Origin of the sequence: Lysinibacillus macroides, from assembly GCF_001281525.1 — a bacterium.
Classification (GTDB): Bacteria; Bacillota; Bacilli; order Bacillales_A; family Planococcaceae; genus Lysinibacillus; species Lysinibacillus macroides.
Genome location: NZ_LGCI01000005.1, coordinates 1 through 57671, shown reverse-complemented (window position 1 = coordinate 57671; position 57671 = coordinate 1). Strand labels below are relative to the sequence as shown.

The 57671-nt window shown below is 37.1% G+C and carries 44 protein-coding genes (1 of these 44 running past the window's edge); 14 read left to right on the top strand and 30 right to left on the bottom strand.

What is annotated here, in order from left to right; translation table 11 throughout:
- From ADM90_RS03185 to ADM90_RS03170, 4 genes are all read right to left on the bottom strand, one after another.
- Positions 1–690, bottom strand: partial view of an NAD-dependent 4,6-dehydratase LegB gene (locus ADM90_RS03185; RefSeq protein WP_053993620.1) — the 5' portion only. Its footprint begins 309 nt before the window's first position; 690 of the gene's 999 nt are visible here — the first part of the coding sequence; its start codon is at positions 688–690; its stop codon lies beyond the left edge, outside the window.
- A gap of 14 nt (positions 691–704) precedes the next feature.
- The gene (locus tag ADM90_RS03180; protein WP_053993619.1) at positions 705–1043 is read right to left on the bottom strand and encodes a hypothetical protein; all 339 of its coding nucleotides are present in this window, start codon (positions 1041–1043) and stop codon (positions 705–707) included.
- The gene (locus ADM90_RS03175) at positions 1040–2749 is read right to left on the bottom strand and encodes a motility associated factor glycosyltransferase family protein (protein WP_053993618.1); all 1710 of its coding nucleotides are present in this window, start codon (positions 2747–2749) and stop codon (positions 1040–1042) included. Before ADM90_RS03175 ends, ADM90_RS03180 begins: the two co-directional genes overlap by 4 nt.
- Positions 2750–2833: 84 nt before the next feature.
- The gene (locus ADM90_RS03170; RefSeq protein WP_053993617.1) at positions 2834–4072 is read right to left on the bottom strand and encodes a flagellin N-terminal helical domain-containing protein; all 1239 of its coding nucleotides are present in this window, start codon (positions 4070–4072) and stop codon (positions 2834–2836) included.
- 404 nt (positions 4073–4476) lie between these two features.
- Between ADM90_RS03170 and ADM90_RS03165 the strand changes: the two genes are divergently transcribed.
- Positions 4477–6675 (top strand): glycosyltransferase, encoded by a 2199-nt coding sequence (locus ADM90_RS03165; protein ID WP_053993616.1) that lies wholly within the window; start codon positions 4477–4479, stop codon positions 6673–6675.
- Positions 6676–6804: 129 nt separating this feature from the next.
- Here ADM90_RS03165 and csrA read toward each other — a convergent pair whose 3' ends face one another.
- The 12 genes from csrA to ADM90_RS03105 all read right to left on the bottom strand — a co-directional run bounded on the left by csrA (position 6805) and on the right by ADM90_RS03105 (position 16114).
- Complete coding sequence (gene csrA, locus ADM90_RS03160; RefSeq protein ID WP_053993615.1) at positions 6805–7026, bottom strand: carbon storage regulator CsrA; 222 nt, start codon at positions 7024–7026, stop codon at positions 6805–6807.
- Positions 7026–7466, bottom strand: coding sequence for a flagellar assembly protein FliW (fliW, locus tag ADM90_RS03155; RefSeq protein ID WP_053993614.1), 441 nt, complete (start codon positions 7464–7466; stop codon positions 7026–7028). Before fliW ends, csrA begins: the two co-directional genes overlap by 1 nt.
- Before the next feature lie 39 nt (positions 7467–7505).
- The gene (locus ADM90_RS03150; RefSeq protein WP_053993613.1) at positions 7506–8072 is read right to left on the bottom strand and encodes a DUF6470 family protein; all 567 of its coding nucleotides are present in this window, start codon (positions 8070–8072) and stop codon (positions 7506–7508) included.
- 190 nt (positions 8073–8262) lie between these two features.
- Positions 8263–9189: a flagellar hook-associated protein FlgL gene (flgL, locus tag ADM90_RS03145; RefSeq protein ID WP_053993612.1), complete on the bottom strand. Its 927-nt coding sequence runs from the start codon at positions 9187–9189 to the stop codon at positions 8263–8265.
- 25 nt (positions 9190–9214) lie between these two features.
- On the bottom strand, positions 9215–10765 hold the full coding sequence (gene flgK, locus ADM90_RS03140; protein ID WP_053993611.1) for a flagellar hook-associated protein FlgK: 1551 nt from the start codon (positions 10763–10765) through the stop codon (positions 9215–9217).
- Positions 10766–10781: 16 nt separating this feature from the next.
- Positions 10782–11282 (bottom strand): flagellar protein FlgN, encoded by a 501-nt coding sequence (locus tag ADM90_RS03135; protein ID WP_053993610.1) that lies wholly within the window; start codon positions 11280–11282, stop codon positions 10782–10784.
- A gap of 15 nt (positions 11283–11297) precedes the next feature.
- Positions 11298–11558, bottom strand: coding sequence for a flagellar biosynthesis anti-sigma factor FlgM (gene flgM, locus ADM90_RS03130; protein WP_053993609.1), 261 nt, complete (start codon positions 11556–11558; stop codon positions 11298–11300).
- Positions 11559–11680: 122 nt separating this feature from the next.
- Positions 11681–12094: a TIGR03826 family flagellar region protein gene (locus ADM90_RS03125; RefSeq protein WP_053993608.1), complete on the bottom strand. Its 414-nt coding sequence runs from the start codon at positions 12092–12094 to the stop codon at positions 11681–11683.
- An 81-nt stretch (positions 12095–12175) separates the two neighbouring features.
- Positions 12176–12766, bottom strand: coding sequence for a ComF family protein (locus tag ADM90_RS03120; protein ID WP_053993607.1), 591 nt, complete (start codon positions 12764–12766; stop codon positions 12176–12178).
- On the bottom strand, positions 12763–14148 hold the full coding sequence (locus ADM90_RS03115; RefSeq protein WP_053994873.1) for a DEAD/DEAH box helicase: 1386 nt from the start codon (positions 14146–14148) through the stop codon (positions 12763–12765). Before ADM90_RS03115 ends, ADM90_RS03120 begins: the two co-directional genes overlap by 4 nt.
- Before the next feature lie 198 nt (positions 14149–14346).
- Positions 14347–15189 (bottom strand): DegV family protein, encoded by an 843-nt coding sequence (locus tag ADM90_RS03110; RefSeq protein ID WP_053993606.1) that lies wholly within the window; start codon positions 15187–15189, stop codon positions 14347–14349.
- A 376-nt stretch (positions 15190–15565) separates the two neighbouring features.
- Positions 15566–16114 (bottom strand): DUF3225 domain-containing protein, encoded by a 549-nt coding sequence (locus ADM90_RS03105; protein ID WP_053993605.1) that lies wholly within the window; start codon positions 16112–16114, stop codon positions 15566–15568.
- A gap of 312 nt (positions 16115–16426) precedes the next feature.
- On the opposite strand from ADM90_RS03105, the gene ADM90_RS23605 reads away from it, so the two are divergent.
- Positions 16427–17757, top strand: a protein-coding gene (locus ADM90_RS23605; protein ID WP_235473289.1) for an IS3 family transposase whose coding sequence is annotated in 2 segments (ribosomal slippage) — positions 16427–16811 and positions 16811–17757 — 1332 coding nt in all. Because the reading frame shifts where the segments join, the coding sequence is not laid out codon by codon here.
- Between the two features lie 82 nt (positions 17758–17839).
- On the opposite strand, the gene ADM90_RS03090 is transcribed toward ADM90_RS23605, so the two are convergent.
- Together ADM90_RS03090 and ADM90_RS03085 are read right to left on the bottom strand one after the other, a co-directional pair.
- Positions 17840–18514, bottom strand: a complete 675-nt coding sequence (locus tag ADM90_RS03090) for a response regulator (RefSeq protein WP_053993603.1) — start codon at positions 18512–18514, stop codon at positions 17840–17842.
- A 34-nt stretch (positions 18515–18548) separates the two neighbouring features.
- Positions 18549–19700: a sensor histidine kinase gene (locus ADM90_RS03085; RefSeq protein ID WP_053993602.1), complete on the bottom strand. Its 1152-nt coding sequence runs from the start codon at positions 19698–19700 to the stop codon at positions 18549–18551.
- Positions 19701–19846: 146 nt separating this feature from the next.
- Between ADM90_RS03085 and ADM90_RS03080 the strand changes: the two genes are divergently transcribed.
- Complete coding sequence (locus ADM90_RS03080; protein WP_053993601.1) at positions 19847–20482, top strand: YigZ family protein; 636 nt, start codon at positions 19847–19849, stop codon at positions 20480–20482.
- A 176-nt stretch (positions 20483–20658) separates the two neighbouring features.
- Positions 20659–21705 carry an LCP family protein gene (locus ADM90_RS03075; protein WP_053993600.1) on the top strand — a complete coding sequence of 349 codons (1047 nt, stop codon included), beginning with the start codon at positions 20659–20661 and terminating at the stop codon, positions 21703–21705.
- A gap of 197 nt (positions 21706–21902) precedes the next feature.
- Here the strand turns inward: ADM90_RS03075 and ADM90_RS03070 are convergent, their stop codons facing one another.
- Positions 21903–22985 (bottom strand): glycosyltransferase family 4 protein, encoded by a 1083-nt coding sequence (locus tag ADM90_RS03070; RefSeq protein WP_053993599.1) that lies wholly within the window; start codon positions 22983–22985, stop codon positions 21903–21905.
- A gap of 225 nt (positions 22986–23210) precedes the next feature.
- Between ADM90_RS03070 and secA2 the strand changes: the two genes are divergently transcribed.
- Together secA2 and ADM90_RS03060 are read left to right on the top strand one after the other, a co-directional pair.
- Positions 23211–25574 (top strand): accessory Sec system translocase SecA2, encoded by a 2364-nt coding sequence (secA2, locus tag ADM90_RS03065; RefSeq protein ID WP_053993598.1) that lies wholly within the window; start codon positions 23211–23213, stop codon positions 25572–25574.
- Complete coding sequence (locus tag ADM90_RS03060) at positions 25574–26467, top strand: accessory Sec system S-layer assembly protein (protein ID WP_053993597.1); 894 nt, start codon at positions 25574–25576, stop codon at positions 26465–26467. The genes secA2 and ADM90_RS03060 overlap by 1 nt, the downstream gene beginning before the upstream one ends.
- A 97-nt stretch (positions 26468–26564) precedes the next feature.
- Here the strand turns inward: ADM90_RS03060 and ADM90_RS03055 are convergent, their stop codons facing one another.
- Complete coding sequence (locus tag ADM90_RS03055) at positions 26565–27461, bottom strand: C40 family peptidase (RefSeq protein WP_053994871.1); 897 nt, start codon at positions 27459–27461, stop codon at positions 26565–26567.
- A 239-nt stretch (positions 27462–27700) separates the two neighbouring features.
- On the opposite strand from ADM90_RS03055, the gene brnQ reads away from it, so the two are divergent.
- Complete coding sequence (gene brnQ, locus ADM90_RS03050; protein WP_053993596.1) at positions 27701–29032, top strand: branched-chain amino acid transport system II carrier protein; 1332 nt, start codon at positions 27701–27703, stop codon at positions 29030–29032.
- 189 nt (positions 29033–29221) lie between these two features.
- Positions 29222–30595 carry a S41 family peptidase gene (locus ADM90_RS03045; RefSeq protein ID WP_053993595.1) on the top strand — a complete coding sequence of 458 codons (1374 nt, stop codon included), beginning with the start codon at positions 29222–29224 and terminating at the stop codon, positions 30593–30595.
- Positions 30596–31136: 541 nt separating this feature from the next.
- Here ADM90_RS03045 and ADM90_RS03040 read toward each other — a convergent pair.
- Entirely contained in the window at positions 31137–32000 is an 864-nt protein-coding gene (locus ADM90_RS03040) for an EamA family transporter (RefSeq protein ID WP_053993594.1), read from the bottom strand.
- Between the two features lie 176 nt (positions 32001–32176).
- On the bottom strand, positions 32177–33661 hold the full coding sequence (gene putP, locus ADM90_RS03035; protein ID WP_053993593.1) for a sodium/proline symporter PutP: 1485 nt from the start codon (positions 33659–33661) through the stop codon (positions 32177–32179).
- Positions 33662–33984: 323 nt separating this feature from the next.
- Between putP and ADM90_RS03030 the strand changes: the two genes are divergently transcribed.
- Positions 33985–34959: a proline dehydrogenase family protein gene (locus ADM90_RS03030; protein ID WP_053994870.1), complete on the top strand. Its 975-nt coding sequence runs from the start codon at positions 33985–33987 to the stop codon at positions 34957–34959.
- A 99-nt stretch (positions 34960–35058) separates the two neighbouring features.
- Here ADM90_RS03030 and ADM90_RS03025 read toward each other — a convergent pair whose 3' ends face one another.
- Positions 35059–36390 carry an AAA-type ATPase lid domain-containing protein gene (locus ADM90_RS03025; RefSeq protein ID WP_053993592.1) on the bottom strand — a complete coding sequence of 444 codons (1332 nt, stop codon included), beginning with the start codon at positions 36388–36390 and terminating at the stop codon, positions 35059–35061.
- A 172-nt stretch (positions 36391–36562) separates the two neighbouring features.
- Between ADM90_RS03025 and pruA the strand changes: the two genes are divergently transcribed.
- A complete protein-coding gene (gene pruA, locus ADM90_RS03020; RefSeq protein ID WP_053993591.1) occupies positions 36563–38107 on the top strand; it encodes an L-glutamate gamma-semialdehyde dehydrogenase in 1545 nt (514 codons plus the stop codon).
- A 455-nt stretch (positions 38108–38562) separates the two neighbouring features.
- Complete coding sequence (locus ADM90_RS03015; protein ID WP_053993590.1) at positions 38563–40536, top strand: S-layer homology domain-containing protein; 1974 nt, start codon at positions 38563–38565, stop codon at positions 40534–40536.
- Positions 40537–40719: 183 nt separating this feature from the next.
- On the opposite strand, the gene ADM90_RS03010 is transcribed toward ADM90_RS03015, so the two are convergent.
- The 4 genes from ADM90_RS03010 to ADM90_RS02995 all read right to left on the bottom strand — a co-directional run bounded on the left by ADM90_RS03010 (position 40720) and on the right by ADM90_RS02995 (position 49235).
- Positions 40720–42636: an N-acetylmuramoyl-L-alanine amidase gene (locus ADM90_RS03010; RefSeq protein ID WP_053993589.1), complete on the bottom strand. Its 1917-nt coding sequence runs from the start codon at positions 42634–42636 to the stop codon at positions 40720–40722.
- A gap of 237 nt (positions 42637–42873) precedes the next feature.
- Positions 42874–43785, bottom strand: a complete 912-nt coding sequence (locus tag ADM90_RS03005) for a C40 family peptidase (protein ID WP_053993588.1) — start codon at positions 43783–43785, stop codon at positions 42874–42876.
- 221 nt (positions 43786–44006) lie between these two features.
- Complete coding sequence (locus ADM90_RS03000; protein ID WP_235473286.1) at positions 44007–45083, bottom strand: CAP and S-layer homology domain-containing protein; 1077 nt, start codon at positions 45081–45083, stop codon at positions 44007–44009.
- A gap of 174 nt (positions 45084–45257) precedes the next feature.
- Positions 45258–49235 carry a cell wall-binding protein gene (locus ADM90_RS02995; protein ID WP_235473284.1) on the bottom strand — a complete coding sequence of 1326 codons (3978 nt, stop codon included), beginning with the start codon at positions 49233–49235 and terminating at the stop codon, positions 45258–45260.
- Between the two features lie 371 nt (positions 49236–49606).
- Here ADM90_RS02995 and ADM90_RS02990 point away from each other — a divergent pair, with 371 nt between their 5' ends.
- A complete protein-coding gene (locus tag ADM90_RS02990; protein WP_053994869.1) occupies positions 49607–50284 on the top strand; it encodes a hypothetical protein in 678 nt (225 codons plus the stop codon).
- Complete coding sequence (locus ADM90_RS02985; RefSeq protein WP_053993585.1) at positions 50284–51537, top strand: HlyD family secretion protein; 1254 nt, start codon at positions 50284–50286, stop codon at positions 51535–51537. The genes ADM90_RS02990 and ADM90_RS02985 overlap by 1 nt, the downstream gene beginning before the upstream one ends.
- A 116-nt stretch (positions 51538–51653) precedes the next feature.
- Here ADM90_RS02985 and ADM90_RS02980 read toward each other — a convergent pair whose 3' ends face one another.
- Together ADM90_RS02980 and ADM90_RS02975 are read right to left on the bottom strand one after the other, a co-directional pair.
- A complete protein-coding gene (locus tag ADM90_RS02980; RefSeq protein WP_235473282.1) occupies positions 51654–54155 on the bottom strand; it encodes an S-layer homology domain-containing protein in 2502 nt (833 codons plus the stop codon).
- A gap of 59 nt (positions 54156–54214) precedes the next feature.
- Positions 54215–56119, bottom strand: coding sequence for a copper amine oxidase N-terminal domain-containing protein (locus ADM90_RS02975; RefSeq protein ID WP_053993583.1), 1905 nt, complete (start codon positions 56117–56119; stop codon positions 54215–54217).
- 756 nt (positions 56120–56875) lie between these two features.
- Between ADM90_RS02975 and ADM90_RS02970 the strand changes: the two genes are divergently transcribed.
- Positions 56876–57313, top strand: coding sequence for a VOC family protein (locus ADM90_RS02970; protein WP_053993582.1), 438 nt, complete (start codon positions 56876–56878; stop codon positions 57311–57313).
- Between the two features lie 210 nt (positions 57314–57523).
- Here the strand turns inward: ADM90_RS02970 and ADM90_RS23600 are convergent.
- A partial coding sequence (locus tag ADM90_RS23600) for a zinc ribbon domain-containing protein (RefSeq protein WP_152927963.1) occupies positions 57524–57671 on the bottom strand: 148 nt, incomplete at its 5' end.

Below are 57671 nucleotides of genomic sequence, written 5' to 3'. Positions count from 1 at the left end.
TGCATTCATCACGGAAATAAAACCTTGTACTGTATCCTTTACATAGTTAAAATCGCGAGTTGGACTAATTGCACCGAGCTTAATTGTTGTTTGACCACTTGCCAATTGACTAATAATCGTTGGAATAACTGCTCGTGCCGATTGCCTTGGTCCATACGTATTAAATGGACGAATAATAGACACTGGTGTATCAAACGAACGATAAAATGACAATGCCATCTGATCTGCGCCTATTTTAGAAGCAGAATATGGTGACTGTCCTTGCAAGGGATGTTCTTCATCAATCGGTACATATAAGGCGGTACCATATACTTCACTTGTTGATGTATGTACGATTTTCTCTACACCCAATTCTTTAGCTGCTTGGACAATATTCAAGGTTCCTGTAATATTCGTATCTACATAAGTTGCTGGTGAGTGATAAGAATAGGGAATCGCAATAAGAGCTGCTAAATTTAAAACATGTGTACAGCCCTTCATCGCTTCCTTCACACCATAGGGATCACGAAGATCACCTGAAAAAACATCCAATTGTGCTTTAATTTCTTGTGGAGATTGGTCAAGCCATCCCCACGAATTAAAGGAGTTATAATAGACAAATGCACGTACATTATAGCCTTGACGTACTAATTCTTCTGTTAAATGAGAGCCAATAAAACCATCTGCACCTGTTACTAATACTTTACTCATCAAAGTCTCCTTACTTACTGGTATAGTCCTTGTACTTTTTCTGCAAAAAAGGGTGAAATTTCATATTCGAATAAATCTGTCACTAACACCCAATCTTGTTTAGCTAATCCTTCATTAATTTCTACTAAAAAATCTTGAATTTGATGGATAGGTAATTCAACCTTCATGCCATATTCCTGCAATAATGGCTGAACCTCAATTAGCCACAGCATACCTTCTGAAAAATCCTGAATCGCTACTAACGCTGGCTCTTTGTTCCCTTTTGTTAACTGTTCAGCGATATAACTAGCTCCGTTTGGTACATTATTGATATATTCATTATAACTTACTATAACTTCGTGTAAATCCGTCATTTCTGAGCACCTCTTTCTTCAATTTTGGATAAAACATCTTGTGTATAGTGTCTAGCTTTTTGGAAAACATCTAACAATTTTTCATACAAAGCTTTACTTTGGTTATAGACACGCTCATAAATCTGTTGCTGAGTTTCATCTTTTCCTTTTTTATAATCTTTGCGTACTTCTATAATAATAAGATAAATAACACTATCAAGTAACACTTGATCGTACAATCTAATTAGTTTTTTGTCAATCTTGTCTAATTTTTTAAGAACAGGTTTTGTAAATTTAACGGTTGACTTCTTTTCTCTTAACACATCTAGTGCCTTTTGTAATTGTTGTTCTAATTGACGGTATACAGCCAATTCATCTTTGAAAAATGTTTGTAATTGGGATAACGTTACAGTTTGTTTCTTGTAGTTAACCTCCTGCTGCTCTCTTACTGGTAGAGACTCCACAAATTCTTGATAAAAGGCTTGAAATGATTTTTGAGGCATCTCACCAATTTTAATTCCACCTTCTGTACAATTATAAATCATACAGTTTTCTTTTAACACTTCATAAATATCCTCAAACTGTTGACGCATTGAATTAAAGATCAAATCCGTATAAACTTTGCCACCATCATACCCTTCTACCTCAAAAGCATGATTATTTTTTAACCAGTTCTCATCTATAGCCAAATAGCCCGCATTATTCGTGGCATGGGATTGATTATTCGTATAAGCTAAATCTTGCCCAATCAATGCTACAGGTCCATTGGAAATAAATGTAGCGATATGTAATGCTGTATGGGCGCAACTTCCACCATTAAGCATAATGGGTATTTTTATACCTAGCTTTTCTTCACAATAGTCCAAAATAGTATCCTCTATACCCATTCCATAAAAATACAGATTATTTTGATATTTTTCTGTTATTTTATAGTGACTACTTAATGCTGTGATTAACTTTGTTTTCCCTACTTCAAGATTTTTAAAATGAAGGTCATAATTAATGACCGCTCCATCTATTGTGACCACATAATCTGGTTCAATATCTGCCGCAAGCAAGGATTTAATCGTAGAACCCGCTGCAATAATCACCACTTTATGGGCTATCTTTTTCAATAAAGGTAACTGCTTTGTAAGCGATGGACCTCCCGAAGCGACAATAACAGGCTGGGTATAGCGTTTATACAAATCCCTAACACTTCCTGCCCCATCTAAATAAAGGAGGTTGTTGCGGACATTTTGCTGCCAAATATCACTAAAAAATTTGATGGTATTTCTCCTTGTCTGGTCTGCTAAATAACTTTCTTTCACGATAAGATTCACACTACGATGCTCCAGCGGAAATAATTTATTGTAATTAGGTGAACTAATTAATTTAATATTGGTGTCATACTCTCCATGATAAGCTCTCACTTGTTGTTGTAACACTTTTTTATCTGTTAAAACCATGATATCTTCTGTGCTTGTGTCTAGTTTGATACCACTGTTTGTAGGCTCATAGACAAGCAATGGATCATCCTGCAGTTTGTTTTGCAAGGCTTTTGCCAGATAACCACAGCCATACCCAAATAGCACGTGGACATACCCAGGCTCTACTTCTTTTTCAGCAATTTTGGCTGCTTCTTTTTCGGGGTCATATTTACTATGTAACAAATAGCCACCTAAAACTACTGTCGGTAACCCTGTTTTTGTTTCTATATATTCAATTGTAGGTTGTTCTTGCTCCATATTGTTCACCTCTCTATATGTATCGGTTATGTTTTGTGAATATAAAGAAAAAGCCTTCAAAGAGAAGACTTTTTCTATGGATGCTTATTGAAGTAATTGAAGCACACCTTGTGGTTGTTGGTTGGCTTGAGCTAACATCGACTGAGCCGCTTGCATTAAGATATTGTTCTTAGTGAAGCCCATCATCTCCTTAGCCATATCAGCATCACGGATACGAGACTCAGCATCAGATAAGTTTTCAGCGGATGTGCCTAAGTTTTTAACAGTATGTTCCAAACGATTTTGTACAGCCCCTAAGCGTGAGCGCTCTGTGGATACTTTTGTGATGGCATCGTCAATCTTTTTAATGGAAGCGTCTGCTTCTGCTCGGGAAGTAATTTCCATCAAGTTGTTCCCTTGATCATCTGTCAAATTAAGTCCTTTAAGATCCATGTTAGCAATATTTATTTCAATATTTTGCCCTTGGTTCGCACCAATATGGAGTTTTTTAGCTTGGTACGTACCATCTAATAATTTCATATTATTAAATTCAGTTTGCTCTGAAATACGATCTACTTCACTTCGAAGAGCAGTCAGTTCTTCTTGAATTTTCCCTATATCTTTGTTTGAAGCCGCATCTGTATTACCCTCACCCTTACCAGCTTTTAATGTAGCCGATGCATTCTTAACAGATGCTGAGTTAGCCTTAGTAGCTGCTGAGGCTGCCTTATTAGTTGCTGAGGCAGTCTTACCAGCTGCTGAACCTGCCTTACCAGCTGCTGAAGCTGCCTTACCAGCTGCTGAAGCTGCCTTACTAGCTGCTGAAGCAAGTCTACCAGCTGCCTGAAGAAGATCTGCTGAAGCCTGAAGCCTAGCTGCTGAACTTGTAAGAGCATCTGCTGAAGCTTGAAGTTTAGTTGCAGACTCTCGAAGAACAGCTGCTGAAGCACTTAGCGTAGCTGATGAACCTCGAAGAACAGCTGCTGAAGCCTGAAGCGCTGCTGCTGAAGCAGCATTACCAGCAACATTTCCACGTTCATTTGTTTGTGTAGATGCTTGAACAGCTAGCTCACGCATACGTTGTAATATTGCATGTGTTTCTTCTAATGCACCCTCAGCTGTTTTAATTAATGAAATACCATCTTGTGCATTTTTAGATGCCATTTGTAGACCACGAATTTGCCCACGCATTTTTTCAGAGATTGCTAGACCTGCTGCATCATCGCCAGCACGGTTAATACGGAAACCTGAAGATAATTTCTCAAGGTGTTTACTCGTATTTGTTGTATTGTTTGCCAAGTTACGATGTGCATTAAACGCTGCAATGTTATTTTGAATTCTCATTTGGAATTCCTCCTTGAATGTTTTTTATTCCACGTCCATGTGGTTTATAGGAACAGACATTATTTTTATAACCCCTGTACCCTACATTTACTATATCGTAATGTTTTAAAAAAGTTTAATAGTTTTTTTTATTTTTTTATTTTTTTGGATTTACTAGCGCTGGTTAAATCTTTACTGAATTTTCTACTTTGACTGCTAGCCATTTGAATTAATAACGAAGACAGTTAATTAATTCAGTTTTATCTATCATGATGGATTATTGTTAATGTGACGATTAGTAATTCCAATTCTTTTTTTTTTTGATAAAATGTTTATAAAGATATCATTGCTGATTTGTAACAGATTAAAAATAAAATGTTAATAATTTAGCGAAAAATGATTAAAAAGAGAGGATGTTCAACAATATGAGGAAAATTTTAATTAATCTTTTTTCGGAAAGTTTAACTGTTGAAGATTTCGAATATTTTACAAATACGTTACCGATAAAATTTGAAGTGTTTAACTATCAATTTGCAGCCCGAGATATGTTTCCAGATATTGTGGAAGCAATTATAAAGGATATACTACCTGCTAGAGAAATTGCGAAGACAAGGATTATTTTACAAACGAACGTAGTGGATTTGGGTCATTTTGGTGCTAAATTTTATTCAGAGCTATTAGATGGCGTCATTATTGTGGCGAAAAACAGTGAATTATTAACAAATGCGCAAAAAAATTTCTTAACAATGGATAGCCAAAATAATGTCGATTTTATGCTAGATATACTGCAAGCAGATAGCACCAACTTACGATTACACAAGGTGTATATGCATCAGCAGCATCAAGTGGACAATCGTTACTTAACGTTTTTATTTAACCAACGTCTATTAAATGATATTTCTCCTATAGAGGATTTCAGGCTGGTGGAAAAGAAAAAGTTGAGACATAATCTACAGTTTGTTAGTAAAGGCAATTTTGTTGAAACACATTTTTCGTTAGCAAATAAAAAATTGATTCCATTGAAAAAATCCGATGCACAAGACAAGATTTTTTATATCCAAACAGCCTTTGGAATGTACCAGTTCATACACGCTATTATGTCAACATCAGAAAGTGACTTTACAAAAAGAAGCTTTTTATTCACTTTGTTCGAACATGCCAAAACAAAGGGGAAAGCAGATGAGGTTCTCCGTTATATACTAGCATATCTGGACATAGCTGAGCTTCCACTTGTATCATTTGCAAATTATAACACATTTTGTATGTTACTTAGAGACCAGTCTGTGTTAAAAAGGCAGTATACATTTTTAAAGAAACATTTTGACCGCTTACATCCAAGTCAAGTTCATGCACTCATCACAAATAGTTTGTTCTATAAAACAGCCCACAATCAACCTACCTATGATGGGATGATAGCTGATCAATTACTACTAATGGGAAAAATTAATCAATTTTGGAGAAAGGAAATAACACTTCCTAAAGAACAAAAACGAGTACCATATCGAATAGCGGTTGTTGTAGGGCAGTTTCTATCTATTGAACATGGTCCAACTAAGTTGGCAGTTCAATATGTAAATGAATTGAAAATGCATTATCCAAAAGCAGATATAAAAATTTTCGTTGAGGATTTATTTACCTATTCACCAAACGAGTTAGGGTGGCTAATGGCCTATACAATAAAAAGTTCTAGTACACAACAATTATATCATCGCCCCCATTTACATACAGAAATAGATGTCTATTACTCCAATTGTACATTGGAAAGAACACAACGGATACAACAAGATGTACAAGCAATTGTTGACTTCCAACCTTCTATTATTTATAAGATAGGGTCATCTTATAATGTAGTAACCGATTTATTGTATCCGTATTTCCCTATCGTAAGTCAGTCGATCAGTGGAGAAGAAGCTTGTCAATTTGTTGATGTATTCACGAGTGGTTATCCGGAAAGTCAAATACAGCAATTTTATGATGAAACCAATATTGCTGATCAAGAATATATATCCCATACAACCAAAATAGAGCAACCTCAAAAAGCTGTTATCAAAAACCGAATAATGTATGGATTGACTGATTCGGATTTTGTGATGATCACAGTTGGCACTAAGTTAGAAGCCGAAATCACAAAAGCATTTGTTGAGCAACTAATAAAAGTCTTAGATACAGATATGGACAGCAAATGGTTGATTGTAGGTACACAATATCATTCGATAATAAATAATTCTTATCAAAAATATGTAGATGAAAAGAGAATACTATTTATAGAATATGAAGAACATTTATTTGACTTATATCATATTTGTGATATTTATGTAAATCCACCTAGATTTGGTGAAGGAATTAGTGGAGCACTAGCTATGTGGGCCAAGTTACCCATTATTACAACTGATCCTACTGCTGCTGTTAGCCTATACACCGGGGAAGAGAATTGTATAGAATTAACATTATTCTCACAAGAAATATTGACACTCAAAAGCAATAGGGAATACTACGAACAAAAAGCCAATGATATGCAAAATCGTATTACCACAAATCATTTTTTTGAACAGACAACCAATGATTTACAACAAATATTTAATCGAGCGATTAAAAAATTTGAAGAAAGGACCTATAAAATTTGAAAGAAACCCTGCCTATTAGTAAAACAGATTCAAGACTATAAATTACTCTCAAATTAAGTAACACAACTTTGATCTTCAACATAAAAGGAGATACCTAGACAAATTTGCCTAAGTATCTCCTTTTGTATTCTATTTATGCTTTTTCAACTGTTCTAATACATCTGTCGTCATCGCAAGTGCTTCTTTATTTTGACCTTGAATCGCTTGAAATACTTCTGTCCGATGAATTGTTACTGCTTTTGGTGCGACAATGCCTATCTTAATTTGCTCGCCTTCGATTGCTAGTATTTTCACTTCAATTTGTTCACCAATCATAATGGACTCATTTTTTTTCCTAGATAAAACTAACATTATTTCATACTTTCCTTTAGTGTTGGAATTGGATAACGTAACGGGTAATCTTTGTCATGTAACACAATTTGTTTACCTAGCTTTTTGTTACTATTCATCACTATTGGTGCTAGTAGGTTCAATGTTGATTCTTGGAATGGTTCTTTTAATGTAATAATCACATAGGTCATTACATCTTCTTCTTTTTCAATTTGCAACTGTTCTTTATCGTCATTGCTTAAATCAAAGTTATAGTCTGGCTTAAAAGCATATGGAAACGCAAGGATAAAACTGATTTCCGCACATTCTGTTGCTTGCAAAAGAACTAATGGTAAATCGACGTCGAGTGGTAATAAAGCAAACTTTGTATATTCTTCTAATCCCATTAAACCATGTTCGAATGTTAAAATATCTTGCTCTGCAATTTCTATCTCACCTAAAAATTTTGTATTAATTTTCATCTATTTTTGAACCCTTCTTCTGTTTATTTTATCCGCTTGTTAACTGAGAACATCAATATCGACACGCGGTCTTTGCACCATTGTTCCCATTATTTTACCAGGTGTGTAATCATGTATTGCTTTGTTTACTTGTACATTAATTTGTGGTTTATTACGTGTAATATTGATGTCTAGTTTGCTAGGTTGATAGTTAGTTTTCACCGAACCGACAGAAGGGACAAATTTAATATTATATGGTCCTTCTCTTTTTGGACCATGGTTTTGTTTAGCAATCTGTTGGATCACAGCATCTTTTTGTCCTTTACCAGCACTCTCCATCATTTGTCGCCCTTCTTGAGCACGACGCGCAAGACCCCTCATAGCCTCTTGCTTTCCCTCTTGTGCATAGCGCTTTATCATTTCACCAGTTGGAAAGTAGCCTAAATCTCTTCTAGCATCTGAGGAATCAATTGTCAATTTGCCCGGTGTTGTATGCATTTCAAGTGTTGCAGCAGGCTGAGAAATTGTTAGTTTAGCTTGTGGCTGCTGAATATGCTGGACAGGGGCCTGTTTTTGCCAATTCATCTGAATATCCGTTGTACGAATTTGAATTTGCGGTAATTTCATATGCATCTCACCTTTCCAAAAAATATCTAAATCGATTAGTCAAATACTTTTTGATAATAGGTTACTATTTTTCCCCTTCCACTTTGCCTTCAGGATAGAACCTTAGCAGATTCTATATTATAAAATCTACTTCAAATACAAAAACGTTTGCCTCTGCCGCTTCGCTTTCGAGGCAGAACCTTAGTAGATTTTATCTTATAAAATCTACTAAGGTTTGCTGAATAATTTTTGCTCCTACTGATAGAGCGGCTTGGTGAATGGAACTTTGTGTTACCATATTGGTAATCGTTGCGGGATATTCCGTATCTTCATTTAGGGACATTTGCTTTATGATATTTCCTTCACCTATTCCTAGTCGATTTTCCATCAGCTCGACACGATTTTGACGTGCTCCAACATCTGCTTGCATTTTCAATGTCTTTTCATGAACGCTATCTAGTGCTGGGATTGTTGTACCAGCACCATCTATAACTTGTAAGCCAAGCGCTTCACTGATCTCATCACTGGTTTTAGTATCATCGTCTAAAATGGTTGTTACATGGGCCATAAAGTCATCTAGTTCACCAAACAACTCAGCTCCTGGTGTATTAATGGACATTCTAATTCCATCAAACACATCAATCTCAACCGTTTTCTCTTTGCCAAGTGTTGTAACAGCTGGATTTTGTGGACCTATTTTATCCGTATAGAGCGGCTCGTTTACATGTGTACCTGAAAAAATATAATTCCCAGCAACTTGCGTATTGCTAATATCGCGTAGATGCTCTTTAATTTGTTTCATTTCTGCATTAATTTTTTGACGTTCAGTCCCATTTGTATCGTTTGCTGCCTGTACAATCAGCTCCTTGACACGCTTTAATGCCGAACTCGCTTGATCAAGTGCTTCGTCTGTTGAATCCAACCATGAATTTGCTGTACTTAAATTACGTTGGTATTGTTCAGTTTTACCAAGATCCACACGGTACCCCATCCCCATCACTGCTGCAACAGGATCCTCAGATGGTTTGGTAAATTTTCTACCAGAGGTCAACATATCTTGATAGTTTGACATTTTCCCATAACTATTATTTAAATTCCTTAACATATTACTAGATAGCATAGATTGTGTAACACGCATTATTAACTCTCCTTTTAAATAACGATTATAGTCCTACTCGTCCCATTCCATTGATAATTCTATCTAATGTTTCATCTACGACTGTAATCATACGTGCATTGGCGTTGTAGGCTTGTTGAAATGTAATCATATTGGTCATCTCTTCATCCAAATGAACCGAACTCATCGAAGCACGATTATTTGCGATTTGTAAGTGTAGTGCCTGTGAATTTTTCACATTAGTATCTGCCTCTTTCCCTCTGACAGCTAAGTTCCCTGTTATTCCTCTATAGTAGTTTTGAAATGTCGCTTGACCTAAAATAGCATTTGCCTTAGATTGTAACGCTGCTAGTTCAAGCATATTTTTATTATTACCAGATTCACCTGCCGTATCAGATACAGCCACATCTTCTGGATCCGTAATCACTACTCTAAAATCTCTAGCTGTCGTACCACTGAAGAAATCCCGATTGCCCAAAGTGTCATTTAAACCAAAGCCTGCTCGATGAATCGTATTAAACGTGGTAATAAATTCATTAGCTAATGTATCTAAATTGGCTAGCATTTCTGGATAAAGACCTTGCCCTGTATCATGCCCATATGCCTCTATTAGTGCTCGCAAACCTCCACCTTCTTTATGTAGCTGAGCGTAGTTAATAGTAAAAGAACCTGTTGTTGGATCGGCTGGTGGGTCTCCAATAGCAGAAACTCGAAACTCCTGAAACTCTGCAAAACTTCCTGTTGCTGGGTCATCCTCCTCACCATCAACTCGGAGACCATTTCTATCCATCACAGCAAGTGCTGCATATTCTTTGCCCTTCACTAAAGTAATTGGTGCACTGCCATCTGTTGGTACATAAGTAATCGTCATTGTGCCTTCTGCTACATCTTTTGCTAACCCACCAGTTTTTTCTCGTAAAATGGAGACAGGTAACTGTTTATTTAACTCATCCACTAATACATCACGCACATCATATAAATCATTCGGCACATAGCCACTTGGTTCTACCATTTCAATTTGCTTATTAATCTGTGCAATTTGTTTAAGTAACGAGTTGACATTGTCTGTTGTAACCTTGATTTCATTTCCGATGTTCCCCTGAATCTTCTTTAATTGTTGATCCATATAATTGAAGGAGTCTGCAAGGGTTCTCCCGTTAGCAATTAACACTTGACGTGCAGCCGATAACTGTGGATCTTTCGTAATATCCTCCATAGATTTCCAAAAATCTGTAAACGCTTGGTTAATTCCATATTTAGAAGGCTCATCCATTACATCTTCCATTTGTGAAATAGACTTCACCGTGGATTCCCAATAACCTAGCCTATTTGTTTCTTGTCGATATTGTCGATCAATAAATTCATCGCGAATCCGCTGAATCGAGCCTGCTTCTACACCTGTTCCAAGATGACCTGGATAATTGGGTTGGTTCAAACCTGGTCTTGGAAAGCCAGGTGTTGCTTGCATATTAACACGTTGACGAGAATAGCCTAATGTATTGGCATTCGAAATATTATGCCCTGTTGTATATAAAGCCGTTTGTTGTGTGAAGAGACCTCGTTTATTTGTTTCTAAGCCCATAAATGTTGAGCGCATTGTTGTTCCTCCCTTTTTATGCTTGCGAATCGAAATATGATTTTTTCGCTACACTATTTGTACCATGTACCTCACTACTAGAGTAGTTTATTTGCTCTGTACGAGGTTTCAAGGAATCTAATGTTAGGTTAACAATTTGTAGTGATTGGAATACAAGCTTTTGATTTAAGTCATTTTGGTTTCGTAAGTCGTTAATAATTACTAATAAACGATCGCGAACTGCTGATAATGCTTCTTTATCAGCTTGTTGTTCAGCGGCCTCGATGACATCCGCCACAGTTCTATTGTCAGTTGAAGCAACTCCCTTTGCCTCAAAGTAATCCGTTACTTGTTTCTGACGCTGTTGCTCGAACTTATCGATGGCTGCTACATGTGCCTGCTCGTCCTTGAGCAATTGACCCAGTGCTTCGATATCGCCAGCTTTAATAATTTCTGTTTTTTTATAGGCTAGTTCAAGTAAGCTTTTATGCATTCTTTCTAGCATAGTTAATGTAGAACATATCGCTTCTACAGACATATCATGAACACCCCCTTAGAAACGATAATATTTCAGCATGTCCTCTGCTACTTGGCGAGCGTTTACTTTGTATTCACCTGAAGCGATATCCTCTTTCAATTGTTGGACACGTTCTGCGCGCTCAGTGCCATAGGTTGATACCCCTTGCAACTCCTGTGCAGCCTTGGAAATTTCAATTTTATCTGCAAAAGATGCTTTGTTTGTATCCGATTTAACATTGCGTACTTGTTTTTTATAGGCATCCATCGCATGAATACCATAAGATGTAATTTTCATATTGAACCCTCCCATCAAAAAGTCTTCTCTTCCTATTATTTCGGATTGTCTCACATAATGTTAAGTTTTCACATCTAAAAAAGTGTGTTAATTTTGTTTAAAATTAACACACCTCTAATTGTCTAACGCTTACGATCTGAATGATATGTTGCACGATCACGTTCTTCTACACTTTCACGGAATTCCTTTGCCGCTTCAAATGTACGTAAATCTGCCTTTAAATCATCCTGACATTTCGTACAAAGCTTTCCTTTATTCGTAAGATGGCCACAATTATCGCAGGGATAGCCCAAATTAGGAAACATGGCTGGCTGTAAACGTCCTTTACGCACCCATTTATATAATAAATCCTGCTCTGCTCCTGTTGCTTCCACAATACGCTCTACCGTTGCTGCTCGGTTCTCACGTTTACGTAAAAAACGATAAACAATCTGATACAGCTCTTCCTCTGATTGCGCACACTTATGACATACTTCCCTTAAGCCTATATAGTTAAAAAATTCATTACATTTTGGACAATTGCGAACCTCTGCCATCTCTTTTCCTCCTCTTACCAGTCATCGTAATCTATCAATGATATACTCATAATCTATTATATACATAACCGATTCATATTTTCAGCCATCAATTAATGTGAAGTACTGGACATTTTTAGCTCCTGCTGTCATTAACACCTCTATAGCATGCTTTAAAGTTGTTCCTGTAGTTTTTATATCGTCAAAAAGTAGGTAATCTTTATATTCCACCTGTGCCCCTGCCTTTAAACGAAAAAGTGGAGATGCGTGTATGCGCTGGTCTCGATTTTTTGAGCTTTGTGTCTCCGTTGTTGTTTTCTCTAGTAGCTGAATATAGGGAATATACGCTGCCTTTAAAAGCTCCTCGGTATGTGAGAAGGTGCGTTCCTGCTGTTTTATGGGATGCATTGGAATAGGTAGAATAATGGCCTTTTCCTTTTTAAATCGGGTATAAAGCTCCTGCCGAAATACCTTTGCAAGAGCGACATCTTGTAAAAACTTTAATTGATGCAAATACTCTCTCATTGTCTCATTATATTGATAAAGTGCTGTTGTTGATTGTGCAGGGACAAAGCGAGCACTACATTTTTCACAAATAGTTGGCGAAAATTGTTTTGTTAAGAAAGCCTTCCAGGAGATTGTGGTCTTTAGAGGCTGTGAGCATAATAAACACCGAGATTCGATTTTATTCATAACGAAAATCCTTCCTTATTATAAAAAATAATTTTTGCACGTGCTTCATCCATTTTTGTCGTTATACCATGATGAAAAAATCGTATATCTCCATCAGGAAAATCCTTATTCCGCCCAACACGTCCTGCAATTTGAATAAGCGCATTGGCAGTAAAAATCGGGGATTCTGCACCAACAACTGCTACCTGTACATTTCGAATCGTAATGCCTCTTTCTAAAATAGTCGTTGTTAATAGTCCTGGGATTTCCTTATTTCTTAGCTTTAATACCTTTTCTTTACGCTCAGGGTCTTCTGCATGCACAGCGAGTATTTGTTTATTAATGGATTGAAAAAGTAATGCCGCCTTCTCCATTAATGCGACTGTTGGGAAAAATATTAAAAACGGTTCCTTTTGAACAATGCGTTGTTCCGTCCAGTGTTTTAGCTTTTTTGGGATTTTTCCTCGAAAAAAGCTTTTTTCATAGTTCCATAAAGCGTCAAATTGAGGAACTGGTAATGGATGATTATGATAACGTTTTGGGATAAATGAAGTACTTTCATGTTGAAAAGCCTGTTGTAGTTTTAAGGAAGGGGTCGCCGTCACAAAAACAATAGGTGCATCTGCTTTTTTAGCCTTTTCTACAGCTTTTTGCAATGTTTCATCAAATGTATAAGGGAAGGCATCTGCTTCATCAACAATCATCACATCAAATGCCTGATCAAACCGATAAAGCTGATGTGTTGTTGCTAGCACAAGCTGCGCATAGCCATCTTGCTTTGGTGCTCCACCATATAAAGCATGAATCACCGTTTTGGGAAATACCTGTTGAAAACGAGGGTATAGCTCTAATACAACATCCGTGCGTGGCGTAGCAATACAAACACGTAATGCTCGCTTTAATGCATCATGAACAGTTGGAAAAAGTAGCTCGGTTTTTCCAGCCCCGCAAACTGCACTAATAAGATGTGAGCGCTTTGCCTTTACGCTTGCTAATGTTTCATCGGCAGCCTGCTGTTGAAGCTCCGTAAATTGCCCTGTCCATTTTAATACATGCTTACGTTTTTTTATGGCGGTAGGTCCAGTCCAAAGTATTAGCTGTGTACAACTGCTCACCCGCCCCATTTGAATACAATGCCGACAGTAGATACATGGCTGCTGACAGCTTGCACATTCAAATATCGTAAATAGCTCAGGGTCTATATTATGACAACGATTACATTTATTAAATGGATTTTTTTGGATTCCCTCTAGTATATGAAAATATTGATGTGTAATTGCCTTATCAATATCTATGGGTAAAAAAGGTGAATGATTTTTTAACCAAATACGCCCTTCATGAAAATCTCGCAATGCTGGTGGTAATATCCAACCTGTATATTTCATAAATGTTTCTCCTTTCATGGACATAATATTGTTTCGAGCTTGCGTAAAAAAATTTTTCTCAAAATCTATGACACTTGCTGAATAGTAAGCATTCATCTTGTCATCTATGGAGGTGGGCGTCTTCTGTATCTGATGTTTTGCCTTCAATGCAAAAAATTTGCTGCACTAAAATAAAAAAGCCTCTACATTTGCTGTAGAGACCTTCGCACTTATAATTTATTTTTTTGTCCAGCCTAAGCCCATTGCACCTTCACCTAAATGAGTACCGATAACAGGACCAAAATAGCTCAATGTAAAGTTTACATTCGGGTAGGTGGCTGCTAATTGTGCTAACCATGCCTGGGCTTCCTCTTCACAATTGGCATGAATAACAACGGCATTCATCGCCTCATACTTCTTTGCATCTGCTGCTAACAATTCCTCCACACGCTTTAATGCCTTTTTACGTGTCCGAATTTTTTCAAAAGGTACAATAACCTTATCAACAAAATGCAGAACTGGCTTTACTTGCAGCAAGCCACCGATCAGCGCTGCAGCAGAAGATAATCGCCCACCACGCTGTAAATGTGCTAAGTCATCTACAATAAAGTAAGCACGGGTATACTGCTGCATATCCGCTAATGCTGCGAGTATATCTTGTGCTGAAAAGCCCTGTTGCACCATTTCAGCTGCTTTTAATGCAAAAAAGCCTTGAACCGCACAGGATATTTCACTGTCAAAGGCATGAACCTCAATACCTTCCACCATTTCGCCTGCCTGTACTGCCCCTTGATATGTTCCACTAATGCCGCTTGATAAATGAATAGCAATAACCTCATCGTAATCCTTCGCTAACTCTTCAAAAAGGGCGACAAATTCTCCGATTGGAGGCTGTGTTGTCTTTGGAAATTCTTTTATTCCACGCACCTTATCATAAAATTCAGATGCTGTAATGTCTACTTCTTCGGCAAATAATTGACCTGAGACATTAACACTTAACGGTACCATATGAATATTTAAGCGTGCACGTTTCTCAGCCGTAATATATGCCGTACTATCTGTTACGATTGCCGTCCTCATCTAATTGTCCACTCTCCTATTCTTCATAGTTTACAATCAATTTCAACGCGGTGCAATTATTGCTTCAATCCCTTATGCCTTGGCTAACTCTCGTCTCGATTTTTTCGAGTTTGCGAGGGAAATTCTATTCAACATCCGTGAAATCCACTGAGGCTTTTATCTTGATCCAGTGTTCATTCTGTCAGCCATTGCATAAAATGAAAACATACATTTATCTCAACGCCTATTGAGGGCGAAGTCTTCTACTTGAAACAAGATAACAATTTATTTTCTACAAAAAGAAATGAATGTGACTTAGGTTCGCTTCCGTCGCACATTCATGTTCTATGTATAAAAGCTAATCTTCACCCAGATGAATGAAGATAGCTATGATTGGTTAATTGCCTGTACTTGATTGTGAGTCATCACCAATATAAAAGACGCTTGTGACCTTCCAATCACCATCTTCCTTTACAAAAACCGTGACCTGACGTCCTGCACTTTCATGCTCAACTTTTGTCTCAAGCTGAAGAGAATGCATTTTCATATTTGCAAATACTTGAGCCTCTTTCTCAGGTTCAAATTTTGCAATTGTAACATTTTCTACTTCACGCTTCATATCAAATTGCTCAAATACTTCTGTTGCATATATTTTTTCTTCATCATAGTTAAAGCCTTTTGGACTTTTCGAGATGGTTTCCATATATCGATCAATTTCTTCAGCATTAAGTGCTGCAATATACTCATCAAAAGAGGCTAAAATTGCCTTTTCTTCTGCATCTGGTACATTGTCAGCCTTTTCAACATTGCCCCCTGTCATCTCAAAGCCCACTGTACCATCATCTATGACCTTTTCTCGTTCTTCATCACTCATCTTCTCATCTTTATTACCACAGGCAGTTAATACCATTAAGATTAAAACTGCTAGAAAACTTTTCTTTAACATCAAAAACCCTCCCGCGCATATTGTAGCATATAAATCCTATCGTAGGAATTTTGTTGTGTATTTTCAACATTTACCTGCTACATCTTTCTTAGGACGCCTTAAGCTATAAAATGTTGCATGATTTGCATAAAAGTCTACCTGCAATAATGTGAAAGCTTAGCTCGTTTACTTATGTAGATTGTATCATTATGAAAAAATAAAAAACTGTTTTAAAAATAAAATGTACCCTATACGATAGACACTTTGAAAAAAGACTATCGTATAGGGTATTTTTCTTTATAATGAGAAAAAAGATGTTGGAGCGGATGAGAGATGACCAAACAATTATTTACAAAAGAAGAACAGAAACAGCTAAAACGTAATCCAAATGTACAAGCAGTTAGCGAGAAAGCGATTACGTATACAGATGAATTCAAACGTCATTTCATCGCTGAAAATGACAAAGGAAAATTACCAAGAGAAATTTTCGAAGAGGCAGGTCTAAATGTAGAATTAATTGGTTTACAACGAATTAGCTCTGCCGGAAAACGTTGGCGTGCAGCTTATCGACAAACCGGTGTGGAAGGCTTACAAGATACACGAAAGACAAATTCGGGACGTCCCTCACAAAAAGAGGGAAGTTTGGAGGAAAAGATTGCCCGCTTAGAAGCCAAAAACCAGCTATTACGTGCAGAAAATGAATGTCTAAAAAAGCTCGATCTACTCGAAAGGCAGATGTTGAAGAAGAAATCACAATCGAAGCGAAACTAAAATTCGAATTAATTGAACAGACACTTCAAAAGTATAAATTAAAGCGCATGGTGAGCTATTTATGTGAAGTAATGGGCGTATCTCGTTCAGGGTTCTACAATTATTTTAACGAAAAATCAGCGCAAAATCGTGCAAACCAAGATGAAGCAGATGAAGTAGTGAAAGCCATTATTTTAAAGGCGTATCACTTCCGTGGACGTAAAAAAGGGGCACGCCAAATTAAAATGACGCTCCAAAATCAATATGGGATTACCTATAACTTAAAGCGAATTCGCCGCATTATGAAGAAGTTCGACATCATTTGTCCGATTCGCAAGGCCAATCCAGCCCGACGTATGGCGAAAGCGACGAAAGAACATCGCACTTGCGCGAACGAACTACAACGCAACTTTAAACAAGGTGTAGCAGGGAAAGTGTTATTAACAGATATCACGTATTTAACATATAAAAACGGCAAGCGTGCTTATTTATCAACGATTAAAGACGCTGAGACGAACGAAATTCTAGCATATGAGGTGTCGCCTTCTTTACACCTGGACATCGCTCTGACCACATTGAAGCAATTAAAAAAACATGCACATTTAGCAGAAGATGCCTTTATCCATTCCGATCAAGGATTTCATTATACAAGCCCGATTTACCAAGCATTGGTGAAGAAAATGGGCTTAGGACAGTCCATGTCACGTCGAGGAAATTGTTGGGATAACGCGCCACAAGAATCTTTCTTTGGGCATTTTAAAGATGAAACAAACATCAAAGCGTGTGAAACGCTAGAAGAAGTAAAACGAGAAATTAAAAATTATATGACGTACTACAATCATTATCGTGGGCAATGGAACTTAAAGAAGCTGCCGCCTGCAAAATACAGACAGCAACTTCAACAAGTTGCCTAGCTCTTTTTCAAAATGTCCTTTACAAAGGGTACACTTTAAAACTACTTCAACATCAAGTAGTTTTTTAAAACAGCTTTGCTTATTAGCGTACTTCAACCCAACCATTTTTTATGGCTGTCACAACGGCTTGTGTACGGTCATTTACATTCATTTTTTGTAGAATACTTGACACATGGTTTTTAACCGTCTTTTCAGAGATAAACAGCGATTCACCAATTGTACGGTTTGATTGGCCGTCTGTTAATAGCTGTAACACTTCACATTCACGTTTTGTTAATAAATGGAATGGACGATGGATTTCAGTTTGGTGGAAATTTCCTTTATTTTCATGTTCTGAAAGGCGACGGAATTCTGCCACTAAATTTTTCGTTACTTTTGGATGTAAATAAGAACCTCCATTGGCAACTACTTTAATCGCCTCTACAATTTCATCTGCATCCATCTCTTTTAGCATATAGCCAAGAGCACCCGATTTCAGTGCATGTGTCACATATGTTTCATCATCATGAATCGACAGCATAATTACTTTTGCATCTGGAAATTCATGAATTAACTCCGCTGTTGCCTCTACGCCATTTTTACCTGGCATATTAATATCCATTAATACAACATCTGGTTCATTTTCAGCATATAACGTAACTACGTCTGCACCATCGTCACCTTCCGCTACTACATCAAACGTGTCTTCAAAATCCAAAATACGTTTTACTCCTTCACGGAATAACTGGTGATCGTCTACAATAATAATCTTTGTCATGTGTCTTTACCCCCTAAATTTCTGCAACAATTACTTACTCTACTTCTAATGGAATTTTAAATAAAACGGTTGTACCACGATTTATTTCACTAGTAATAGAGAGTGAACCACCTAAAATTTCAATACGTTCCTTCATGCCTAAAATACCAAATGAATGGTCTTTTACTATATGTGGGTCGAAGCCTACACCATCATCTTTTACAACAATATTAACGGCATTCTTTAGCCATTCAAGCTTTACCCAAATATCTTTACATTTACCATGTTTCATGGCATTTGTCACACATTCTTGCACCAATCGGAAAATTGACACCTCATGATTTGAAGGTATACGCTTTTCTGTGCTTCTCGATTGGAAGTGTATTTCGATACCTGGATTGTATTCAGTGACTGTCGATAAATACTTCTTTAATGTCGGAACAATACCTAAATCATCAAGTGCCATTGGTCTTAAATCATAAATAATACGCCGCACTTCAGATAGCGCATTACGCACCGTTTTCTTTAAATCTGCAATTTCAGCCAGTGCCTTGTCAATGCCTTTTTCACGATACGTTCTATCTATTAAATCCGTGCGCATAAGGACATTTGCCAGCATTTGAGCAGGTCCGTCATGAATTTCTCTCGATAAACGCTTGCGCTCTTCCTCCTGTGCTGCAATAATACGTATCCCAAAATCTTGCTTCATTTTGGCTTGTTCAAGCGCTAAACTAACATTTTTTAAATCTTCTGAAGTTAAGTAACTCAAAACGACATTTACCTGATTAACAATATGATCAGCACGTTCAATGGTATCGAGTAGCCCTCTCAATCTTCTCTCTAAATCATCTCTTTTATCACGTAGCTGTTTTTCCTGTGTTCTAATAACGGAGAGCTTCACTTGAAAATCATGCGCCGTTTCATAGGCTTCTCTAACTTGTGCTTCGGTATAATTATCAAAAGCTTTACTTACTAGCACAAGCCTTTGCTTAGCAAGCTGTGTACTTTTTTCTAAAGCATCACCTTCATCAATTACGATGGATATTTGTTTTCGAACAATTTCTAACTCATTTTGCATATCTTCAAAGCTTCTTCGACTTTGTTCACTTATAATAAAGATATCGTCCTTTGAGCTCATAATTGTATCTAACATTCGATCAAAAATGTCATCAAGTGACTTTAAATCGAAGGTATCATTTGAAAACATAGTATACTCCCCAGTCTAATGATTACTTACTATTTGAATAGACCTAATTAGTCTACACCTATTATAGCACCACCATGCTAAAATTTAATGCTTTTTCTTTACGAAAATTATAAAATGGAACTCGAATTAAAAGGAGATTGATACAAATGAGAGAAAATTATTTAACCGTAAAAGGATATGGTGAGAGTGAAATTATTATTTCTAAATCTCGCTTCCTCACTTATATAGAACGCGCAGAAACGGAAGAGGATGCAATTGCCTTTATCGACAGCATCAAAAAAAGGCATCAGAATGCTACTCATAATTGCTCAGCTTATATTATTGGCGAACATGACCATATTCAAAAGGCCAATGACGATGGGGAACCTAGTGGTACAGCAGGCGTCCCTATGTTAGAGGTTTTAAAAAAGCAGAGTCTAAAAGATACAGTTGTTGTGGTCACAAGATATTTCGGCGGTATTAAGCTAGGCGGCGGTGGTCTAATTCGCGCATATGGAAAAGCAACAACAGAGGGTTTGATGGCTGCCCAAATTGTGGAACGAAAGCTCCATCATTTTATGAAAGTTGCTATTGATTACACATGGCTAGGAAAAGTTGAAAATGAAATAAGAGGCTCATCTTATACACTAGAGGAAATACGTTATTTAGAGGGCGTCGAAATTATTGTTTCTGTGTCAAAGGAGGAAGAAGAGCAGTTCCGAAATTGGATCACAGACATCACAAATGGTCAAGCAACCATCACTTTCGAAAATGCACAATTTATAGAATTTATTGTTAGATAAATAGTTTTAATTGTCGAATCGAATTATGCATAGTATAATTTTTATGTTAGGCTATTTTTATTGACCACATATGTATCCATTAATTACATTTTAATTTTAAATTGTATTTGCACAAAAGATAAATTTAGCTTCATCGCATTATTATTCCCATTAATTTAGAGGAGAATATATTAAATATGAAAAAAAGGTCAATCAGTAAAAAAAGATCTTCTAAAGCTTCCCTAATTATAAAAGTTACACTTCTATTAGCTGCTAGTTTGGTAATTTGTGTAGTTGCCTATGGGGTGTACCTTACAAAACAGGTCGAACACGCTGCAAACTCAGCTCATGAAGTATTAGAAGGTCGAGAGGCTCCTCCACTGCGTGAAGCAAAAGTAGAGCCTATACACGATAATGTGTCCATTTTATTTGTCGGGGTTGATGATAGTGATAAACGTGAGCAAGGCTCTGACAACTCTCGTTCTGATGCACTGATTTTAGCTACATTAAATAATAAAACAAACTCAGTGAAGATGTTAAGTATCCCGCGTGATTCTTATGTTTATATTCCAGAAGTCGGCTATAAAGATAAAATTACACACGCACACGCTTTCGGCGGAACATTGACGACTATCGAAACGGTAGAAGAATTATTTGATATCCCCATCGACTATTATGTGCGAATGAACTTCAATGCCTTTATTGATGTTGTAGACGCTTTAGGCGGCATTGAAGCAGAAGTACCTTATACTTTGCATGAATTAGATGAATTTGATAAGTATACAATTAATTTAGAACCAGGCTTACAACATCTAAACGGCAGTGAGGCTCTTGCTCTTGCGCGAACACGTAAACTAGATAGTGATATTGAACGCGGTAAACGTCAGCAGGAAATTTTATCAGCTATTATTAAAAAGACTGCCTCTGTTGGCTCCATCACAAAATACGATGATGTCATTAAAGCGCTTGGTGATAATATGAAGACAGATATGACATTCGCAGAAATGAAATCCTTCTTATCGTATTTAACACAAGGTGTACCACGTATCGACTCATTAACATTAGAGGGGCAAGATGATACATCTACTGGTATTTATTATTACCAACTAGAGCAAAGTTCTGTTAAAGAAATACAAGAAATTTTCAAAAATCATCTTGGACTCAATGAAAGTTCATCAAGCCTAACAACTAGCACAACAGGCACGAATAGTGCTGCTAGCGATGAAACCTCAGAAATCGAATAAGTAAATTTTTAGACCATGGACAAAGTAATAGTTGTCTATGGTCTTTTTTTGGGTAAAATTAAATAATCTGATCGATAAATCACCTGATTTGGTCAATAAACCCCGCGATTTGATCGATACCCCCCACAGACCTCTCTATTTGGTTGATCAAAATGCCGTAAAAAAGCAATCACACAGGTGTATGATTGCTTTTTTGTTTATTTATTAAATATCCGTACAAAATTTAATAACGGTTTGTAGTTTTTTCCTGCGAGTCCAATGATCTCGACAAAGATTTCTATGGCTGTCAATATTACGGCTACCAGTAAAATCGCGCCCCATACTTTTGCCATTGAGAAAATAATCGCTGCTAAGCCAAACATCATCGCAATTCCATAAATAAGTAGTACTGTTTGACGATGTGTGAAGCCCATATCCAGTAGACGGTGATGCAAATGTGATTTATCTGGATCAGACCATTTTTTCTTCATACGTAAACGACGAACGATAGCAAAGAATGTATCAGAAATCGGTACACCCAGAATAATAATTGGAATGATTAATGAAACGAATGTAACGTTTTTAAAACCAAGTAACGCTAATACCGAAATCATAAAGCCAAGGAATAACGCCCCTGTATCACCCATAAAAATTTTCGCTGGATGGAAATTATAAAATAAAAAGCCCAGTGATGCTACAGCTAAAATGGCTGCTATTGCTAAAACAAACATATTGCTCATAATAAATGCCATCACTGCTAATGTGATGAGTGCAATTGTTGAAACCCCTGCAGCTAAACCATCTAAGCCATCAATTAAATTAATGGCATTTGTAATACCAACAATCCAAATAATTGTTAATGGAATGCTTAGTAAACCAAAATCTAATGTACCTAAAAACGGTAAATTCACCATTTCAATTTGAATGCCGCCGACAAAAACGATAATGAGTGCAGCCGCAAGCTGTCCCAGCATTTTTGCCTTAGCAGAAATTTCACGCATATCATCGACAACACCAGTGGCAACAATAATACATGCACCAATAATAATTGCCAATAAATAAGTATCACTATCATTTTTAGCATTTCTTAAAATGTCCATTAAAAACGGATATAAAATCGCTACACCAATTATAAACGCAAGGAAAATTGCCAATCCACCAAGTCTCGGCATAATTCGAGCATGTACTTTTCGATAGTTTGGCGCATCGACTGCACCTATTCTAAATGCTAAACGCTTCACTACTGGAGTTAATAAAATGGATGCAATAAATGCTGCTATTAAAGACACGTAAAGAAGCATGTCTCTCCTCCTCAAAAAAGTAATCTACATTGAAATCCACATTGATTATAGCATGAACAAGCATTGAAATATACTTTTTCTAAAAATTTTCCACGATTTCACAAATATTTTGTACATTTTAGTACTCATAGATTCCCATATAGTCAGTTGTAGTCACCATTCGTAAAATTTGATAGAATAATGAAGTGTCTAGCACTTAGACAACTTAAAAGGAGCGTATATTCCATGTTCTCAATTTTCAAAAGTAACAAAGAGCAAACAAGTGCTCGTCAATTAAAGCGCTACTATAAAATAGTAGAACAAATTAACAACCTTGAAGAAAAATATGTCAACAAGTCAGATGCTGAATTGCGAGAAATGACTTTTATTTTCAAAGATCAATTAGATCAAGGTGAGCCTATTACAGCTATTATTCCAGATGCTTTTGCTGTTGTACGCGAAGCCTCAAAGCGTGTGTTAGGCATGCGTCATTTTGATGTACAGCTTATCGGTGGCCTTGTTTTAACAGAAGGCAATATCGCTGAAATGCCCACAGGTGAAGGTAAAACGCTTGTTGCTTCCCTTCCCTCCTACGTTCGTGCATTAGAAGGTAAAGGCGTCCACGTTATTACTGTGAATGATTATTTAGCGAAGCGTGACTTTGAATTAGTTGGGCAAATTCATCGTTTCCTTGGTTTAACTGTAGGGTTAAATATACCCATGATGGAACCAGATGCGAAGAAAGAGGCCTATAATGCTGATATCACATACGGTGTAGGGACTGAATTTGGCTTCGACTATTTACGTGATAATATGGCTTACAGCTTAGCGGATAAAGCACAACGTCCTTATCATTTTGCCATTATTGATGAAGTGGATAGTGTATTGATTGATGAAGCCAAAACACCATTAATTATCGCGGGTAAAATGCCATCTAATGGTGAATTACATCGCATTGCGGCTATGCTAGCTAAACGTTTCAAAAAAGATGAGGATTATGATTTCGATGATGAAACAAAAGCTACTTCCCTTACAGATAAAGGAATTGAGAAGGTGGAGGCTGCCTTCAATGTTGATAATCTGTATGACTTGGAGCATCAAACACTGTTCCACTATGTGATTCAAGCTGTTCGTGCACATGTGATGTTTAAGCGCGATGTTGATTACATTGTAAAGGATGACAAAATTGAGCTTGTTGATATGTTTACAGGACGTATTTTAGAAGGTCGTTCATTATCTGATGGTCTACATCAAGCGATTGAAGCAAAAGAAGGTGTGACAATTACAGATGAAAATAAATCACAGGCACAAATTACCATTCAAAACTATTTCCGCATGTATCCGCACCTTTCTGGAATGACAGGTACAGCGAAAACACAGGAAAAAGAAATTATGGAAGTATACGGCATGGAGGTTGTACAAATTCCAACAAACCGTCCACGTCGACGTATCGATCAGCCTGATCTTATTTTTAGCACACAAGAGGCAAAATATAAGTATGTGACTGCTGAAGCCAAAAAACGTCATGAAAAAGGACAGCCTGTTTTAATCGGTACAACATCTATTCTCCAATCTGAAACAGTTGCTGACTATTTGAAAAAGGAAAACCTACAATTCCAATTATTAAATGCTAAAACAGTGGAACAAGAAGTGGAGTTAATTTCACAAGCAGGTCAAAAAGGCCGTATTACAGTTGCAACAAATATGGCGGGTCGTGGTACAGATATTATGCTTGGTGAAGGTGTTCCTGAGCTTGGTGGTTTATATGTAATCGGTACAGAAAAACATGAAAGCCGCCGTGTAGACAATCAGCTACGTGGTCGTTCTGGCCGTCAAGGAGACGTAGGTGAAAGTCGCTTTATTCTCTCTATTGAAGATGATATGTTCCGCCGTTATGCAAAAGAAGAAGTGGAAAAATTCATAACTAAAATGGTTGTGGATGAACAAGGCATTATTCAAAATAAAGATGTACAAGAACTTATCAACCGTACACAGCGCATTGTTGAAGGCTCTCAATATGGTATGCGCGAATACAACTTAAAATTAGATGATGTGATTAACGATCAACGGACGGTTCTTTATGGATTACGTGACCAAATTTTAGCAGGTGACAATATATTAGAGCAATTAAAACAAATGCTTTATGAAACTGTAGACTTTGCAGTACGTGATGCTACTCCTGACGATATCCCTTCATTTGAATGGGATTATGAAGGGATTGAAAGAACTCTAAATAGCCTTTTCCTCAGTCCTGTAACCATCGATCGAGAGGTTGGCAAGGTGATACCTATTTTAGATTCCCTGCAAGCACCTGTAGATGAATTAACTATAAAAATGGACAAATTTGCTCAAAACGAACAAGTGATGGAAGTCATTCCTAAAATTATGCTAGGCTATTTAGATAGCGGCTGGGTGAAGCATTTAGAGGCGATGGCACATTTAAAAGAAGGTATTGGACTTCGCCATTATCAGCAAGAGGACCCTATGCGTATTTATCAGCGTGAAGGTTTAGAATTGTTCGGTAAAAATTTCCAAGAATTACGTCGTTCGATTATTGTAGAGGTTATTGATTTTATGAAAACAATTGAAGCACAAATGGAGGAACAATAATGGGTTTATTTTCATTTTTTAAGAAATCAGATAAAGTAGTGCAGGAAAATACCATTGACTCAAAGGATTTACTAGGAAATAACGGAACAGATCAAAACAGCGATGAAGAAGTAGAGACAAAGCTTTCTTTCCATCCAGACTGGGACGTACCGCAAGAGCAAAAATACATTTTTAATTTCCTAGCAAATGAACTAGAACCATTAAAGCCAAATCAATTATCGTTATCTTCTATTAGTATTGAAGAAGATCGCTTTGGAAAATGGCATGTCCGTGCATTTTTCCGCTCATCGCTTTCTGAAGCCATTGAATTAGGTGAAATTGAACTTTTCATCATGGATAAAGACGATAAACTTATAGCTTCTAAGCGATTTGACTTTAAAGCACTTGGCACAATTCCTGCTAAAAGTGCTCGTCCATGGGTATTTGAGTTTGAGAAACCTACTATTCAAGTTGATGAAATACCGGAAGATGGTTGGAAATTGGCTTTTAACCTTGTATCTTTACGTGAACATCAATTAGAATTAGACCCTACTTGGGAAGAGCAATTACCAGCAGAGCAAAAAGAAGAACTTGCTAAAATTGTCAAAACTTTACCGAAATTAAATGATACAGAGGTAAACTTTACAGGTTTGCAAGCGAAATTTATGAACAATGGTAGCTTAAATGTTTCCATCTTTATTCGTAATGGACATAGTAAAGCGATTAACTTAGAACAACTGCCTCTCGAGATTATTGACGCAAGAGGGAAACAAATCGCCAAAGGTTCTTTTAAAATGGACCCAGTTCTTACTGTCCAACCAAATTCAACAAAGCCATGGACATTTATTTTTCCTAAAGAGTTAGTGAATCCAAAAGGTGCTGACCTCTCTCGCTGGACAGCACGTGTCACATAATAACATCAAAGAATAAATCGACCGCATGACATCAACTGTTCATGCGGTTTTATCTATATAAAAAGCGATTTCTGCTAAGGCAGAAATCGCTCCTTTGTTATTTTACGCCATCGAAACGTTTATAGGCTACTAATTTGGAAGCCCAATATGTGTGTGTAACATCAGAGATTTCAACACCATCTGAACCCGCATGGATAAACTTATTATCACCAAGATAAATACCCATATGAGATATACCTTCCTTATAGGTGTTTTCAAAAAATACTAAATCTCCAGGTACTGGATTTTTCACCTGTACTGTATTGCCATTAAAATACCCTTCACTGCTCGTTCTCCCTATTTTTAAGCCACCTTGATTAAAAGTATAGAAAATAAAGCCACTACAATCAAGACCTACGGGTGTATTGCCACCATAAAGATATGGTGTGCCTACCAATGTATTGGCTACTTCTATTGTTTTGCTATAAATAGATTGTCCACTCACCGTAGGGTCTTTCGTAATTACTTTTGATGGTGTACCCGTTTCTGAAGTTCCATCATTATGTATAGTACCTCTATCAGGTATCACTACAGTTGCTGAAGAAAGCTTTAACACTTGTCCAATATAGATTGTGTCATTCTCTAGCTTATTCCACTCTTTAATATCCGTAATTGTCACATTATATTGCTTAGCAATTTTTGATAATGTATCTCCTTTTGCGACTGTATGAGCGTTAGCTGTCGGTTTGGTAGATACAGGTGGATTAGAAGGTTTTAGTCCTGTATCTGTTGACGGCTTTTGAACCTCCAACTTCTGAGCGACATAAATCGTGTCCTTCGATAGATTATTCCACTTCATAATATCGCTAATTGTTACTTGGTGCTTTTGAGCGATTTTTGTTAAAGTATCTCCTTTTTGTACCGTGTATGTTGCTGCTTCTGCTGTTTGTAGTGCTAAAAATGAAGTGGCAATTGTACTTAAAACTAAAATTCTCCACTTTTTTGTTTTTTTCATACCCAAAATGCCCCCGTTCATGCTAAAATATTTCCTTGTGTGTCTATCATACTAGATATTTCTTTTAGGGAAATCGGAAATACTGACTATTTTTCAAAAGTTTTAGTAATCTTATAAAATCCGACTATATTACAATAGTGTTTTCATTGCAAGATTGTCGCCCCTATGATAACATACACATCTGTATTTAAAATTTTTTGAAAGTTTTAGCTTTTCAATTTTAAAGGAGTCTTAACATTATGAAAAACATCTTGCATTTCATCAAGGATAATTTAGCAGTAGGTCTACTACTATTTGCCTTGTTTTTGGGTGCTGGTAATATTATCTTTCCACCATTATTAGGACAACAAGCTGGCGACAATATTACGCTAGCGATGATTGGATTTCTCATAACCGGTGTTGGTCTACCACTACTGGCGATCGTAGCGGTGGCAAAAGCAGGTGGCGATTTACAGCTACTTGCAAACCGTGTGAGCCCTGCTTTTGGGGTGTTATTTACATCAATCGTCTATTTAGCAATTGGGCCATTCTTTGCCATACCACGAACAGGATCCGTATCTTATGAAATAGGCATTGCTCCGTTGCTTCCTGAAGCTATGGCTAATCATTGGGCACCACTTCTCATTACATCCGTTGTATTTTTTGCCCTAATTCTTTACTTATCCTTTAATCCTTCCAAATTAGTGGATCGGGTAGGTAAAATTTTAACGCCTGTGCTTTTGCTTATTATTCTATTGCTAGCAGGAAAAAGCTTTATCTCTCCAATGGGGGAACCAGGAGAAGCTGTAGGCAAATATATCACTGCTCCGTTTGCTGAAGGCTTTGTCCAAGGCTATTTAACAATGGATGTACTAGCTGCACTCGTTTTCGGTATCGTGATTTTACAGGCATTGCGTAATATGGGGGTAACAGATAAGAAAAAGCAAGTGAACACTACAATATTTGCAGGTGTTGTGGCGGCATTGGGCTTATCCTTCGTCTATATTTCACTTAGTCAAATTGGTAACACAAGTATTCATGCCATTGGAACATCTGAAAATGGCGGAAATATTATTGCAAAATCAGCTGAAGTACTTTTTGGTAGTCTCGGAAGTCTTATTTTGTCTGCTACTATTTTACTAGCTTGTATCTCAACGGCTGTTGGTTTATTGACAGCAAATGCACAGTATTTTCATAAGCTGTTTCCTAAAATCTCCTATAAAAGTTTTTTAATCGTCTTTACTATTTTTAGTACAGCTATTACTAATGTAGGGCTTTCAACAATTATTAGTGCTTCTTTACCTGTTTTACTAATTATTTATCCATTAGCAATAGTGTTAATGGTACTATCATTAGCGGATCAGTTCTTTAAAGGTGGACAAATTGTTTATATTTTAGCGCTTATCCCAACCTTCCTTGTCAGTCTATATGATGGCTTAAAGGAGATGAAGATAGAGCTCGTAGCTTATGAAAATCTATTAAAGATATTGCCATTATACGAGCAAAGCCTTGGCTGGCTTTTACCAGCGATTATTGGCGCGTTTCTTGGCTTTATTCTTCATTTGTTGTTGCCTAAAAAACACTTTACTTAGTCGCTCAGTCTAAAAGAACCTGCCACCTAGCAGGTTCTTTATTTATTTTCCACTATTTTCACTGCTTCATGTATAATAAAAGGAGATACTCAATTTGTAAAATAGGCCCGTCCATTTATAACCACACCCATTGGATGACGGATTAGTACGAGTATAATTTTTGTTGAGTTTCTAGAAAAGAGGTGTCCTTTGAAAAAATTAATATGGTCATTTGTATTTATGCTAAGCTTCTTACTTCTCCCCTTCACTGCCACGCATGCTGCTAGTCATGAACAACAGCTTGTTAAGGAAATTAAAGAAGTCATTAATAATACTTATGTCGGAACCATTGATGGAGACTTAAAGAGTGCCACATCCATCTCAGAAATCATAAGTATGCTTGATCCTTACTCAACATATTTTACAGAGCAAGAGTTTGAAGATTATATGAACAGTATTAACCTAGCAACAATTGGGATTGGTGTTGTCATAGAAGAGCATAAGGACGGTATTTTGATTAAAGATGTTATTGAAGGCAGTGGAGCCTTTGAGGCAGACGTACAGGCTGGAGATATTATTATTGCTATTAATGGAAAATCCATTGCAGGATCTTCTATACAGGAAGCTTCTTCTCTATTACTAGGGAATGAAGATACTCAAGTAAAAATTACACTTAAACATAATGATGAAACAACATCTACTAAAACCATTACACGTAAAAAATTTGCATTACCAAATGTACAATCTGAGTTACTTTTTGGAAATGTAGGCTATATAGCGATGACCTCCTTTTCAGAGGATGGCGCACAGCTTGTAAAAAAAGCCCTATTAGACCTAAGACAGCGTGGTGCTACCTCGTTTATTCTCGATTTACAAAATAATGGTGGCGGCTATGTCACAACGGCTGAGGAACTTACAGGTTTATTCCCGTCAGCTAAGGTTGCCTATTTATTAGAGGAAGCACACGGCATTTATACAATACCTGCTGCTCACCAAGATGCCAAGTTTCCAACTAACACTCGTATTTTAGTGAATCGCTATAGTGCAAGTGCTTCTGAAATGCTTGCTGCTTCATTGCAAGATCAAAAAGCAGCAATTTTATATGGAGAAACAACTTATGGAAAAGGCGCAATGCAAGGCTTCTATACACTACAGGATGGCAGCTACTTAAAGCTAACGGTTGGTAAATTTACAGGACCTGATCAAAAAACTATTCATGAGGTTGGTGTGAAGCCTAATATTCAAACAACAGCCGCTCCGATTTTCCAAGCACACTTTGATGCACTAAAGGAGCAATATTCAAAATATAAAAAGCTCTCAAATGTTAAAAATAGTACCAATACTCAAAAGCTAACGATAAAAATCCCTGCATCACTGACGTCACAAATAGCGAAGGGACATATTCAACTAGTAGCATTAGGGGCTAATGAAGTGTCAGCAAGCGCTAAAGTGACAGGGAATTCCATTATAGTAACACCCACAAATCCTTTATCATTAGACCAAGAGTATATGCTATTTATCCATCCAAATGCACATAGTAAAGTACAAAAAGGCTATTACCAACATATTAAAATAACAAGTTAAAAAACTCTCTCGCTATAGAGGAGTATAGACAAATAAAAAAGCATCTTCGATTGAATTCGGGTTTAGAAACCTAAACTTCAATTAGAAGGTGCTTTTTCTCTGAGTACAAGAGTGAGTTATCTGTATAAAATAAAAATGAAGACCACTGAGGAATACCAATCAAACAGGTAGTAAATGAATTAACTATATGACAGTGAATACAGGCGAAAACATAGATGTGTTGATATAAAAATGGAGAAGCCCAACGACTGGAACAACTTGTACGTAAAGAGCAGATCTTTTAAAGGTATACCCGCTGATAATGCCCCTATTTCATTCAACATGAAAGTCTGAAACATTCTACTTAAACAATTTGAAGCGTACTACGAACAATCATTGTAGAATAAACTATCCAAGACTATGTAAATTATTATAACTCTATCTGAATACAAACAAAACTAAATAACCAGTCGCCAGTTCAGAACTGACAACTGGTTAGATAATGCTTTTTGTTCCCTATCTTGGATAAAGAGGTCAGTCCCCAAAAGGCACATTACACTTGTTATCTGCTTACACGAGTTCCTATTGTTAATACTAGAATCCCTGCAAAAATCAGTACAACACCCAGCCATGATGTCCACGCTAAATATTCTCCAAGGAAAAATGCCCCAAGTAATGCGGCTGTTAAAGGTTCCGCTAAGCTAAGTGTTACAGCTGCTGAGGATGAAATAGCTCGCAGTCCTCCTAAAAATAGCACATATGCCAAACTTGTTGCCATTAACCCCATATACGTCATCGTCCAAATATTTTCTGAGATTCCCATCCAGCTAAATCCACCTTGCCATGCAAATGGAACTAGCAATACTGCACATAATGAAAATGTCATGGCTACTGCAGGCAATGTTGCTGCTTTTTCTGTTAAACGCTTGCTCACATTTGTGTACAATGCAAACATACAGCCACCACTGAGAGCAAGCAAAATACCAAGGCTATTTACTGTTGTGTCACCACCAACTGCAAACAATAAAATACAACCAACAATAGCAAATGTAGTCGAAATTACCCATGTTTTTGTCGGCTTTACCTTCCAAATTAGCCATTCAAGGATACCCGCAAATACAGGTGCGCTCCCAATCGTAACAACAGTGCCAATAGCGACACCTGTGTAACGTATGGATGAAAAAAAGAAGCCTTGAAAAAGTGCAATGGAAATAGCCGCAAGTATATTCCATTTCCATGGCCATGTTTGCCAGTGTATCATGCGAGCCGATAATGTAATAATTAGCAGTGCGCCTCCACCAATCGCTGAACGAATACAAGCAACAGCAATTGGAGAAATATCTCCTTGTAAAAATGTTTGTGTTGTACCAGTAGTTCCCCAAAGAATTGCAGATAGTAGCACAATAATATATGGAAAAATTTTCATTTAAATTCCCCCCCGTCTGTTATTTAGGTTGATGACAGCCCTTAACAGAGAGAAGTTCTCACCTTTCCTCCACTAAGAGCAGAAAAGTGGGGATGGTACATCATTTTCAAATAATGGCGTCCATAGCATATTTATTCACCTCAATCAATGAAAATAATTGAATACTAGAATAGCTACTATCTTTCTTCTTTCAGAATTTTTTCCATGCTATTGAATTCATCTTCAATATCTTGATTTCGTTTATATGTCATAAGACTAACAACAACTGCCACGAGTAAACATACGATAAAACCAGGAACAATTTCATATAATGCTGAAGTTAAGACCTCTACCTTACCCCAAATAAATGCAGTCACTGCACCTGTTATCATACCACTAATAGCACCATAATTTGTTAATTTTCTCCAATATAAAGATAATAAAATAATTGGACCGAATGCTGCACCGAAGCCTGCCCATGCAAAGCTTACTAAGTTTAAAACAGAGTTATCTGGATTCCATGCTAAAATTCCTGCAACAATTGATACGACTAATACAGCCATACGGCCAACAAAAACATAATGCTTATCACTTGCAGTTTTATTGAATAAAGCTTTGTAAATATCCTCTACAAGTGCTGAAGATGTTACGATTAATTGTGAAGAAATCGTACTCATAACAGCCGCTAAAATAGCAGCTAACATAATACCTGCAATAAATGGATGGAATAAAATTTGCCCCATTACAATAAATACTGTTTCAACATCCTTTAGCTCTCCTCCATTTTGTTGGAAATACGCTACACCAACTAAAGCGGTTGCAAGAGCACCAAATAAACTTAAAATCATCCAGCCAATACCGATACGTCGAGCCTGTTTTGTTTCCTTTACTGAAGTAATCGCCATAAAGCGCACGATAATATGTGGTTGTCCAAAATAGCCTAAGCCCCATGCTACCGAAGAAATCAACGCCGCTGCTGTAAGTGTTGATGGTAGTAAGTTTAAATGTTCAGGATCAACGGCTTTAATCGAATCGATCGTGTCTCCTAGTCCACCTGTTAAGAATAGCCCAAATACAGGAACGGCAATCAATGCAACAAACATTGTTAAACCCTGAATAAAGTCTGTATAACTAACAGCTAAAAATCCACCAAATAATGTATAGGCTACAACTACACCTGATACAATTAATAAACCTGTATGATAATCATAGCCGAAGGAGCTATCAAAAAACTTACCGCCAGCTACCATGCCTGATGATACATAAAACGTAAAGAATACTAAAATAATAATACCTGATGCAATTCTGATCAGCTTTGTATGATCACGCAAACGGTTATCCAGGTAACTTGGAATTGTAATTGAATCGTTAGAAACTTGTGTGTACACACGTAATCTTGGTGCTACTAATAACCAGTTTAAATAAGCCCCTATTGTTAAACCAATAGCAATCCATGCCTCAACAATCCCTGATAAATAAATGGCTCCTGGTAATCCCATCAATAACCAGCCAGACATATCTGCGGCACCCGCACTAAGCGCTGTTACAGCAGGACCCAGCGAACGTCCCCCTAGCATATAATCCGTTAAATTCGATGTTTTAACAAATGAATACCATCCAATGGCTAACATTGCTACTAGATAAATAATAATTGCAAGTAATTGATACACATTTTCTGACATATTTTTTCCCCCTTGTTTAGTCATGATTGTTAGCTAATAAAAATGTTTTAGTGCAAATAAACTATATAATCCTCCTTTTCCCCATAAAAATTAAATCTACGCATTCTAAAATAAAGCATAATCACTATTTTGAAAAGTTCCAATTTTTTTAATAAAAATTTTTAAAGTATTTTTAGAGCTTGGAAAAGTCAATAAAGACACTATCTCATGCTCTCTAAGAGGGACCTCTAAAAATGTTAAAAAAAAATCTTATTGTTTTACTTTTCAAAAAAAGTGTTATAATCGCCAAGAATTTAAAATTTTCAACTTTGGAGGTCATTTTAATGGCATTACGTGACTTTTTTATCGCACTTTCAGAAAACCAATTATTAAATAGCGCTGCCCAAAAATATGGTTTACGCATGGGTGCACAAAGCGTTGTAGCAGGCACATCCATTCCAGAGGTTGTGCAAACAATTAAAGAGCTAAACCGTGCAAACATTTCTTGTACTGTAGATAACCTTGGCGAATTCGTCTTTGAGAAATCTGCAGCAACAGCAGCAAAAAATAATATTTTAGCAGTGATTCAAGCAATTCATGATGAACAATTAGATGCACATATTTCGCTAAAGCCTTCACAGCTAGGACAAGATATTGATATTGACTTTTGCTATGAAAACTTAAAAGAGGTTGTAGCACTGGCACATCAATACAATATTTTTGTAAACTTTGATATGGAAAACTATGGTCGTTTACATAGCTCATTTGATTTACTTGATAAGCTACACAAAGAGTACAATAATGTTGGTACTGTTATTCAGGCATATTTCTTTGAATCAGACGAAAACATTGAAAAATACAAAGATTTCCGTCTTCGCATTGTAAAAGGTGCCTACAAAGAGGCTGAAGAGGTAGCTTATCAATCAAAAGCTGATATCGACCGCAATTATCTAAAACTAATTGAATATCATTTATTGCACGGGAAATTTACATCCATCGCTACACATGACCATAATGTTATTAATCTTGTTAAGCAATTTGTAAAACAGCATAATATTCCCAATGATAAATTTGAATTCCAAATGCTCTATGGTTTCCGTAAAGATATGCAGTTAGATCTTGCACATGAAGGCTATAATTTCTGTACATATTTACCATTTGGTAATGATTGGTATGGATACTTTATGCGTCGTTTAGCAGAGCGCCCTCAAAATCTAGCACTTGTCACAAAGCAAGTGTTTAATAAAAAAACAAATACAGCAATCGGCTTAGGTGTTGTAGCCTTTGCTCTCGGCCGTCTATCTAAAAAGAGCAAATAAAATTACAGGCGATCCACCTATTGAGCGATTCTATCCACCACTTTAGGTAATCTATCCATCAGTTCAATAATGCTATCCACCAAAAAAGCGAAAACATCGTTAATCAATGTTTTCGCTTTTTTTATTGAGCTTATAGTTTTTAACACGATACTGTAAGCTTTGTCGTCGTATTCCTAATGCAGCCGCTGTTTTTGAAATATTACCCTGATGAAAATCCAATGCCTTGGAAATATAATATTCCTCAACCTCTTTCATGTAGACATCAAGTGGTCGAATATCGTGTGGATTTTTAATAATAAATAAATCAGCCTTCTCCTCTGTTCCGTTTTCATAGGAATATTGGATTTTCCATCTAAAATGGGCCGGTAGCATATGGGAGTCAACTACTGTTTCATTTGTTAGAAGCGAGGAAATTTCATCCAGTAAAACCTCTAATTCCTTTAAATTCCCAGGCCAGTCATACCCTAAAAAGATTTCTTGTACTTCCTCCGACAACCCTTGAATAGAGGAGCCAAAGCTATCACGATGTCGTTTAAAATAGTCATCAATAAAGGGCATAATATCTTCTTTTCGCTCTCGCAACGGTGGCACATAAATCGTAATACCCGAAAATAGTCGATATAATTTTTTCGATAGCTTTTGTGCTTGAATTAAATCAATAGGATCTTTGCCTACGCTCGCAATTAGCATATGATGATGATTAGGATGGTTGTTGAAAAGCTCCACAATTTTCTCTTGAGCGGCCATGGATAAATATTCGATCCGCTCAGCAAAGAACGTAATTTTTTCTTTTTCAACAATGTATTTTTCAAAGTGCTTTAAAATCGTGTCCTCATCTCTACGGCAAATTAATGCAATAAACATATCATTTTTTACGCTTAAATCATGATGAATACCTTCAGCAATCATATCAATTCCCGTACCAGACTCCCCTATTAACACAACAGGCATTCTACTAAGTGCTACAATTTTTGCCTTTTCAATAACATCCTTCATCACTGCTGATACAGCCGAAATAATATCAAAGGTTAGTGGCGCACCATATCTTCTTAATGGCTGGTACATCATATATTCAAGCTGTGTAATATCGCGGGCAAATTCCACCGCCCCTACTAAAACTCCCTCATAATGCAGTGGATAAATATTGCTAATGTAGGTTACCTCTTGGTTTTTTTTATTCCAGTACGTTTTTTTTACATTGAGCACAGGCGTTTCAGAATTTAAAACTTTATAAATATCACTTTTCTCTGTTTCAAAATCAATAATTTCGAGTGCTCGCCTCTCCTCAAATTCATCCTCATTAACGCCTTCTAGCTCTCGCATTTTTTTATTATATATAAGCAATTTGCCATCTGTATCTACTACACAAATGCCCATATCACCTTTTTCAATAACATATCTATAAATACTGAGTAGTATACTATTATCCATTTTGTCCTCCTGTATGCTCCTAAGCTTATTCTAACACCAATCTAAAAGGCTGATGAGAAAATTTAAAAAATTTATATTGATTAATGCCAAATAATATTGCATTATATAATTAACAAAATCTTAAGAAGTGCATAATCATTTGGCACTCTTTTATCTATTGGAGGAAATTGACATGATTCCATACAAACACGAACCATTTACAGATTTTACACAAGAGGCGAACTATACTGCTTATGTAGAGGCTTTAAATAAAGTAGAGGGGTATTTAGGGCAAGACTACCCACTTATTATCGGTGGCGAGCGCATTACAACTGAGGATAAAATCGTTTCGTATAACCCTGCCAAGAAAACAGAAGTCGTGGGTCGCGTATCAAAAGCGAGCCAAGAGCTAGCTGAAAAAGCGATGCAAGAGGCAGACCAAGCATTTAAAACATGGAAAAAGGTGGATCCAGCTATTCGTGCAGACGTGCTCTTCAAGGCAGCAGCAATTGTCCGTCGCCGTAAACATGAATTCTCGGCTTTATTAACAAAGGAAGCGGGCAAACCATGGGCAGAGGCAGATGCCGATACAGCAGAAGCAATCGACTTTATGGAATATTATGCACGTCAAATGCTACGTATTAAAGATGGGCAACCCGTGGAAAGCCGTCCAGGTGAATATAACCGTTACGACTATATTCCATTAGGTATCGGTATTGTGATTTCTCCTTGGAACTTTGCCTTTGCGATTATGGCGGGCACAACGGTTGCAGCATTAGTAACAGGCAACACCGTGTTATTAAAACCAGCTTCGACGACACCAATCGTTGCGTATAAATTTATCGAAGTATTAGAAGAAGCTGGTCTTCCAGCAGGTGTGGTGAACTTTGTCCCAGGCTCTGGTGCAGAAGTGGGCGACTATTTAGTGGATCATCCAAAAACACGCTTTATCAGCTTCACAGGCTCACGTGATGTTGGCTTACGCATTAACCAACGTGCATCCGTTGTCAATGAAGGACAAATTTGGATTAAACGTGTCATCGCTGAAATGGGCGGTAAGGATACAATCGTTGTGGATAAAGAAGCTGATTTAGAGCTAGCTGCACAATCCATTGTAAAATCAGCATTTGGCTTCTCGGGCCAAAAATGTTCCGCATGTTCTCGTGTAGTAATCGTAGAAGATGTTTACGACCAAGTAGTGGAGCGTGTAGTTGAATTAACAAACACTTTAACAGTGGGCGACCCAACTGACTTTACTAACTTTATGGCGACGGTAATTGACCAAGCAGCGTTTAACAAAATTACGGAGTATATCGAGATTGGGAAAGGCGAAGGTCGTCTAGTAGCTGGTGGTACAGCCGATGATTCAGTGGGCTACTTTGTGCAGCCAACCGTCTTTGCAGATGTAGATCCTTCAGCTCGTATTATGAAGGAAGAAATCTTTGGGCCAGTCGTGGCGATTGCTAAAGCAAAAGACTTCGATCATGCGATTGATATTGCCAATGATACAGAATATGGTTTAACAGGGGCTGTCATTACGAAAAACCGTATGAACCTTGAAAAAGCACGTGAAGAATTCCATGTGGGTAACCTGTACTTCAACCGTGGCTGTACGGGCGCCATCGTAGGCTACCAACCATTCGGTGGCTTCAATATGTCAGGCACAGACTCTAAAGCGGGTGGGCCAGACTACTTACAATTACACATGCAAGCAAAAACAACTTCTGAAATGCTTTAATTAAAAAAGGGGCTGTTTGGAAAGATAATATCTTTTCAAACAGTCCTTTCTCACATGCGATCTATTTATTTTTAGTTTTCCCTTTACTCTTCCCCGCGTAAAAAGCCACTGATAATGCAAGACCAATAATAATAAATGTCCAATCTTTATTCACAAAACCAAGGATAAAAAAAGGAATGCCTATCACCCATATTGTCTCATCCCTCCTACTATTTTAGATGACTTCCTAGTTATACGAATAACGATAAAAAGAGATTCACTTTTCAAGAGCGTACATAAATAACTATATAATAGAAGAAACTCATCTCCATTTTGATGCTTTTTCTCTTGCTTTGGATAAAACCATACTTATTTCCTATAATAAATTGGTACTTTTTATATTTTTTCATATCATTTGACCCTTATGCCAATTTTATAACTTTGTTAAAATAATATCAGTTTAGGAGGGTCAAAATATGAGAAAACTATCAATTTTTCTATCACTTCTGATGCTTGTCAGTCTAATTATGTGGCAGCCCCAAAATGCCTATGCTGATGAACTATCAGGACATATGCATGAAAGTGGTCTTCGTTATTTAATTGCTAAAGAAGCTTTACTGCAAGATGAAAATGGTAGCTATCGTCCGAATGATACGGTGACACGCGGTGAATTTGCTACATACATAGCAAAGGCTTTAAATTTGGAGACAAAAAATAATAGTACCTTTACAGATGTCCCCAACACATATGTATTTGCAGACGAAATTAAACTCGCTGCGACTGCTGGCATTATTACTGGCTACACAGATGGCTCCTTTAAGCCGAATGCCCGTATTTCGAGAGAGCATATGGCTGTGATGCTAATCCGAGCTGTTGATTATTTAAAAATTCCAAAAGGCACTTCTTCTATTACATTTAAAGATAATGCCACTATTTTTAAAGATTTCCGACAAGATGTGGCCATCGGTGCTCAGCTAGGGCTGATTAAAGGCAGTTCAAACGGACTGTTTTTACCAAGAGACAATGCCACAATTGGCGAAGCATCAACATTTATTTTCCGTTTAATCGCTCTTGCTGATAGCGTTCAACAAAACCCTGACTATCCCGAAAGTAACAATAATAATGGGAACAATGGCAGCTCTAGTAACAACAATGGAAATACTGGAGGTAATAACGATCAAACTACCCCCTATATTGTTCAGGAAATTTCAAATGGTAATTTAGTGGTGAAGCAATCCTATCCTAGCTTTGAAGCAGCAGAGAAAGCGCTGACAAACCATTCACTCGTCATTACATGCGATAACAAAATTCTTAAACTGTCCTCAGGCTATGTTGTCACGAATAACTATGTAGCATTATATTCGGAAACAATTAAGGATCAAATAGCCGTTGCTGCTAATACTGAGATGGAATACCTAGACAGTGATGCAACACAAGTAAAGGTACGCTTAGCGGGCCATGTTGGCTATTTAAAGCAGGCTGACGTATCCTTAATCCCTTCTGCATTAATGAAAGGGCGTTCTTACTATACAAATGAAAATGGCGAAATTAAGCATACTTTATATGATTACAAATCAAATAAGTATTCAGCTAGCTATGTGTATGGGAAGGCTCCTAGCTTTATGAAACAAGGTGAAAAATACTTTAGCTGGGATGGCATTAACTTCACAAATGCGAATGGTTCTTCAGCAGGAGAAGCCTATAACTACTATCAATTTCTACCTGCTCGTGCTAAAACACAATATACGGCTGAAGAGCTAGATCAATATATTTTGCAAAAATTAGCAGAAGTTGAAAGCTCGGGTGCTTCAATTTATAAAGATGCTACAACAAAAAGTAAATTAATTGGCTTAGGTGCTATCTTAAAAGAAGTGGAAGCTAACGCTCATATTAATGCGATGTTAATTTTAGCGCTTGCCCAGCATGAAAGTGCCTATGGAATGAGTGATCATGCTCAAAATTTAAACAATCTATTTGGTTTATATGTGTATGATACAAATCCGCTCAATAAAAAGTTTGATAGTGTGGAAGCCAATATTAATGAGCTTGTTGAAAAGTTCTTGCAGCCAAATTACATTACACCTGGTGGACGTTATACAAACGGTGCAGTTGTTGGCTCGAAGGCAATGGGCTTTAATGTGAAATATGCCTCTGATCCATTTTGGGGCGCTAAAATCGCTGGACACTACTATCGTGCTGAAAAGGCATTAGGCTTTAAAGATGCTAACAATCCCTATAAAATTGCTCTGACAACAACAGCTGGGCTCAACGTGCGTACAGATACATCAACAAGTCAAAGCCCACTCTACACGTTTAATAAAAGCAATATGCCCGTTATTATAACGGATGCAAGCTTAAATGGTTGGTGTCAAATTATCTCTGATCAACTTCATACAGAGCCAGCTTATATTAGTTTAGATTATATTAAAGTGATTAATACGGTAAGATAAAATAGAAGGCAGCCTCAAGCCATCAACGAGGCTGTCTTTGTTTATGTTTAGGGAACATGGGTATATACAAATTAGAAAGAATCATGCTGAATATCATACTCCTTACTTTGCCAAAAGGTTTAATCACTTTTCAACAGAAAAAACGATTCCAAAAATAGTAATGGAATCGTTTCTTCTATAGCTTTATTGCTTTTTATAGTATTGCAAAATACCATTATAAATAGATTCTGCAAATAATGTAACATATTGATCATTTGTCATTTTATTGCGATCTTGGCTATTCGATAAGAAGCCAAGCTCTACTAAAATAGATGGGATGACCATATTACGAATAACGTAATATTGTTCTTGCTTCACACCACGGTTTTTCATATTTAAGTTATTGACAATTTGATTATTTATGAAAGTTGCTAAATCAATGTCCTCCTGATACATATCTCCTGTAGAGATTGCATAATATGTTTCAGTACCCTGTGCTGACGTATTGGCAGCGGAGTTGACATGGATACTCACGAAAATTTCACCATAGTTTGCTTGTGTGAAATCTACACGATCTTGTAAGGATGGATAGGTATCACCTGTACGTGTCATATATACCTTTGCACCAGCGTTCTCTAGCAGTTGCTTTACTTGTGTACCTACTTTTAATGTAATACTTTTCTCAGAAACGGAACCTGATACTGTACCTGGATCTTTACCACCATGCCCTGGATCTAAGATAATAATGCGACCTTGTAATGGGTTCGCCGATTGATTTAATAGTTTTAGATAAGACTTATGCACATAGCCTGTTTGACCATTATAAGAGATTTCTGCCCAGTAACCATCAATATTATGAACTTGAACAGTTACCCCTTTATCTAGCTTAAATAATACTGTAGATGTTGCATTGCTTTGGCTACGAACATTTAAATTTGCAACTGTTACTTTTCCAAGCACATCTCCTGAAGCTGCTGGCGGTGGTGTCGGCGTTGGATTAGGCTTAGGTGTTTCTTCGACGACTGGATCTGTTGTGCTGTTCGCTACAATATAACCTGGTAAACCATCTACTTTCGTTAAATAGTAGCCGCCAACCGTTTTATAAACTGGTAATTTTTCATTTGCTTTAAGCGTTGTAATGATTTTTGCTGATGAAGTTGGTTTCACATACAAGTTCACAGCACCTTTTGTTACAACTTCCTTTTCAACTGGTCCTAATTCATTGCCATCTGCATCTAAAAACTCTGCATATTGCTTAAAGACATAAGCATATGCTCCCTTATAAGTTACCTTTAGCCAATTGCCTTCAACGGCATAGATAGATAGTTTGCCGCCTTTATTAACTTGACCTACTACATTTGTATTTGAGGAAGAATCCTTTGACTTACGAATATTTAAACCATCTGTTGTTACTTTCATTAAGCCGATTACCTGAGATGTATCAGGAACAGATGACCCTTTTACAGGTAACTCTAAACGATATTTCTCACTTTTAGCACGTGCAACGAACAGCGAAAAATGTGCACGTGTTACTGTATCATTTGGTAAATACTTATCACCTGTACCATTTGTAATACCATTATAATAGATTGTATTCACATATTTTACGTATTCATGTGTAATACCTATATCAATAAATGGTGAATCAACACCCTCATACTCGCTTGTATCTAAGTTAAATGCTTTCGATAATACAAAACTCATTTCACCACGAGTTAAAGGCTTGTTTGGCAGGAACTGACCTTTTACATTTTTATCAAAAAATCCTAATTGTACAGCACGCTCTATATAACCTGACATTTCAGTACCTGCTGTTACATCTGAAAAGCTAGATTTATGGACAACCAATGGCTTATTTCCAGAGGCAACAACAACCATTTTAGCTGCTTGTCCTCTTGTTACATTATTATTTGGACCAAAAACTCTTTTACCATTAACAAAATAACCTTGGATTACACCTAAATTTACTAAATAATTGATTTCTTCATAGGCTGAATGATTGTTAGAAACATCTTCAAACTTGATATTTGTATTCGCGCTGACACTTGCACTATGTAACGTAAACATAGAAGCTGAAATGAATAAGACGCACAAGATAAGACTAATTTTTTTGATGTTCAATGTCTTATTTCCTCCCTTCTTGTTCTCTTAACGTGTCCATTTTAACAAAATTAACTAAATAAAACATCATACAATAGAACTGTTACATGTATTTTTTCCAAATCACATCCTTTTTTAATAGATAGTATCATAAAAATAGAAGAGTCTGCGATTGCAAACCCTTCTTCCATTATACGCTATTTAAAGATCATTTCTTACAATCTACTACACTATGAAAATGTAAATTCTATGAACGGCCTATGGTTGAATTCTATGAATAAATGTTTTTAACTCATCAATTTTAAGTAATTCATCAAGACCAAAGTGACCATTTTCATCACCAGTTGTCACACCATTTGCTGCAAGAGCGGAAACGTATTCGTATGCCCAGTTATTTTGTGGAACATCACTAAATGTTCTTGCTTCACCATGATTTTCAAGATCAAATGCTAGTACCAATACTTTGGCAATTTGCGCGCGTGTAATTGGTGAAGACGGATTAAACTTACCATTTGCATCGCCTTCAAAGATACCTAATTTCGCTACAGCTGCAATCGCACCTGCATTTGCGTTCGTTGGTTTTACATCTACAAAGCTAGTGTTTGTATCAGATGTATCTAAGTTTAAAGCTTTCGCAATTTGTCCCGCTACTTCTGCACGAGAAGCATAGACAGAAAAGTCGATTGCTGCTTGTTTTACTTCAACTTGTTGCTGCTCATCAAATGTTGCTACACGTTTAGCACCTACATAACGAGAGCCCCAATAATATGGATCATTAACATTTGAGTAACTTACACCTTGATTTGTTTGAGAGTGGATCATTTTTCCGTCACCTATGTATATAGCTACATGTGAAATCCCACTACCGCTTGTATTGAAAAATAGTAGATCCCCAACTTGAAGATCACTTTTTGCTACTGCAGTACCTTGTTGATACTGTGAGCCTGATGTACGGTTTAATTGAATGCCTAAATCTGCAAATACTTTAGAAGTAAAGCCTGAGCAATCAAAACCGCTTGTCGTTGTACCGCCATATTTATAAGGAATACCTAAATATTTAGAAGCTGTGTCAGTAACGTCTGCATTTGTTGCTGCTTCAGCATTATCTATATGAGTTGTTGAAAATAGCATAAATGATGCAAAAATCGGTAGTAACCATTTCTTTTTCATACTTTTGTTATACCCCTCTCAGAACTTTTTTGCCTATACATAGACTATCACAAAAGAGGAGATTATTATTTTTCAATTGTGTAACGGTTTTAGAAAGCAAAAAAACGCTGTTATACCAACGTTTGGAGGTATTTCCAGCGTTCAAAAAAGCCTATTTTCATCGTAAATTTAAGCTTTCGTAACATTTCTGTAATATTCGTGATGCTTTGTCACACTACTACTTATTGACTAGAAAACATTTGTACCCAATAGTAATTTCCTTTGCTATCTTGTGCGATGGCTACCCCTGTATTCGTATAGTGCTCTTTTAAAATATTATCTCGGTGACTAGGAGAAGCCATCCATGCCTTAACAGCAATTTCTGGTGATTTTATATTGCGTGCAATATTTTCGCCAAAGCTTGTGTACGTATAATCAAATAATGTGGCTAAGTCCCACGGTGCACCATAGTACGGAGAAACATGCTCAAAATATTGACGCTTTACCATATCCTGTGCTTTAATAACTGCGATTTGTGTAAGCTCAGGATCATATATAACAGGCTGCAATTGCTGTTCCTGTCTTTCAACATTGATTAATTCAACAACCTCTCTCGACCATGCTGTTGAAAGATTAATCGTTGAAATGTAATCTTTGGCTAAATAATCATAGGCTACTTCTAGCTTTGTGATTTTTTGCTGAAAATCGATGCTTCGCTCTACAAATACAGCAAACTGAGCCCGTGTTACCAATTGATTAGGCGCAAATTGTTTAGAATTGATGCCACCAATAATACCTATATCTGCTAAAGACTCAATATAATCCTTTGCCCAATGTGTACGAGGAACATCCGTAAATTGGCTATGGTTTTTACTATCTACTTTTAGCTGATAGGCCAATGCTAGCATTTTTGCCACCTGCATTCGCTGTAAAGGCTCCTCTGGTTGAAAGGCATCCCCCTTTTGAATAACCCCTAGCTTTTCAAGCTGACAAATCTCCTGATAATACGGATGTGTCACAAAAACGTCCTTAAAGCTTGTAGACACCGCTGTAGCAGCATTCAATTGAAGGGAGCGTGCAATAGCAGCAGCAGCCTCTGCCCTTGTAATCGCTTGCTCAGGCTTAAATGTTTGATCATTATATGTGGTCATATATTGTCTCGATAGCATATGTTGAATGGAAGTATTTGCCCAATACGAATTGGAAATATCAATAGCTTTCACAGATGCTGCTTCTACCTGATGTATGCCTGTAAAGCTACCTATCATTGTAGCTATTGAGAGTACCGCTAGACAAATCCATTTCTTCAATACGGCCACCTCCTTCATCTTTCAAATATAATATGTATAAAATGTTACCATTTACACTATAAGATACGAATTTCTAGTGGATAAAGTTTCATGATTTTGAAAAAAGGGACATCATAAAGGAATTTCTTATTATAGAAGGAGTTTTCCCTCAATATCCGCAGGGAAAACTCCTTTTTTGTCATACTATTGAATCATTTTAAGATATTCTTCGAGAACGCGATAATTATAGACTAAATCCTGCTGCTCTAATGATAATGCGCTATAGCTTTTTTCAGCGTCCAGCACTTTTTTCTCGAAGTTTGAGCTATCTGGATCAATGCTGCCAATTGCTTGCACAACTTTCAACACAGTCGCTACATCTTTTTCAGCTTGCTTCAATACGTCCTCATTAATAACTTGGCTCCGTACTTTAGCATCCAATGTTTTATAAGCAGCAACGGCATTCGCTACATCCTCTATATATGATGAAGAAGTGGAAGAAAGTGCTGCAATCATCTCTACAACTTTCTTTACATCAGCCATGCCTTTTTCTGCTTCTAATAATATCGAGTAATTAGAGATACGCTGTTTATCTATTGAATTTAGACTATCGTATTCTTTACGTACCGCTTCCACCATACCAAAGTAAAACTTATCCTTTGGATTTAACTTAGCAATATTGTTATAAACCTTAATAACATTGTCTAAGGATAGCAATAGCTGATCGTTATAGACATAGCGTCGTTGATCCCCATCCAGCTTATCGTAGGCTTTTAAAATCTTTTGATATTGACTATTCATATCCTTCGCTGTTAACAGACGATCAATATCCTCTACAACTTTGATAACAGGCTTTACCACCTTCTCTTGGTCTTGTAAAACCTTGTAGTTTTGTACAGCTCGCTGCTGATCCTTTGGTAAAGCATTATAGGCTGCACGAATTTCCTGAACACGTTTCACATATTGCTTTGGATCAATAGATGGTAAATCTGTAATCATCTGCATCACATTACCAGCACCTAAAATACTCGCCTCAGCTGCCTCTAATAAATAGTAGTTTGTAACATACTGCTGCATATCTGTAGGAAGCGCATCGTAAAGGGAACGTGCACGTGAGGTCTCCTGAAGAAATGTGCTGCTTGACGATTTTAGCTTGCTAATCAAATTCACCACATTTGAGATAGGTTCATATTTTAAAAGTACATCAATATTATCAATATATTTTTTCTGATCCTTTGTTAGCTTATCGTAAGCTTTACGTACCGAATTCACCTTACTTACAAAGTTTTTCGCTTCTGGGTCCAATTCATTAATTTGTACCATAACATTTAAAATTGGCTTCACGGCTTTTTCGCGTGTTGTTAAATCTTTAATATTTGTCACTAATTTCTTTTGATTTGATGATAGTTGATCATAAGCTACTCGCGCATTCATGAGTTTTGTTAAATAATCAGCATCCTGCTCCTCTGTCAGCACAATCAATGCAATAACGCCTGCTGCTGTTGTTTGCTCATTTTCTGCTGCTACTAGTGCATCATAATTGATAATCGCCTGCTTCTTTTCTTCCGGCAATCCTTCATATAGCTCACGTGCTGTTTTTAAATCCTCTAAAAAAGTTTTACTTGTTGGCTTTAAGGAAGCAATAAGCCCAATTAATGAAGCAACATCCTCAACAGCTGTAAGGTTCGCATAGTTTGTGACACGCTTCTGAGCTACTTCATCAAGCGCATTATAAGCTTTGCGTGCAGCGAGCACCTTTTTTGTATAATCCTTACTTGTTGGGTTTAAGGCATCAATCATTTGAATAACCTTTATAACCGCTTTATTGTCTTTTTCATAAGTCGTTAACGCTTTAGCCTGCTCCACTAACTTTTTCGCATTTTTATCCATTGCTTTATAGTCAGCAGATAAGGTAGCAATCGTTGACACAAATGTCTCAGGATTTTCATTGGCTAACGCTAGAATACGGTCATCAAACGCTTTTGCTGTGTCAACATAGCCTTGTGCCTTTGTTAAATCTGTATAATTAACAACCTGCTCCTGAAGTGTTACGCCTAAAGCTGTATACGCATCGGCCGCTGCTTTTACATCATCTTTATATGTTTTTTTCGATGGATTTAAGGCATTAATTTGTACTACAACCTCTGTTACTTTCACAATATCGTTTAAGCCATTATAATTTTGAACATACACTTGATCTGCCGCAGCAAGCTTATTGTAGGCTGTATAGGCCGATTTTGCTTTGGACAAATAGTTTTTGGCGCTTGTATCCAGTTTTTCAAATAATGACACGACATTGACAACCGTTTTATGTGATTTCTCTAAATCTGTAAGAATTTTTATATTCGTGACACGCTTTTTAGCAGCAGAAGTTGGTAATGCCTCATACGCTGTACGTGCCGCTAGCATATCTTCCACTAACTTGGATGAACCATTTAATGCGTCAATTTGGGTAATCACTGCTGCAACAGCTACATCCTCATTTTCAAGCGCCTCTATCTTTGCATCAAGTTGTACTTTGATTGCATCAAGTGCTGCTTTAGCTGCGTTTCCAGTAGCATCTAAGTGAGCAATGCTTACTTTCACCTCTGCTAGCTTTGTCTGATAATCCGATGCAGTTGGCTTTAATGCATTGGCTTGTTTCGATGCCTCCGCATATTTGTAAAAGAGTTTCAGCTGCTCTGCCTCTTTCACAAATTTCTGCTCATTCTCTGTTAATTTCTCAAAGGCAGCATAGGCAGCTAAAGTTTTCTTTTCGAACGTAGTAGATGCTGGGTCCAACTCGGTAATTAATTTTTCAACCTTTAGTGAAGCCTGATAATCCTTCTCCAATTGAACGAGCGTTGCTAAATTATTGACAATTTTTTTTACATCTTTATGATTACTTGATGCATCATAGGCTTCACGTGCTTTTTGAATAGCTTCTACTTTATTGCTTTCATTTTCAATGGCTGCAATCAGAGCTTCAATAGATTTAGCAGCAGCAATATTAGTAGTAGCCTGCTCCAAATCTGCTACATTTTTGACAAACTCTTTCGCTTTCTCAGTCAGTGCCTTATACTTTGTATCAAGCTCACCAACCTCTGTACGATATGCCTCATCACTTGATACGCGCAATGCAGCAATGCGCTTCGAAATATCGGCTGCTTCCTGATATGGCTTAAATGTATCGTAGTTTGTTACCCACTTCTGTAATGTTTCATCAAGGGCATTATACGATTTCTCAATTGCTGCAACGGCACTAGTAAAGTTCGTTGCTGTTTTAAAATCATCTGGTTTTTTCTTCTCTAAATCTGCAATGCTTATGGCAACCTTACTAGCTGCTCCAACCTTTGCTTGAACATCTGTATACTGCTTATAAGGTGTGATTGTAGCATCTGCTGGATGATAAGCAGCAACGGCTTTCTTTTGGTCTGGTGTCAGCACATCGTAGGCAACTGTTATAGCATTGAGGGCATTAAGAACTGTCTCATAATCAGCATTTGCATTTGTCACAAAAGCATCCAATGTATCTGTTGCTCCATTGACTGCGGTTGCATCGTTTTCTAATTTAACTAGCTTGGCAATATCGAACCCTTTACCTTTAAAATAATTATTACGCCCAGTTTCATCATAGCCATACTGTAAGGTTGTGCCTCGAATTGCTGAAACAAGAGCTTCTTCTCCATTTTCAAGCGCCTCCACAATCACTTGTCTAAATTGATCCTGTACATATAAGTAGGATTTTTCTTGTTGGGCATTTCCTAAAAACTTTTCGTATTTGTCTTTAGCATTTGTGACTTCCTGTAAAAAGTTCTTACTAGTATAGGAAATAGCATTGATACTATCTCCAATTGTTTTAAGCTCACCAAGTAATCGACGTTGCTCTTTGATATAGTTATATTTTGCCTCAATTAATTCTTCCTCAGTAAAATCGAAATCACTTGAGTTTTTGACAATGATCAGGTCTTCTTTTGCAATGGCCATCTCATCATCTGTTGAATTCTCAGATAGCTTGCCAAGCCGCGCAATGATTTGTTCTTTGGCTGTGTTTGCTGCTACTGTCATAACAGGAGCAACTTGTTCTGTCTGTGTCATTACGCGAGGCTGTGCATCATTTTCCTGGGCATTTGCTATCGCTGTAGGTGTTAGTAAAAGACCTGCAATAACGCCTGCCGTTAATTTTCGATTCAATCGAACCACCCTTTCATCTTTAATCTGTATAGGAAAATGATTATGTTCATTTTCATTGTGAGTCATTACTTTTGTATCGGAATAAATTACATATTTTCAAGCCATTCTCTTACTTTTACAAAATTATGAGCATCAAAAGTAATTTTTCAAAATTACTAGTAAGAAAAACAGGAAGTTATTTCAATTATACTATACAATAGTATTATCTAATTCGACATATATTGACGGAATGCGTTTTTTCAATACTATTAATGCTAATAGAAGAAGCATCACATGTATGAAATGATAAAAAAACAGCTATTTTTATATGTCATCATCTCTTTTTAGAGTGTATACTACAATTTTGATATTGATTATTTTGGAGGAAAGGACGCTTGTTTATGTTTTATCATTATAAGTTTTGGCATAGTTTAAAAAATCCAGCTTACTTTACAAACATCGTCGAAGAAGGCGAGATTGCTGGCTATAAAAAACGTGTATTTACAGTTTTCATCCTCTTTGTCCTATTATTCGCAGCTCGCGAGTTTTGGGGGATGGGCACAGAAAATTTAACGAGTTTATTCGCAATGGATTTACAAAATGAATACTATGTAGCTCGATTGCTGTCAATGCTTGGGGCCATTTTATGGGCAACTGTATATTTCTGTTTCCATTATTATGGGGTCACATATATTTTGCATCTACTAACGGATATTCCTTATACATGGATCAAAAAAATTCAGCTTTATGTTGTTACTTTTTTATTAATTGAAAAAGCGATTTTATTTGCTGTTTTCTCTGCAGCAGGCTATACAACGCTATTTTCTTTCTTTTCGCTAGCACCTCTTGCCTTGCAAATAATTGAGACAGATTTCATATTATTTACCATCAATCAAATTACGATCACAACGATCGTCATTGTTATTGTGCAATATTTATTCCTATCAAAATGGGAGGAAGCAGCTAGTAGAAAGATATTAATCGTTAAACTTATTGGGATACAGCTATTTATGGCCTTATTTATTGGTATGATTAGTGTGCTACCAATTAAAGAATGGATTGCTAGGGGGTTAGGTTGATGGCATTTATCAGGACAAGACCATGGACAAGCATCGCTATTGTACTAGCAATGCTCATCATCGGTATAAATGCTTATTTTGTCTTTAAGGATGATAGCCATGTGGCACGCTCTTATTTTATTGACGAATTTCAAAAGGCTCATATCGGTACACATACCGAGCGGGTCAATAAGGAAGCCATTGTTGCACCAGCTGAAACCTACACCATTTCTGCTGATGCAAGAAGTCTATCAGCGGTCAATGTAAAACGTGGCCAGGAAGTGATGATGAATGATTTACTTGCTACGTATAAAGAGGATGAGGTAAATGATGAGCTAACAAAGCTTGAAGCAGAGCTTACCGCCTATGAAACTGAGTTAAGTGATTTAGAGGATACCCTTGATTTAATTGAGAATGATTATAATGGTGCTGATCCAAAAAGCTCTATTGATACTAACCAAATTGATGATAAGTTATCTGTTACGCTAAAATTTGAGCTGGCTCAGCAAAATTCACCATCGACAGCAGTCGCATTGTTAAATCGACATATTGCTGAAACAAATCGTCAAATCGCAGTTATTGAGGCACAGATTGCACAAATTCAAGCACGGCAAGGACTTATTAGCCCAGTAGATGGTATTGTAGCAGCCGTTAAGGAAGATGCAGGAACCCTTACAATTGAAATCTATTCCTCTGAAAAAGCGATGTATGCCTATTTATCTGAAAAAGAATGGCAAAAGGTACATGAGGGGCAAACGGTTGATTTAAAAGTGAAGCATGTCAAGGAGGCTTTATCAGGCATTGTTTTAGATAAACAAGTCATCGCTACAAATAACGACACAGTTTGGGCAAAGGAGCTAGCTAAAACAGCCGCCCTGCCACAGCCAGCCAACTATGAAGTGCTCTTACAGCAGGATAGCTTATTAGAGGATATTCCATTTTCCACAACTGGCAAAGCTTCGATTATTGTGAATGAAGCCTTTGATTCCTATAAAGTGGATAAATCATGGGTAGTGACAACGAAAAAAGGTAAAAAAAAGCTATATCGGATTGATTCAGATGGAAAAATTCAGCTCATGGATATTCATGTAGAGTTTAATACGGCTAAGTCAGCTGTTTTTACGGACTATTTAGATGAAGGTACACCACTAATTTCTAATCAACCGCGTAATATTGCTGCCTATACTTTCCGCACAATGCCTGTTGAAAAAATTCAATGGAGCCACTTTAAAGATTTAACCTGGCAGCAATATGTTAAATATATTGTTTTCTAAATACAAAAATCCGCTTCACACAAAGCGGATTTTTTCTTGTGTAGTTTTGCGGTTATTTATAGTTCAATCAAAAGCAAACCCCTGTAGTTCTTTTGTCTACAGGGGCTTGTTAAGCGTTATTTTAATGTTAAGCATCTATTTAAGAAGCTTGCGAATTGAGCACGAGTAATTTGTGCATCTGGTCTAAATGTATTATCGGGAAAGCCGCTTGTTAAATCATTTGCGACAAGCGCTTGAATATTGCTGTAAGCCCAATGCGTTGCTTTTACATCTGAGAAGCTTACTTGACTTGTACCTGTTAATTGATACGCTCTTGCTAAAATCGCTGACATCTCTGCACGTGAAAGCTGTCCATTTGGATTAAATTTCCCTGCTTCCTGCCCTTTGATGATCCCAGCCTGCTCAACTGCTGCAATGGCACTGTATGCATAATGGCTCTTGCCTACATCTTTAAAGCTTGAATTCTTCGTTGTTGTCAAATTAAGCGCACGTGCAATAATCGTTGCTGCCTCTGCACGTGTAATGGATGCTTCTGGTTTAAATGTTCCATTTGAATAACCTTTAATCAATGCTTCATCATATAAGCTTTGAACATCTGCAAATGCCCAATGTCCCTTCGCTACATCTGTGTACACCAATTCTTCATGATTATCTTTATAAACAGCCTGTAATTGATCAAAATAAAGCTGACCTTTCTTTTGTAAAGCTGCATCTGGTTGCGCTACATATAAACGATCAAATTTCAATGGCAATGGTAAATCATTTGGAATATCAGCTGTTACGTATTTCCAGCCATGCCAGTCTAAGCCGCCCTGACTTGTGAAGTCAATCGTTTGCTTTGTGCCTGTGCCATCAATAACAACACCTCGTAGCCAATGCTTGCCACCATCACCGAATACCCAAACACCGATATTTTTAGGTTGACTTGATAGAGCAATTGGCGTTTTCGCTACCATATAAGCAGCCTTTGTCTCTGTTCCTGCTGTTGTAAAATCATAGTTTAATTGCATACTAGCAGCGCCTTGTCTAGCATAATCTTTGGAGCTTGCTAAAGATGCCTTTGCCTTCGCCACCTCTGCTGTCCAAGCTGAAGCATTATCAAAGCTATCTAGTAAAATAGGCTTTTCAGCTAAGTCTACAACTTTCACAGGTATGGATGTACGAATGCCTTCATATTGACCAATAATTTTTCCTTCACCTTTTTGTGTAGCTGTAAAGGTTGCGCCGTTCATTTGACCAATATTGCCTTCAACCGTCCATGTCATATTTGCTGGATCAATTGTGATTGGATTCAGGTATTGGTCATAAGCGCTTGCTACCTGTATATTAACAGATGAACCCTTCATCACTTGATTAACACTGCTTAATGTAATGGATTTAGCTTGTCCTGGCGGTGCTGTATTAACAACCTGCAAAATAGCAGATACTCGCCGCTCACTGCCCTCTGATGGTGTATTAACAAGATTAGCAAAATAGCCACCTGGATTACGTACAACCATCGCTGTTGAGCCACCACCATCTAAGTTCAGCGCTGTGGATGCCCCCATTGAAATTAAATGAGAGGCTAGGTCGGGTAAATTCACCCCATTACTATGCCCGCTTAAGCGGCCATCCACTGTTACAAGAAATACCTTTGTCCCTGTAGCATCAATCGCTACAGCTGTACGTGGGCTACGTGTTGAAGCAAAGCCTGAATTGGTTGGCATCGAAATATCCACTTTGCCATTTCGCACAAGCATTGGCCCTGCTGCTAAAATAAACTGAGCATCCATCCATTTTTGATCGATCGATAAGCTCACATCAACAGTTGCACCCGCTAGAATACTACCTAACTCTGCTGCTAGCTCCTTATTTTGCACAGAAATAACAAAGCCATCTGCCGGTACAGTTGAATTTCCTTCAGCTCCATAAGCAGTCACATGGGAAACTATGCCTGAGAATTGATCCCCAAAATGTAAAGAGCTTGTATCCTGACTAGCACCTGTTACAACAATTTCTACACCCCAATTATTTGTACCTGTTGTTCTTTTTTCAGAGGTATATAAAACTGTTTTATTTGTGCCTCGTTCACTATTAATCAAGTCAATCGGATAGTTTTTACCATTTATTTGAAAAGATAGCTGCGTAGAATAATAGTCTGCTATTGCTTGTCCTGATTTTGATAGACCAAAAGCAACTGGCTTTTGTGTCGGGCTATCATAGGAATCTCCCAAAATACCATAGTTAATAATTTCATTGTTTTCAGCTAATAGATTTGCGGGCATACCATTGCCTAAAAAGTAAGAAGCATTCACAGCACCAACAACACGATGGCCATCAGTTGTATTTTGCTTAGCCATTGCTGTTGTTGTTTTTAAGGAATTAATAGGATTCGGCATACCAATTTCTAGTTTTGTATATGTATTGTTTAAATTTACATCTAAAACATTTACAAACTGACGAGTAGAACCTGATTGATAGCTTTGCTGTATATGCGTTACCTGTGGTGACACCTCTTTTTTCACTTCACTGACCTTATTACCCAAAGTGGCTGCCTGCCCATTGATCGGGCTAACTGTTAGCATCAAAACGAACATGACGACAACAATCGTTACTAGTTTTCTTGCCAATTTCTTCACTCCATATTAATTCAAAGTTTGGCACGACATCATAACTATGACGCGTGCCAAGAACTTTATTATTTTGTTTCAACATAGATCGCTACTGGAAGATTCACACCACCAGCATGCATAAGTTCTAACTCAATCGTATCCTTCGTACCTCTTATCTGAACATCAGGTAATTCCACATATTCAGCCCCTACTCGTAAATTAGGTACTAAATATACTTGACCATTAATCTTAATCGCACCACTATATGAACCACCACGACCAGCAAGCTTCATCTTAATTGTTTTTCTAGTACCTGTTGGATTTTCAATAGGAATAGAAACCTTATAGTTCACACCAAAATGTCCTGGATTTCCTACCGCTCCATTCACTTTTGACATTGAATTTTCCTCTGTTTGCAGATTGTCTGTACTACCATTAGAGATGTTATAGCCTACCTCTGGCGAATCCACTGTATAGGTTGGGAACTCGGCCTTAATCGCAGCACTCGACCATGCGCCTCGTGGATGCTTAGCATACTCATCAATCGGCACCTGCTCTGTTTTAATGCTTGCTAAATCACTGTTATCCTTTGTTAGTACCGTACGAATTGTATACTCTGGCTTACCGCCATTCACCGCTTGAACATCTAAATCATGGATAAAGCCGATAATATATTCAAAATGTAGATCGTATGCCTCAATAACCTTTGTTTCTCCAGGTGCAATAACAATGCCAGTACTCTCTGACTCTCTTAATCTATCATTTAATACAGCATCAGCAATTGTTAAACCAATATCATGACCGACCCAGCTATTCCCTGTTTTTTGACTAATCCCTCTCGAGTCTGTAATCTTGATACTCTCTGTAGTCGATGTATTTTGAACAGTAATTCCTAAATTTATATCTGTTCCTAACTGATTATAATGCCAGCCAAAAACACGGTGCTTATTCGTTGCAGATGTTGCTTTCACATCATATTGTGCAAGTGTTGCATTGTTTAATGGAATAAGCTTGCGTTTTAATGTTTCAGGATTATCACTATTCAATAAATCACGGTCCCCGTCTACATGCGCTGAAGGAACAGCGGTTGGGAATGACGTTGAACCATATGATTTTTCAAGGAACGGGCTTATGTACATATAACGATACACATAAATATACATTTCCTTTTTATCTGTGATATAACGTAAATTTCCGCCTAATGCATCAACAAGAAACTTAGCAGGAACGTACATTTTACCACTTTGGATAAATGGCTTTTCTGCCATTGTCACAGCCTCATTGTTAAGCAAAGCCTGATTGCTACCATCGTTGAATACAAAGCTCATACCGCCAACCTGTAATTCAAAGGAACCATCTGGCTGCCACATCCCAGAGGAGTCATTTAAGTAATCATAGATATAATTAGCAGGTAAATAGGTTCTTCCATCCCTCGTAATAATGGAATCTTGCATGACAATACGCTTATTATTGATATGTAAGATATAGGGGTCCTCCTGCGGTTGTTGTGGCTGCTCCACTGGTAAATCGTCTGATAATGTAATATCTACCGATTGAGTAACCTCGTCCCAATTAACAATACCATCAAAGTTTTCACTCACAAAACGCAATGGCATATATGTACGGTCTTTATACATAAATGGCGCAACATCCATCGCAACCTCTTGACCATCCACTAAGGCTTTCATAGAATCAATCGTTAAATCAACTGTCTTACCACTACGATAAGCAGACGCTGTCAACGTTTCCTTATCCCAAGACACGCTGGCACCAATTGCTTCATATAATGCGCGCATTGGCAATAGTAAATAATCCGATTTATTTAAAATAGGATCATAGACATTAATCGTTTCTCCATTAATGATAATTGATACATTGTTTTTTATTTGAATCCCATTGTTACCAGAAGCTGATGCAGACGCTTGTCCAGGCAAAATTGTAGCCAAAGCAACTGCTGTTACAATACATGTAGTCTTTAGTTTCTTAAACATCCTAATCTCCTTTTTGCTATTCAATAGTCTTAATCATCTTAACACGAAAAAAACCTAAAATGTGGGATTTTTATTGAAAAGAGTAGATTCGGTACTAGAGTGCTAACCGCTCTCCTTCAAAAGCTTCATATAAAACAAAGAATTTGTCAAAATTACACGAACATCTTCTAGCAAACTTCTTCAACTCGACACCAAATGGAAAATACCCCCTTATTCTATGAGTACAGCAAACTATTCTCTTCAAAGTAGACTTATGATCACCTCAAAAAGTTACATAATTTTTAAATTCCTTTATGACCGATAGTTCATCATAATCCGCATTCTTTAATAAATAAAAAAGTCGATTCGCACCGTTTTTTGGTACAAATCAACTTTTCATACAATTTCATTTTTATGATGGATGCTCTTTAACTTAGTTGGACTAATAATAGATAGAGTATTTGCCCACATCATATTGGTGGGCAAATTGGATTTCAACATTCATTAGTTGTCGTTTTCATAAGTAAATCTAACCTTAATTGCTAGTCCTCCTCATACTCGCCATTGTGAAAATTGAACACCACATTAAAAAATACAATCGGCATCTCTTTATTTTTTTCGTTGTCAAACAATTGTTTAAATGCATAATTAACGTTCAAATTCATTGATCTCACCCAAAAATTTATGTTGTAAGTATAAAAACCTCGTTCTACTGCATAAACAAGAAAAAATGTGTTACGCTAATAATATAAATATGATTCTTAAGGAGTGGTGATGATGGTTGGCGTGGAAATTGATATGGTTGTCACAGATAGTTTAAAAGCATTAGCGTTATATGAGAAAATTTTTGATATTGAACGTGTCGAGGTAACAGATTTTCCAGTTGGGAAGAATGAAGTTGTTTTTAAGCTATATGACGTAAGATTTCATATGCTGGATGAAAATCCTGAGTATCAAATGATTGCCCCTAAACCTGATGATCCCAAGCCAATTTGGTTTAATATTTTAGTACCAAATATCGCTGAAACCTATGAAAAAGCGATAAATGCAGGCTGTAAAGAAGTTCAACCCGTCACAAAAATGCCTGATTTCGGCATATCCAACGCTATGTTTAGCGATGAATTTGGTTACCTTTGGATGCTACACGAACTACATAGAGTCGTGAGCTTTGAGGAACGTGTGCAAATTCTAGCAGAAGACGGAAATCAGCATTAAAAATTGAAAGCGAAAACCCCTCTTTTGGTGTTTTCGCTTTTTTAATGAACAAGATTCCCCTTACCATTATGATAACTGTGAACTACTCCCACCCCTTACCACCCTTGCGAGTCGCTTGAAGTGGGGGCTTCTCGACTTATCGTTGCTTTTACTAGCCAACGAAAACTGACCGAGCTACCCCTCTTGTTCCAAGAGTTTTGGTGCTTATGATCACGCTAATAGGCGTATACCTTTGTTTTTGATATTAATTGCTGAATTATAGTCACGAGCTGCCACATAGCCGCAGGAACAATGGTAGGTGCGTTCAGATAGTTTCATCGGTTTTTCTGCACCACAACAAGAACACTTTTTAGTGGAA

Excerpts from the sequence above, each read along its gene's own strand:
- ADM90_RS03180 (WP_053993619.1), bottom strand. The coding sequence starts at position 1,043 with ATGACGGATTTACACGAAGTTATAGTAAGTTATAATGAATATATCAAT.
- ADM90_RS03175 (WP_053993618.1), bottom strand. The coding sequence starts at position 2,749 with ATGGAGCAAGAACAACCTACAATTGAATATATAGAAACAAAAACAGGG.
- ADM90_RS03170 (WP_053993617.1), bottom strand. The coding sequence starts at position 4,072 with ATGAGAATTCAAAATAACATTGCAGCGTTTAATGCACATCGTAACTTG.
- ADM90_RS03165 (WP_053993616.1), top strand. The coding sequence starts at position 4,477 with ATGAGGAAAATTTTAATTAATCTTTTTTCGGAAAGTTTAACTGTTGAA.
- csrA (WP_053993615.1), bottom strand. The coding sequence starts at position 7,026 with ATGTTAGTTTTATCTAGGAAAAAAAATGAGTCCATTATGATTGGTGAA.
- fliW (WP_053993614.1), bottom strand. The coding sequence starts at position 7,466 with ATGAAAATTAATACAAAATTTTTAGGTGAGATAGAAATTGCAGAGCAA.
- ADM90_RS03150 (WP_053993613.1), bottom strand. The coding sequence starts at position 8,072 with ATGAAATTACCGCAAATTCAAATTCGTACAACGGATATTCAGATGAAT.
- flgL (WP_053993612.1), bottom strand. The coding sequence starts at position 9,189 with ATGCGTGTTACACAATCTATGCTATCTAGTAATATGTTAAGGAATTTA.
- flgK (WP_053993611.1), bottom strand. The coding sequence starts at position 10,765 with ATGCGCTCAACATTTATGGGCTTAGAAACAAATAAACGAGGTCTCTTC.
- ADM90_RS03135 (WP_053993610.1), bottom strand. The coding sequence starts at position 11,282 with ATGTCTGTAGAAGCGATATGTTCTACATTAACTATGCTAGAAAGAATG.
- flgM (WP_053993609.1), bottom strand. The coding sequence starts at position 11,558 with ATGAAAATTACATCTTATGGTATTCATGCGATGGATGCCTATAAAAAA.
- ADM90_RS03125 (WP_053993608.1), bottom strand. The coding sequence starts at position 12,094 with ATGGCAGAGGTTCGCAATTGTCCAAAATGTAATGAATTTTTTAACTAT.
- ADM90_RS03120 (WP_053993607.1), bottom strand. The coding sequence starts at position 12,766 with ATGAATAAAATCGAATCTCGGTGTTTATTATGCTCACAGCCTCTAAAG.
- ADM90_RS03115 (WP_053994873.1), bottom strand. The coding sequence starts at position 14,148 with ATGAAAGGAGAAACATTTATGAAATATACAGGTTGGATATTACCACCA.
- ADM90_RS03110 (WP_053993606.1), bottom strand. The coding sequence starts at position 15,189 with ATGAGGACGGCAATCGTAACAGATAGTACGGCATATATTACGGCTGAG.
- ADM90_RS03105 (WP_053993605.1), bottom strand. The coding sequence starts at position 16,114 with ATGTTAAAGAAAAGTTTTCTAGCAGTTTTAATCTTAATGGTATTAACT.
- ADM90_RS03090 (WP_053993603.1), bottom strand. The coding sequence starts at position 18,514 with ATGACAAAGATTATTATTGTAGACGATCACCAGTTATTCCGTGAAGGA.
- ADM90_RS03085 (WP_053993602.1), bottom strand. The coding sequence starts at position 19,700 with ATGTTTTCAAATGATACCTTCGATTTAAAGTCACTTGATGACATTTTT.
- ADM90_RS03080 (WP_053993601.1), top strand. The coding sequence starts at position 19,847 with ATGAGAGAAAATTATTTAACCGTAAAAGGATATGGTGAGAGTGAAATT.
- ADM90_RS03075 (WP_053993600.1), top strand. The coding sequence starts at position 20,659 with ATGAAAAAAAGGTCAATCAGTAAAAAAAGATCTTCTAAAGCTTCCCTA.
- ADM90_RS03070 (WP_053993599.1), bottom strand. The coding sequence starts at position 22,985 with ATGCTTCTTTACGTGTCTTTAATAGCAGCATTTATTGCATCCATTTTA.
- secA2 (WP_053993598.1), top strand. The coding sequence starts at position 23,211 with ATGTTCTCAATTTTCAAAAGTAACAAAGAGCAAACAAGTGCTCGTCAA.
- ADM90_RS03060 (WP_053993597.1), top strand. The coding sequence starts at position 25,574 with ATGGGTTTATTTTCATTTTTTAAGAAATCAGATAAAGTAGTGCAGGAA.
- ADM90_RS03055 (WP_053994871.1), bottom strand. The coding sequence starts at position 27,461 with ATGAAAAAAACAAAAAAGTGGAGAATTTTAGTTTTAAGTACAATTGCC.
- brnQ (WP_053993596.1), top strand. The coding sequence starts at position 27,701 with ATGAAAAACATCTTGCATTTCATCAAGGATAATTTAGCAGTAGGTCTA.
- ADM90_RS03040 (WP_053993594.1), bottom strand. The coding sequence starts at position 32,000 with ATGAAAATTTTTCCATATATTATTGTGCTACTATCTGCAATTCTTTGG.
- putP (WP_053993593.1), bottom strand. The coding sequence starts at position 33,661 with ATGTCAGAAAATGTGTATCAATTACTTGCAATTATTATTTATCTAGTA.
- ADM90_RS03030 (WP_053994870.1), top strand. The coding sequence starts at position 33,985 with ATGGCATTACGTGACTTTTTTATCGCACTTTCAGAAAACCAATTATTA.
- ADM90_RS03025 (WP_053993592.1), bottom strand. The coding sequence starts at position 36,390 with ATGGATAATAGTATACTACTCAGTATTTATAGATATGTTATTGAAAAA.
- pruA (WP_053993591.1), top strand. The coding sequence starts at position 36,563 with ATGATTCCATACAAACACGAACCATTTACAGATTTTACACAAGAGGCG.
- ADM90_RS03015 (WP_053993590.1), top strand. The coding sequence starts at position 38,563 with ATGAGAAAACTATCAATTTTTCTATCACTTCTGATGCTTGTCAGTCTA.
- ADM90_RS03005 (WP_053993588.1), bottom strand. The coding sequence starts at position 43,785 with ATGAAAAAGAAATGGTTACTACCGATTTTTGCATCATTTATGCTATTT.
- ADM90_RS02990 (WP_053994869.1), top strand. The coding sequence starts at position 49,607 with ATGTTTTATCATTATAAGTTTTGGCATAGTTTAAAAAATCCAGCTTAC.
- ADM90_RS02985 (WP_053993585.1), top strand. The coding sequence starts at position 50,284 with ATGGCATTTATCAGGACAAGACCATGGACAAGCATCGCTATTGTACTA.
- ADM90_RS02975 (WP_053993583.1), bottom strand. The coding sequence starts at position 56,119 with ATGTTTAAGAAACTAAAGACTACATGTATTGTAACAGCAGTTGCTTTG.
- ADM90_RS02970 (WP_053993582.1), top strand. The coding sequence starts at position 56,876 with ATGGTTGGCGTGGAAATTGATATGGTTGTCACAGATAGTTTAAAAGCA.